General features: G+C 56.0%; 58 protein-coding genes (2 of these 58 running past the window's edge). 25 read left to right on the top strand and 33 right to left on the bottom strand.

Annotated elements, in window-relative coordinates:
• On the bottom strand, window positions 1–270 hold the beginning of the coding sequence (locus FMN52_RS13880; protein WP_148609175.1) for a cold shock and DUF1294 domain-containing protein. It extends 363 nt beyond the left edge of the window; the window shows 270 of its 633 coding nt (coding positions 1–270); its start codon is at window positions 268–270; its stop codon lies off the left edge, out of view.
• Window positions 271–500: 230 nt separating this feature from the next.
• Here FMN52_RS13880 and FMN52_RS13875 point away from each other — a divergent pair, with 230 nt between their 5' ends.
• From FMN52_RS13875 to FMN52_RS13860, 4 genes are all read left to right on the top strand, one after another.
• Window positions 501–1,052: a hypothetical protein gene (locus FMN52_RS13875; RefSeq protein WP_148609174.1), complete on the top strand. Its 552-nt coding sequence runs from the start codon at window positions 501–503 to the stop codon at window positions 1,050–1,052.
• A 36-nt stretch (window positions 1,053–1,088) separates the two neighbouring features.
• Complete coding sequence (locus FMN52_RS13870) at window positions 1,089–1,703, top strand: PEGA domain-containing protein (RefSeq protein ID WP_148609173.1); 615 nt, start codon at window positions 1,089–1,091, stop codon at window positions 1,701–1,703.
• 182 nt (window positions 1,704–1,885) lie between these two features.
• A complete protein-coding gene (locus tag FMN52_RS13865; protein ID WP_148609172.1) occupies window positions 1,886–2,230 on the top strand; it encodes a PBPRA1643 family SWIM/SEC-C metal-binding motif protein in 345 nt (114 codons plus the stop codon).
• A 29-nt stretch (window positions 2,231–2,259) separates the two neighbouring features.
• Entirely contained in the window at window positions 2,260–2,700 is a 441-nt protein-coding gene (locus FMN52_RS13860; RefSeq protein WP_148609171.1) for a DUF3010 family protein, read from the top strand.
• 119 nt (window positions 2,701–2,819) lie between these two features.
• Here FMN52_RS13860 and FMN52_RS13855 read toward each other — a convergent pair whose 3' ends face one another.
• From FMN52_RS13855 to FMN52_RS13835, 5 genes are all read right to left on the bottom strand, one after another.
• The gene (locus FMN52_RS13855; protein ID WP_148609170.1) at window positions 2,820–3,614 is read right to left on the bottom strand and encodes a transporter substrate-binding domain-containing protein; all 795 of its coding nucleotides are present in this window, start codon (window positions 3,612–3,614) and stop codon (window positions 2,820–2,822) included.
• A gap of 122 nt (window positions 3,615–3,736) precedes the next feature.
• Window positions 3,737–5,008: a mechanosensitive ion channel domain-containing protein gene (locus FMN52_RS13850; RefSeq protein WP_148609169.1), complete on the bottom strand. Its 1,272-nt coding sequence runs from the start codon at window positions 5,006–5,008 to the stop codon at window positions 3,737–3,739.
• A 181-nt stretch (window positions 5,009–5,189) separates the two neighbouring features.
• Window positions 5,190–6,092: a sensor domain-containing diguanylate cyclase gene (locus tag FMN52_RS13845; protein WP_148609168.1), complete on the bottom strand. Its 903-nt coding sequence runs from the start codon at window positions 6,090–6,092 to the stop codon at window positions 5,190–5,192.
• Between the two features lie 267 nt (window positions 6,093–6,359).
• Window positions 6,360–7,487 carry an HlyD family secretion protein gene (locus FMN52_RS13840; protein WP_148609167.1) on the bottom strand — a complete coding sequence of 376 codons (1,128 nt, stop codon included), beginning with the start codon at window positions 7,485–7,487 and terminating at the stop codon, window positions 6,360–6,362.
• 3 nt (window positions 7,488–7,490) lie between these two features.
• Window positions 7,491–7,835: a DUF3302 domain-containing protein gene (locus FMN52_RS13835; protein WP_148609166.1), complete on the bottom strand. Its 345-nt coding sequence runs from the start codon at window positions 7,833–7,835 to the stop codon at window positions 7,491–7,493.
• Window positions 7,836–8,202: 367 nt separating this feature from the next.
• Between FMN52_RS13835 and FMN52_RS13830 the strand changes: the two genes are divergently transcribed.
• The gene (locus FMN52_RS13830) at window positions 8,203–9,096 is read left to right on the top strand and encodes a formate/nitrite transporter family protein (protein WP_148609165.1); all 894 of its coding nucleotides are present in this window, start codon (window positions 8,203–8,205) and stop codon (window positions 9,094–9,096) included.
• Window positions 9,097–9,143: 47 nt separating this feature from the next.
• Here the strand turns inward: FMN52_RS13830 and FMN52_RS13825 are convergent, their stop codons facing one another.
• A complete protein-coding gene (locus FMN52_RS13825) occupies window positions 9,144–10,136 on the bottom strand; it encodes a c-type cytochrome (RefSeq protein ID WP_148609164.1) in 993 nt (330 codons plus the stop codon).
• 19 nt (window positions 10,137–10,155) lie between these two features.
• On the bottom strand, window positions 10,156–10,827 hold the full coding sequence (locus FMN52_RS13820) for a c-type cytochrome (protein WP_205424930.1): 672 nt from the start codon (window positions 10,825–10,827) through the stop codon (window positions 10,156–10,158).
• Between the two features lie 267 nt (window positions 10,828–11,094).
• On the opposite strand from FMN52_RS13820, the gene FMN52_RS13815 reads away from it, so the two are divergent.
• The 3 genes from FMN52_RS13815 to FMN52_RS13805 are packed head-to-tail and all read left to right on the top strand — an operon-like array spanning window position 11,095 to window position 13,216.
• Window positions 11,095–11,847: an SDR family NAD(P)-dependent oxidoreductase gene (locus FMN52_RS13815; protein WP_148609163.1), complete on the top strand. Its 753-nt coding sequence runs from the start codon at window positions 11,095–11,097 to the stop codon at window positions 11,845–11,847.
• Between the two features lie 37 nt (window positions 11,848–11,884).
• Window positions 11,885–12,388, top strand: coding sequence for an MOSC domain-containing protein (locus FMN52_RS13810; protein WP_148609162.1), 504 nt, complete (start codon window positions 11,885–11,887; stop codon window positions 12,386–12,388).
• Window positions 12,389–12,415: 27 nt separating this feature from the next.
• Window positions 12,416–13,216 carry a class I SAM-dependent methyltransferase gene (locus tag FMN52_RS13805; RefSeq protein WP_148609161.1) on the top strand — a complete coding sequence of 267 codons (801 nt, stop codon included), beginning with the start codon at window positions 12,416–12,418 and terminating at the stop codon, window positions 13,214–13,216.
• Between the two features lie 84 nt (window positions 13,217–13,300).
• Here the strand turns inward: FMN52_RS13805 and FMN52_RS13800 are convergent, their stop codons facing one another.
• Window positions 13,301–14,692 carry an esterase gene (locus FMN52_RS13800; protein WP_148609160.1) on the bottom strand — a complete coding sequence of 464 codons (1,392 nt, stop codon included), beginning with the start codon at window positions 14,690–14,692 and terminating at the stop codon, window positions 13,301–13,303.
• Window positions 14,693–15,265: 573 nt separating this feature from the next.
• On the opposite strand from FMN52_RS13800, the gene FMN52_RS13795 reads away from it, so the two are divergent.
• The gene (locus FMN52_RS13795) at window positions 15,266–16,069 is read left to right on the top strand and encodes a protein nirG (RefSeq protein ID WP_162525034.1); all 804 of its coding nucleotides are present in this window, start codon (window positions 15,266–15,268) and stop codon (window positions 16,067–16,069) included.
• Window positions 16,069–16,623, top strand: coding sequence for a hypothetical protein (locus FMN52_RS13790; RefSeq protein ID WP_148609158.1), 555 nt, complete (start codon window positions 16,069–16,071; stop codon window positions 16,621–16,623). Before FMN52_RS13795 ends, FMN52_RS13790 begins: the two co-directional genes overlap by 1 nt.
• Window positions 16,624–16,754: 131 nt before the next feature.
• Here the strand turns inward: FMN52_RS13790 and FMN52_RS13785 are convergent, their stop codons facing one another.
• The gene (locus FMN52_RS13785) at window positions 16,755–17,417 is read right to left on the bottom strand and encodes a hypothetical protein (RefSeq protein ID WP_148609157.1); all 663 of its coding nucleotides are present in this window, start codon (window positions 17,415–17,417) and stop codon (window positions 16,755–16,757) included.
• Window positions 17,418–17,973: 556 nt separating this feature from the next.
• On the opposite strand from FMN52_RS13785, the gene FMN52_RS13775 reads away from it, so the two are divergent.
• Window positions 17,974–18,921, top strand: coding sequence for a hypothetical protein (locus FMN52_RS13775; protein WP_148609155.1), 948 nt, complete (start codon window positions 17,974–17,976; stop codon window positions 18,919–18,921).
• A 198-nt stretch (window positions 18,922–19,119) separates the two neighbouring features.
• Here FMN52_RS13775 and FMN52_RS13770 read toward each other — a convergent pair whose 3' ends face one another.
• Both FMN52_RS13770 and FMN52_RS13765 read right to left on the bottom strand, forming a co-directional pair.
• Window positions 19,120–19,425, bottom strand: a complete 306-nt coding sequence (locus tag FMN52_RS13770) for a hypothetical protein (RefSeq protein ID WP_148609154.1) — start codon at window positions 19,423–19,425, stop codon at window positions 19,120–19,122.
• Window positions 19,426–19,541: 116 nt separating this feature from the next.
• Window positions 19,542–20,432 (bottom strand): alpha/beta fold hydrolase, encoded by an 891-nt coding sequence (locus FMN52_RS13765; RefSeq protein ID WP_148609153.1) that lies wholly within the window; start codon window positions 20,430–20,432, stop codon window positions 19,542–19,544.
• A 242-nt stretch (window positions 20,433–20,674) separates the two neighbouring features.
• Between FMN52_RS13765 and FMN52_RS13755 the strand changes: the two genes are divergently transcribed.
• Window positions 20,675–21,106, top strand: coding sequence for a tautomerase family protein (locus FMN52_RS13755; protein ID WP_148609152.1), 432 nt, complete (start codon window positions 20,675–20,677; stop codon window positions 21,104–21,106).
• A gap of 141 nt (window positions 21,107–21,247) precedes the next feature.
• Window positions 21,248–21,772: a hypothetical protein gene (locus FMN52_RS13750; protein WP_148609151.1), complete on the top strand. Its 525-nt coding sequence runs from the start codon at window positions 21,248–21,250 to the stop codon at window positions 21,770–21,772.
• A 340-nt stretch (window positions 21,773–22,112) separates the two neighbouring features.
• On the opposite strand, the gene FMN52_RS13745 is transcribed toward FMN52_RS13750, so the two are convergent.
• The 18 genes from FMN52_RS13745 to urtA all read right to left on the bottom strand — a co-directional run bounded on the left by FMN52_RS13745 (window position 22,113) and on the right by urtA (window position 39,134).
• Window positions 22,113–23,249 (bottom strand): RelA/SpoT domain-containing protein, encoded by a 1,137-nt coding sequence (locus FMN52_RS13745; protein WP_148609150.1) that lies wholly within the window; start codon window positions 23,247–23,249, stop codon window positions 22,113–22,115.
• 408 nt (window positions 23,250–23,657) lie between these two features.
• Window positions 23,658–25,202, bottom strand: a complete 1,545-nt coding sequence (locus tag FMN52_RS13740) for a DUF4365 domain-containing protein (protein ID WP_148609149.1) — start codon at window positions 25,200–25,202, stop codon at window positions 23,658–23,660.
• A 102-nt stretch (window positions 25,203–25,304) separates the two neighbouring features.
• The gene (locus FMN52_RS13735) at window positions 25,305–26,219 is read right to left on the bottom strand and encodes a trypsin-like peptidase domain-containing protein (protein WP_148609148.1); all 915 of its coding nucleotides are present in this window, start codon (window positions 26,217–26,219) and stop codon (window positions 25,305–25,307) included.
• 77 nt (window positions 26,220–26,296) lie between these two features.
• On the bottom strand, window positions 26,297–26,833 hold the full coding sequence (locus tag FMN52_RS13730; RefSeq protein WP_148609147.1) for a hypothetical protein: 537 nt from the start codon (window positions 26,831–26,833) through the stop codon (window positions 26,297–26,299).
• 219 nt (window positions 26,834–27,052) lie between these two features.
• On the bottom strand, window positions 27,053–27,853 hold the full coding sequence (locus FMN52_RS13725; RefSeq protein ID WP_148609146.1) for an NERD domain-containing protein: 801 nt from the start codon (window positions 27,851–27,853) through the stop codon (window positions 27,053–27,055).
• A gap of 172 nt (window positions 27,854–28,025) precedes the next feature.
• Window positions 28,026–28,211: a hypothetical protein gene (locus tag FMN52_RS13720; protein WP_148609145.1), complete on the bottom strand. Its 186-nt coding sequence runs from the start codon at window positions 28,209–28,211 to the stop codon at window positions 28,026–28,028.
• Window positions 28,212–28,255: 44 nt separating this feature from the next.
• Entirely contained in the window at window positions 28,256–28,894 is a 639-nt protein-coding gene (gene ureG / locus FMN52_RS13715; RefSeq protein ID WP_117618110.1) for an urease accessory protein UreG, read from the bottom strand.
• Between the two features lie 22 nt (window positions 28,895–28,916).
• A complete protein-coding gene (locus FMN52_RS13710) occupies window positions 28,917–29,630 on the bottom strand; it encodes an urease accessory UreF family protein (protein WP_148609144.1) in 714 nt (237 codons plus the stop codon).
• Window positions 29,602–30,174: an urease accessory protein UreE gene (ureE, locus tag FMN52_RS13705; RefSeq protein WP_148609143.1), complete on the bottom strand. Its 573-nt coding sequence runs from the start codon at window positions 30,172–30,174 to the stop codon at window positions 29,602–29,604. The genes FMN52_RS13710 and ureE overlap by 29 nt, the downstream gene beginning before the upstream one ends.
• 47 nt (window positions 30,175–30,221) lie before the next feature.
• The gene (gene ureC, locus FMN52_RS13700; protein WP_148609142.1) at window positions 30,222–31,925 is read right to left on the bottom strand and encodes an urease subunit alpha; all 1,704 of its coding nucleotides are present in this window, start codon (window positions 31,923–31,925) and stop codon (window positions 30,222–30,224) included.
• Window positions 31,922–32,239 (bottom strand): urease subunit beta, encoded by a 318-nt coding sequence (locus FMN52_RS13695; RefSeq protein WP_148609141.1) that lies wholly within the window; start codon window positions 32,237–32,239, stop codon window positions 31,922–31,924. Before FMN52_RS13695 ends, ureC begins: the two co-directional genes overlap by 4 nt.
• A gap of 10 nt (window positions 32,240–32,249) precedes the next feature.
• The gene (gene ureA, locus FMN52_RS13690; protein ID WP_008175208.1) at window positions 32,250–32,552 is read right to left on the bottom strand and encodes an urease subunit gamma; all 303 of its coding nucleotides are present in this window, start codon (window positions 32,550–32,552) and stop codon (window positions 32,250–32,252) included.
• A 41-nt stretch (window positions 32,553–32,593) separates the two neighbouring features.
• Entirely contained in the window at window positions 32,594–33,490 is an 897-nt protein-coding gene (locus FMN52_RS13685; protein ID WP_148609140.1) for an urease accessory protein UreD, read from the bottom strand.
• On the bottom strand, window positions 33,487–34,185 hold the full coding sequence (gene urtE / locus FMN52_RS13680) for an urea ABC transporter ATP-binding subunit UrtE (RefSeq protein ID WP_148609139.1): 699 nt from the start codon (window positions 34,183–34,185) through the stop codon (window positions 33,487–33,489). Before urtE ends, FMN52_RS13685 begins: the two co-directional genes overlap by 4 nt.
• A complete protein-coding gene (urtD, locus tag FMN52_RS13675) occupies window positions 34,185–35,009 on the bottom strand; it encodes an urea ABC transporter ATP-binding protein UrtD (RefSeq protein WP_148609138.1) in 825 nt (274 codons plus the stop codon). Before urtD ends, urtE begins: the two co-directional genes overlap by 1 nt.
• A complete protein-coding gene (gene urtC / locus FMN52_RS13670; RefSeq protein ID WP_148609137.1) occupies window positions 35,006–36,130 on the bottom strand; it encodes an urea ABC transporter permease subunit UrtC in 1,125 nt (374 codons plus the stop codon). The genes urtD and urtC overlap by 4 nt, the downstream gene beginning before the upstream one ends.
• Before the next feature lie 3 nt (window positions 36,131–36,133).
• Entirely contained in the window at window positions 36,134–37,732 is a 1,599-nt protein-coding gene (gene urtB / locus FMN52_RS13665; protein WP_148609136.1) for an urea ABC transporter permease subunit UrtB, read from the bottom strand.
• A 94-nt stretch (window positions 37,733–37,826) separates the two neighbouring features.
• Window positions 37,827–39,134: an urea ABC transporter substrate-binding protein gene (gene urtA / locus FMN52_RS13660; protein ID WP_148609135.1), complete on the bottom strand. Its 1,308-nt coding sequence runs from the start codon at window positions 39,132–39,134 to the stop codon at window positions 37,827–37,829.
• A 343-nt stretch (window positions 39,135–39,477) separates the two neighbouring features.
• On the opposite strand from urtA, the gene atzF reads away from it, so the two are divergent.
• From atzF to FMN52_RS13625, 7 genes are all read left to right on the top strand, one after another.
• Window positions 39,478–41,301, top strand: coding sequence for an allophanate hydrolase (gene atzF, locus FMN52_RS13655; RefSeq protein ID WP_148609134.1), 1,824 nt, complete (start codon window positions 39,478–39,480; stop codon window positions 41,299–41,301).
• A 46-nt stretch (window positions 41,302–41,347) separates the two neighbouring features.
• Entirely contained in the window at window positions 41,348–42,040 is a 693-nt protein-coding gene (locus FMN52_RS13650; RefSeq protein ID WP_148609133.1) for a GntR family transcriptional regulator, read from the top strand.
• Window positions 42,041–42,499: 459 nt separating this feature from the next.
• Window positions 42,500–42,769, top strand: coding sequence for a ComEA family DNA-binding protein (locus tag FMN52_RS13645; RefSeq protein ID WP_148609132.1), 270 nt, complete (start codon window positions 42,500–42,502; stop codon window positions 42,767–42,769).
• A 154-nt stretch (window positions 42,770–42,923) separates the two neighbouring features.
• Window positions 42,924–43,703, top strand: coding sequence for a (Fe-S)-binding protein (locus FMN52_RS13640; RefSeq protein ID WP_148609131.1), 780 nt, complete (start codon window positions 42,924–42,926; stop codon window positions 43,701–43,703).
• Complete coding sequence (locus FMN52_RS13635; protein ID WP_148609130.1) at window positions 43,700–45,139, top strand: LutB/LldF family L-lactate oxidation iron-sulfur protein; 1,440 nt, start codon at window positions 43,700–43,702, stop codon at window positions 45,137–45,139. The genes FMN52_RS13640 and FMN52_RS13635 overlap by 4 nt, the downstream gene beginning before the upstream one ends.
• Entirely contained in the window at window positions 45,136–45,789 is a 654-nt protein-coding gene (locus tag FMN52_RS13630; protein WP_148609129.1) for a lactate utilization protein, read from the top strand. Before FMN52_RS13635 ends, FMN52_RS13630 begins: the two co-directional genes overlap by 4 nt.
• Window positions 45,786–46,739, top strand: coding sequence for an EamA family transporter (locus FMN52_RS13625; protein ID WP_148609128.1), 954 nt, complete (start codon window positions 45,786–45,788; stop codon window positions 46,737–46,739). The genes FMN52_RS13630 and FMN52_RS13625 overlap by 4 nt, the downstream gene beginning before the upstream one ends.
• A gap of 6 nt (window positions 46,740–46,745) precedes the next feature.
• Here the strand turns inward: FMN52_RS13625 and gloA are convergent, their stop codons facing one another.
• Both gloA and FMN52_RS13615 read right to left on the bottom strand, forming a co-directional pair.
• Complete coding sequence (gene gloA, locus FMN52_RS13620; RefSeq protein WP_148609127.1) at window positions 46,746–47,294, bottom strand: lactoylglutathione lyase; 549 nt, start codon at window positions 47,292–47,294, stop codon at window positions 46,746–46,748.
• A gap of 289 nt (window positions 47,295–47,583) precedes the next feature.
• Window positions 47,584–48,720, bottom strand: coding sequence for an alkane 1-monooxygenase (locus FMN52_RS13615; protein WP_148609126.1), 1,137 nt, complete (start codon window positions 48,718–48,720; stop codon window positions 47,584–47,586).
• A 252-nt stretch (window positions 48,721–48,972) separates the two neighbouring features.
• Here FMN52_RS13615 and FMN52_RS13610 point away from each other — a divergent pair, with 252 nt between their 5' ends.
• From FMN52_RS13610 to FMN52_RS13590, 5 genes are all read left to right on the top strand, one after another.
• Window positions 48,973–49,632: a GntR family transcriptional regulator gene (locus FMN52_RS13610; RefSeq protein ID WP_148609125.1), complete on the top strand. Its 660-nt coding sequence runs from the start codon at window positions 48,973–48,975 to the stop codon at window positions 49,630–49,632.
• A gap of 173 nt (window positions 49,633–49,805) precedes the next feature.
• Window positions 49,806–50,828, top strand: a complete 1,023-nt coding sequence (locus tag FMN52_RS13605) for a DUF6160 family protein (RefSeq protein ID WP_148609124.1) — start codon at window positions 49,806–49,808, stop codon at window positions 50,826–50,828.
• Between the two features lie 65 nt (window positions 50,829–50,893).
• Entirely contained in the window at window positions 50,894–51,952 is a 1,059-nt protein-coding gene (locus FMN52_RS13600) for a lysylphosphatidylglycerol synthase transmembrane domain-containing protein (protein ID WP_148609123.1), read from the top strand.
• Entirely contained in the window at window positions 51,949–54,192 is a 2,244-nt protein-coding gene (locus FMN52_RS13595) for a glycosyltransferase (RefSeq protein ID WP_148609122.1), read from the top strand. Before FMN52_RS13600 ends, FMN52_RS13595 begins: the two co-directional genes overlap by 4 nt.
• Before the next feature lie 120 nt (window positions 54,193–54,312).
• Window positions 54,313–55,260 (top strand): DUF523 and DUF1722 domain-containing protein, encoded by a 948-nt coding sequence (locus FMN52_RS13590; RefSeq protein ID WP_148609121.1) that lies wholly within the window; start codon window positions 54,313–54,315, stop codon window positions 55,258–55,260.
• A gap of 62 nt (window positions 55,261–55,322) precedes the next feature.
• Here the strand turns inward: FMN52_RS13590 and FMN52_RS13585 are convergent, their stop codons facing one another.
• Window positions 55,323–55,536, bottom strand: the final stretch of a protein-coding gene (locus FMN52_RS13585) for a DUF481 domain-containing protein (protein WP_148609120.1). It continues 518 nt past the right edge of the window; only the last 214 of its 732 coding nucleotides appear in the window; the start codon falls outside the window, past its right edge; its stop codon occupies window positions 55,323–55,325.

The raw sequence follows: 55,536 nt of genomic DNA, 5'->3' as shown, positions 1-55,536 counted from the left end.
GACTGCAGCTGCAATCAACAGGGCAACCCAGACTCCGGGCGCGACCGCTGCACGGTGCCGCGCCACGCCGGCGTACTGGAAACTGGCCGCCCTCAACCGCCCTTTCTCGTCTTTGGTCGGCGCGTAAACCACCTTGCGGCTGGCCGAAGGCCGGCCCCGCCCCTGATAGGCGCTGATATGGGCAAACAGACGCTCCCCGCCGTTTTCCGGTGTGATGAAGCCGAAACCCTTGGCGTCGTTCCATGAGGTGAGTGAGCCTTTTTGATTCACTTGCGGTTCCCTTAGATCGGTTTTTCCCCGGCACCTGGCAGAAAGAGGCCGCAAACCTGACCAGCAATCCGGTAGAGCACCCTCGATAGATTTCACGAAATTTTACCCCGGTTACCCACTCAATTCATAGCAAGCTCACAACCGCTCGGCTACTATGGCGCGCCGCTATGAGTTACGGCTTATAGGCAGGGAATTCCCAAAACAATCAACTAAGTAAGAAGGAATCTATCGTGCGAAACGCAAGGATCCTGGCAGTACTGGCCGCACTGATCTACCTCACTGGCTGCGCCTCTGGCGCCAAAATGGGCAACATGGTGTATGAGGGGCCAGTGAAGGCCTACGACACGGCCCTGGAAGACAATGTGGATGTCACCAACGTCTCGGGCGGCGAGGAAACGAACCCCGCATGGACCTCAGAGATCGACAACGATGCCTTCGCAGGCGCCCTGAAACAGACTCTGCAGAAACAGGGACTGCTCTCCGGATCTGGTCGATATCAGCTCGAAGCTCTCCTGCTTGAGGTTGACCAACCCATGTTCGGGCTGGACTTCGAGGTAACCACCCACGTGAGGTACATCCTGACTGACCGTGAAAACAACGGCACCGTGGTCCTTAACGAAACGGTTGTTACCCCCTACACCGCCACCATTGGCGATGCCTTTGCCGCCATCAAGCGCCTGAGACTGGCCAACGAGGGATCCGGAAAAGCCAACATTCAGGGTCTGCTGGACAAACTCTCCGAACTGCAGATCCAGCCAGGTGACGTCTCCCTCACGCAATAACGTTTCTGGAACCCAGCTCTACAACAAGGAAGGATCATGAAGTACCCCCTACTCCTCACACTCGCTGCAATCGCGTTTCTGTCTACCGGTTGCGCATCGGTGGTCTCCGGAACCGACCAGAAGCTCACCTTCAACAGCGAGCCTGAAGAAGCCACCGTTACGGTTTCCGGCCGTGTGCTCGGTAAAACGCCACTGACTGTGCCGGTGGATCGGGATTCCAACCAATCCATTACCTTTGAGAAGGAAGGCTACGAAACCTATACCGCTCAGCTTTCCACCACAACCAACCCGTGGTTCTTCGGTAACATCGTGATTGGTGGCCTGCTGGGTTCCACGACCGATGGCGTTTCCGGCGCCATCCACGAGTTTTCCCCGGACCAATACTTCGTTACTCTGAAGCCTGACACCCCGACGGGAATCTCCACTTCCAAGCCGCGAAAAATCAAGGAAATCATCATCGCGTTCAGCGGAGAGTTTCGCCACCAGCTGGCGAGCGGCGGTGGTGAAAAGGTGGACACCATCGTGCAGTTGCTGGGTATCGACGCCTCGGAGAAAGACACCACCATCCGGGCACTGAACCAGCTTGCGCTGGCCAATGAGAACGACCTTGAGCTGGCTAAAACGATCATTGAGGTTTACGACGTTCGGTAAAAGGTATCTCTTGAACCCGGGGCGGATTGAACAAGCCCCGGTGTTCCGCGGAACCTGTTCCCCGTGTTCCCGCCTCGCGACACGATTCAGAAATTATATCTGACTATATCCCCGTTCCCGCAACCATGCTAAAAGACTCCTCCCGGCAGTAGCCCGGGCATTCTTCCCATCAGGATCTCAGCATGTCAGATAAATTTTTCTTCAAGGGTCGTCAGGACGCACGCCAGCACCACACCGCTTACGGCGGTTTTCAGACCAACGCCAGCCAGAAGAGTGGCAGCAAGAAATACCCCCTAACGCTGGTGGTGACCAATGAAGCACGCAAGCAGGAAGTAGAGGCACAGGTGGCCAAGGCAAAGCTGTACGCGAACATTTCGGTTGATACCCGCGAGGGCGCCGTTGAATCCATCACCGAGCTCACCGCTATCCTGAATAAAGGAGGCACGGTCACCACGGTAAAATCACCCTCCCGCAACGACGTCTGCAACTGCGGTAGTGGACTCAAATTCAAGAAGTGCTGCGGCTAACGACCGCCGGAGCAACGAAGGTAATAGCTATGATTGTTTGCGGAGTTGAGCTGACTGGCAGCGATGCGGTGGTGTGTTTGCTGAATATGGACAGGGGGCAGTTCAACCTGCCGGAGTGCAAGGTGCGCAAGCTGTCACTGCCAAAAAACCATAGCCGTGAAGATCTGAAGCGGTTCCAGGCGGCCTTTGCGGAGCTAATGGCGGAGTACGGGGTCAACAGCGTCGCGATCAAAGAGCGGATGCCGAAGGGCAAGTTCGCCGGTGGTGCCATCAGCTTTAAAATGGAAGCAGCCATTCAACTGATCACCAGTGCTGAGCTTACAGTAACACTGCTACCCTCGGCACTGATCAAGTCCACCCTGGCAGCCAACCCGCTGCCCATTGCGTTTACAGAGACGGGATTGAAGGCCTTTCAGGAAACGGCGTTCATCGCTGCTTATGTGGGGCAGCTGCAGGGCGAGCGGACGTGAAAGTGTGTAATCACAGAATAGATTCGTACCGGTTTGGCAAAGGGGTCAAACCGGCAGTTCAGTTATCTCACCGATCACTCCGATTTGCATGCTTGCGCCCCCTCTAATTTCCCAATGGCTTATCGATAACCTTTGATCAAAGTGTTCAGCTCTGATTGGAATTCAGGGTTCTGCATGACCGAGTCAACCTGATTGATCACATCCATAGCGGACGGAAGCTGCCGCGAAACGCCAATGTGAAAAGGGATCTGGGAATTCGGAATAAAATCAACCTTGCGAATTTTCAGCTTCTCCGAATAGCCAAGCTTTTGAGCAATGAATCGGGCGTCTTCAGCGGGCTGCACCATGAAATCGCCGGCCTCCCGCAGCATAAGAAGATGCATCATCGCTTTCATGTCCCGGCCCGACACACGTTCCAGGTAATCGGGAATATTGTCCTCTTCCCATTGCGAGCCCCTCTCGACGATCACCTTCAGACTGGACAATTCAGTAAAGCTGGTAGCCGATTCGATCAGATCTATGCTGGGGTTGTCAGCCGAATAAACCAGATAGCCAAAGCTCTGCGTGAAGAGTGGCTTGGCTGAAAACATGGCGTATTTCTCTCGCTCCTCCGACGGATACGTGAGAAGGCCATCGGTACGGCCGAGTCTGACGTTGTACTGCGCCCTGGCCCAGGGCACCACCACATGTTCCGTGGTATAGCCGGGGATAAACCTGAACGTCAGCTGCACCAAATCCGGAAACAGCCCCACAGCCCTCTCATCAAGCGAGGAACTATATGGCGGTGATTTTTCGCCGAAGGCGAATGTCAGATTGTTGCTTCCCACCGCGACACCAGGCAAAGCAAGGAATACAACCAGAAACGCGCCGCAAAACGACGCCGAAAATCCTTCCAAAAGATGCTTATTCGCCAAGGTTACCTCTGAGGAGCTGTGGCTCTGTTATCTGGCTGCCATGTGAACACACAGTCGATATCATTGGCCAATTCTATGTCGTTACATCCATACAACATAGATCTGTACCGGTTTTCCCAGGGTTATTTCGGTGGCACTTCCTTGATGTAAAGGTCTTGTTGCGGAAATGGAATGGTGATGCCCTCTTGCTTGAATCGGCGCCAGATCTCCAGATTGATGTCGGAGCTGACGCTACCGAAACCTGCTTGCGGGTCTGCGACCCAGACCCGGGCTTCCAGATGAATGCCGTGGTCGCCGAACTGCGTTAACCGGCACACCGGCTCCGGCTCCGAAATCACCCGCGGGTGCTCCCGGGCGATCTCCAGCATGATGGCCATGGCGCGCTCCACGTCATCACTGTAGCTGACCGAAACCGGGATCTTCAGCCGTACGTTGGGGTCCGAATAGGACCAGTTAATCACCTCGGTGGTGATCAGGTTTTCGTTGGGAATGAGCGTATCCACACCGTCGCGGTTGCGCACCACTACGTAGCGGGCATGCAGGGCTACCACCCAGCCGAACTTCTCACCAACACTGACCACATCACCGGGGCGAATCGAGCGGTCGAACACAAGAATAAAACCGCTGATGAAATTGCTGGCAATACGCTGCAGGCCAAAGCCAAGGCCAACACCCAGGGCACCGCCGAACACCGCGAGCGCCGTGAGATCAATACCAACCAGATTAAGAACGGACAGTCCAGCAACGGTGATCAGCACCAGCTTGGCGACTTTGGAGAAACCCACAGCCGCGCCGGGGCTCAGATACGGCAACTGTGTCAGTCGCCGATCGATAATGCCCGAGAGCCAAATGGCAACCACCAACACAAGGCCCATCAGCAGGATTAACTTGATGACCGCCAACAGGGATATGCGCAGCTCGCCCACGGAGAAGGCGAGGCTATCCATGGCCTCAAGCAACCCGGGTAGCAAGCCCACGAGATGCAGGCCCACCACCAGCCAGATGAGCGTACTGATGACATTTTCCGAGGCCTTGACCAAGGGGCCGCTCCGCATCCCCTTGCGCAACATATAAACCAGGGTGCGGATCAGGGCGAACGAAATCAGCAGCGGGATAGCCAGATCCAGGGCCCAATGGGTCTGATTCAGCGCGTCGAGTAACGCGCGCCCCAGCAGAACCACCACCAGCATCGAGATGGGAAAGGCAAGGCGCTGGATGGCGCGTTGCGTCAGGTGTCGCACGCCCAGAGTCTCGGCAGCGGTACGCCGGGCAATGAGCCGATGCAGATAGAACGCGGTCATCCCCGCAAACAGCAGAATCGCGGCCTGCGGGATGACGTCCAGCAATTGTATTTCCTGCATGGCTACCAGCAAACCTTGCCAGCTTTCCACCATCGACAACTCCCGGGTAGCGAGAACTCAGTAACTGGCCGCACTTGGCAGCGTTCAGCCTCTTAACAGTATAGGATCCAGAAAATAAAACTGTCCCGACTTTCCGCTTGCTCTTGGAACCCAGAACCATTTCTGTTCAACCTTTCAGAGAGCAATGACCTTCAGGCCATACCGCTGGGTTATGTCATACAGACACAACTCTGTCTTTACCTCGAGCTTTGGCCTGGTAAAGAGCACCGTCAGCCCGCCTGATAGTGTCTTCATAGGAGAGATCTTCGGGCAGCATGGTTGCGACACCCAAGCTGACGGTTGCAGCAACATCTCCCACCGAAAAACGATTCAGTTCCTGTCGAAAGCTCGCCCACAAACGCTCCGCAAACTGTAATGCCTGATCTGCCCCGGTATTGGGAAGACAGACTACAAATTCATCGCCCCCGAAGCGGCAAACGATGTCGGTTTTACGGAGTTCTGATCTGCAGGTGTTGGCCACTGTCAGGATCATTTCATCCCCAACATAATGCCCCTGGGAATCATTGATCTTTTTCAGGTTGTCCAAATCGAACATCAGAATGGACGTTGGTACAGCATGACGCGTGAACGTTTCGTAGTGGAGCGAAAGGTCACGCTCCAACTTCCGGCGGTTGAAAAGGCCCGTAAGCTCGTCTGTGTCGCTTTGCTCCCGAAGCCTGATTTCCAACTCGTGCCGTTCGGAAATGTTACTGGCGACCCAGAGCACCACCGGCTCATCGTCTACCTCAAATTCAAGAGCCTGGATGCGGCCTTCAAACCAGATTGACTCCGAAGGCCCCTCATCGGGCAAACCTTTAACATCTTTATTACTGAGCTCGTACTCTTCAATCAAGAGCCTTCTGGTTTCAAGCGCGCGCTCTATCCGTTCAAGGAACCACTCGGCTTTATCGGGTTTGACCAGGTCAGAGATATATTTTCCGACAAGCCCACTGCCGTCGTGGTAGTAGCGCTCATCGCGGCCGCCGAACACGTCAACATATTTGCCGCTGCGAGACAGGATAAAAGCAGGATCTGGCAAAGCGTTTAATACAGCGCCCATCTGCTGGACATTGATCATTCAAATTGCCCTTTAATGTAGCTTAAAGCTACGTATTGTACCGAAGACGCCCATACATTGGCAGGCTCGTCACAAACAATCTAAATGCAATCCACGGACTCCGAACTACCCGATACCTTTCGACTGCAACCATGATCACTCTGCTTGCGACTGTTCCCTGATTTTGACAATCAGGGCAGATTGGAAGAAACCAAGCATTACCTGGGAGATGTGGGCGGCGGAAAATACATCTGTCCAGGTTTCCGCGATGATCGACCGGATTGAGGATCAGTGGTCCAGGTAAAGGTAGTGCTGCCAGCTCAACATCCTGAGAAGGATCTTGCGCATGATCGCCACATGATGCATGTGATCGGAATACACCGCCACTTGTGCGCTGACTCCAAGAGGTAGACCTTCGATCGCGCTGACATCCTCCATTTCCAGGACAACCAGCGTCTCGTTGTCCATTCTCCGGAACGCTTCGCCACCGATTAACTGTTGCCCCGCAGCGAGCTGTGCTTCCGCGACGGCAGGAAGTACCTCAACCACCCGGGCTGAAAAAACCTCGCCGGGCAACGCGGTGAAGGTCAGCTCTGCCTCGTACCCCGGCTTCAGGCGCAACAGTGATTGCTGGCGAAAAGCAGCCACGAAACGGCGTTCCTCTTTATTTACAAAGTTGGCCACTGGCCTGAGTGGGAATGGCACCGCCATCATTCCCGGCCTAACCGCCAACTGAGTCACGAAGCCATCCGTTGGTGCCCGCAAAATGGTGTTCTCGAGATCAAAACGAGCTTCCTCCAGCTGAGCCTCTATGGCCGCCACTGCCGGGTCCTGGCCATCCACCGAGCCGCTCAGCTGCGCCTCCGCTCTTTCCAATGCCGCCCTGGCCGCATCGAGATCTGCATTGCTGGCCGCCACCCTTTGACGCTGGGTGTCGATCTGTTGTTGACTGAAAGCGGAGGCCGCCCCTTCGTAACGGCGCAGGGTTTGCACCGCCTGGTCCCTTATCGCTGTCACCTGAGCGACTCTGGCACGGGCCTCGGAGACACTGGCAACATTAGAGGCCACACCCTGGCCTGTATCTGCCAGTTGGGCTTCCAGTTGGCGGATACGGGCCATGACCCGAGTGTCGTCCAGAACGATCATGGGCTCCCCCTGCTGAAGGGGTGTGTTGGGCGATACCGGAACATCTACCACCCTGGCTTTGATCTCCGGCACGATGGGCGTCACCACGAAAACCTGCCTCGCCTTGTGGGTAAACGGGTGGTTGTAATTCATCAACAGCACCAGTGTGCCGACAAGAACCACACCACCGAGCACGGCGGTAGGCACAGTCCATTTATTGAGAGGAATTCGAAAAACCTTGAAGATAACGATGCAGACAGCGGCGTAGGTCAGAAGCAGAAGAAGGTCCATAAGTTACTCCTCTCCCTGCTTCTGCTCGAGGATTTCCAGACGCCTGGCTTGCTCGTCCAGCTTTTTATTCAGCTCGTTCAACAGGGTTTCATCCGCAGATTGCCGCTCCGCTGAATGCTGCATTCCCCAACCACGATCGGGCCGGTAAATCGTTGCCCAGATCCACAGGAACGGCCAAATAGCATGCAGGGTAAATAAGCTGACCCAGCCTGCTACATGAATAGCATCCTGGTGGGGATGATCACGGTGTTTGGCAATTTCGTAGGGAATGTCGTGGATGGCAATGACACCATAAAAAAGCACTAAAACCACGAAAATCAACAAGAACAGAGCGACGTAACTGAGCACTAGCGATTCCTTTTCACCAATAGCACATCCCTGACATGAGCCGTGGCCATTATCAGATCCACGTTCAGATTAGTACACTCTAATCACTGATGCATGCAAAATCCGCTTATAGAGCCGCCAAAATAACCCTGTCCCGACTTCCTTTACCCGAGCCGATTCAGAAAGTTATATCTGCCTACATCTCAGCCCCCCCAAGCATGCTAAAAGACTTCTCCCGGCAGTAGCTCGTGCATTCTTCACACCAGAATCGCGGCCTGCGCTGTGTTCGGTTAAAGCATCTAAGCTACCATAGATACCAAAGACAACTTTTCGGCGGGCTCCATCTTGCAGCAACACACGCGTTTCTGGATAGCAAAGGAACAGTTGAATGAGTGACAGGGAAGCTGCGGACGAGCAAGAGTCTCGAGTCAAGGTCCAGGATCGTGAATCCCGCGAACAGACACCGACGCTGAGCGAAAAGTCGCTGACTCGGAAAGAGCGTGAGGCCGTAGCCGAACATACCACTCTATCGTCGCTGACTGTCTACTCTATCATCCTGCGCGAGGGCGAAAATGAGCTTAAGCGCCCGAAAAGCTCGCTCTGGTGGTCCGGTGTGGCAGCAGGTCTCGGGATTTCGACCTCGGTCCTCGTCGAGGGCATTATCCGAGCCAATCTGGGCTCAGATCACCCCTACCTGACTTTGATTGCAAGCCTGGGCTACTCGTTCGGGTTTGTCCTCGTGATCCTGTGCCGGCTTCAACTGTTCACCGAGAACACCATCACCGTCGTGCTGCCGGTTCTGGCCCAGCCGACGCGCAACCGGTTCTATTGCAGTGCCCGCCTTTGGGCAATCGTGCTTGGGGCCAATGTCTGTGGCACGTTTATTACCGCCGCCATCGCCGTCTACGTGGGCATCCTTCCCGCCGACACCCTCGCGGCGATCCTGGAGATGTCGCGCCACCTGGCAACACTGACTCCGGCCGAGGCACTTTTGCGCGGTATTCCATCCGGCTTTTTCATAGCGGCTATTGTGTGGATGCTGCCTTCGGCGAAGAGATCCGAAGTGCTGGTTATCGTCATGTTTACCTGGCTGATTGCGGCGGGTGACTTTACCCATGTGATTGCCGGGTCAAACGAGATTTTCACGCTCGTGCTCAGTGGGGAAATGAGCGTCTTCAACGCCCTGGTCTATCATATTTCCCCGGTACTCATCGGCAACATTATCGGTGGTACAGGTCTGTTCGCGATGCTGGCCTACGCCCAGGTTCACGAAGAAATGTGATGCAGCGCCGAGCACTGGTATCCACACTGGCTGGTTAATCGGTGTCGCTAACCCGCGCCGTCGCCCAACGTATGTCCTCTAACGGTCTCGTTGTAGAGGCATTGGTGCGTGTGCCATTTCTCGTCCGTGCTAGCCTTGTTGCCTTCCCACCGGGGATCTTGAGGCCGTTCGTGACTGTTGATGTAGGCAGCCACATCCCAGGCTTGCTGGTCCGTGAGAACGGCTTCCTTCTCCACAGGACTGGCTTTGCCAAGAGGCATGTTGTATTTGATGAAGGCAGCCGCTGTGTTGATCCGGTGCATTCCAGCCCCCCAGTTGTAGGCTCCAGCACCCCAAAGTGGCGGGAAAATCTGGCGGCCATCGTCCGCGAATTTTCCACTGCCGTCACTGCCATGGCAAATGCTGCATTGATTCTGGTACACCTCCTCACCACGGCTCACGCTGCTTCCGTTTTGGGGTTCGGGAACAGCCGCATAACCGCGTCCAGGCAGATTCTTGCCAATCGGTGCCCCCTGGGCCGACCAGAAAAAGAACGTTTGCAGATCCTTGAGCACCTGGCTATCGGGCTCGGGCGGTCCACCGGCCTCCGAACTGTTCGCATTCATCGAGTAGGTGAAGCAGCCGCGAATGCGTTCATCCATGGTATTGACGTGATCGTTCTTGCCCCGGTATTTGGGATAAATCCCCCACGCGCCCCACATGGGAGCGGAGTTAGCGGCGAGACCGCCGGCCAGATGACAATTGCCGCAATTCTGCTTGTTACCCACAAAGCGCTTGGCTTTCGGGTGCTGGCGCGTATTCACGAATGCCTCCCAACCGCTGCGCACGCTGTCACCGAACGGCCCTTCGGGAATATCGTCGAGGCTTGGGGGCTGATGGTACCCCTCCGCGCCGGCTTCTGGAGCCGGTTCAAGTTCCACCTGCTCAGTGAGCGTCTCATCAACCTGGGCATTCACTGAAAGTACAAAGAGCGCCAGGACCGCTGGCAACAGCGGACTCCGGATGCCACGAAGGGGGTGTTTGCTGTCCTTTGCTGTCATGGCGGCCTCTCGGGTCGGATTATTGATCGTTATTGGAAGGTTTGGCGGGCAACGAGGCGAACCAGGCGGTCACCGCCTGGCTATCTTCGTCACTGAGGCGTTTTGCAACCGATGCCATCAAGCCATTGGGGTCGTTGTGGCGGCTGCCGGACTGCCAGGCCTTGATCTGGTTTTGGAGGTACATTGCCGGTTGCCCCGCAATCGATGGGAAAGCGACACCCACGCCTTGACCCTGGAGGCCGTGGCAGGAGGTACAAGCGGGAATACCCTGTTGCCAGTCTCCACGCTGAGCGAGCGTCTCCCCCCGATGCAAGGTTTTCTGATCCACTTCCCCACCGGGTGCCATGGTCGGAGGTTTCAGGCTGGCGAAGTATTCCGCGACATCCCCACGCTGCTGCTCTGAAAGCGCAGAGGCAATGGGGGCCATAATCGGGTTGCTCCGAGTGCCGTCAGCCATTGCTGTGAGTTGCTGGGCCATATAATCGGCATTCAACCCCGCCAAGCGCGGCCATCCGGCGGCTGCATTCCCACCGCCCTGCGCGCCGTGACAGGAAGAACAGGCTTGCACCCCTTCACCGCCCTGTTGCGCCAGTTTTTTCCCTGCTTCGTTAGCCGCACCCATGGTGGGCATCAACAGTATCAGAAGTGAGAAACCAAACAGTCCACACGTAAAGCCGCAGCGACCGTGCATCGAGATGCCTCCTGGCCAAAAATATAACCCTGCCTCCCAGCTTAAAGCCGTCTAGCTGGACACACATTAAAATCATAGTCCCTTGCGCCACTTTCTGGTACCACTAATCCATCCAGCATAGTCCGGAACAGATCTATTTTTTTCAGAGCTGGGTATCCGTTCAGCTTAGCGGCAATTGCAAAGCAAAACTCAAAGAGGGAACCTAGACAAAAGAGTTCGAGGTCCCCAACGGCGAGACGATACCTTGCGGGAAAACAGGAGCCTTCAATGACGTTTGATTTCCACGGCCGGCGCGTCATCGTCGCTGGCGGCAGCAAAGGTATTGGCCGGGCCATCGTGCTGGGATTTGCCCGAGCCGGCGCAAGCGTCTCTGTCTGCGCACGCGGGCAGGCGTCCCTGGACGCGCTGGCGGAAGAGGTGGCAGGCGAGGGGCTGGCGGCGCTGCATGTGGCCCCCTGCGACATCGGCGACAAGACCGCGCTGGAGACCTATCTGCAGAGCGCCATGGACGAGTTGGGTGGCCTGGATGTGCTGGTCAATTGCGCCTCGGCGTTCGGGCGGGAGGACAACGAAGAAGGCTGGCTGAGCAGCGTTGAAGTGGATCTGATGGGCACGGTTCGCGCCGGCCATACCTGCCTCCCGGCGCTTAAGGAAACCGGGGGCACAATCATCAACATTGCCTCCATCGCCGCGCTGCATGCCTCGACACGCACCGCTCCCTACGCAGCCATCAAGGCCGCCGTCGCTCACTACACCGGCAGCCTGGCGGTGACCATGGCCCCGCATAAAGTGCGTGTTAATGGCGTTGCGCCGGGCTCGATCGAGTTTCCGGGCGGCGTCTGGGATCAGGCCCGGCAGAACAATCCAGAGCTCTACCAGCGTATTCGCGGAGGGATTCCCTTCGGGCGCCTGGGCACGCCGGAGGAAGTCGCCGACGTAGCGTTATTCCTGGCCTCCGATATGGCCCGCTGGATTACTGGCCAGACACTGGTGGTGGACGGCGGCCAGGTTTTGTCCTGAGCCTCCAACTCATCGCCCAAGGAGTTTTATAACGCCCATGCCCGAATCGACCCCACTACAAACCCTGCTCGACACACTTCCTCAATGCGGCCGCGTTGAGTGGATTGGCATCCGCCCTGCACGCGGCGAGCCCATGCAGGTGCTCGAGAGGGTGATGGCCACCCCGGGCAAAGGGCTGGACGGAGATCGATTCAAGGGCCGCGATACCAGCAAACGGCAGGTGACCCTGATCCAGAAAGAACACCTGCATGCCATTGCCTCATGCCTGCAGCGGGAAGCCATTGAACCCGACGTTTTCCGGCGCAACATCGTCGTCTCTGGCCTGAACCTGCTGGCCCTGAAAGGCAAACGGTTCCGGATTGGTGGTGTGGTGCTGGAATATACGGGCCTGTGCCACCCCTGCAGCAAGATGGAGACCGCCCTCGGGCCGGGTGGGTACAACGCCATGCGTGGGCATGGAGGCATTACTACGCGGGTGATTGAAGGGGGTGAGCTGGCTGTTGGTGACGAAGTGCAAGCATTGCTATTCCACCAGCTCTGAGTCATCAGCACAGAAAGGGAAGAACCCATGAGCAAAAAAGTCGATCTCTACAGTAGCTCGTACAGCAATTACTCGCTGGAAACCTACAGCGAGGTCCGGCTGGAGACATATGGCGAGGACTATGGGCAAACCAGTTGGGTTTCGACTGAAGAATCTCACGAGATACCCGAGTTACTTCAGCTGACATCGGATTCATCGGTCCTGGACATAGGGTGTGGATCTGGCGGGTACGCTGTCGACCTGGCAAAGCGTATAGGCTGTCGGGTTGTAGGGTTCGAGATAAATGCGTCGGGCGTGAAAACGGCTAATGCGTTGGCCGAAAATGAGAAGGTCAGCGACCTCGTAAAATTTGAACAACACGATGCGTCTAAAGAATTGCCCTATGAAGATAATTCGTTTGACGCCATCTATTCCACGGATGTCCTGTGTCATGTCCCGCTTCGGAGAGAAGTTCTCTCCAACACACAAAGGTTGCTCAAACCTGGTGGGAAATTCGTTTTTAGTGACGCTTTGGTGATTGGGGGACTGATTTCATATGAAGAGCTTGAGAATCGGTGCCCAGATGGCTTGTATTTTTTTAGCCCCCCGGGCGTCAACGAGCAATTAATACAGGAATCCGGTCTCAAGCTGCTTGAAGCTCGCGATACCACGGCGAATTGTGCTCTGTTGTCCAAACGTTGGCACGATGCGCGCGAAAAACGAAAAGATGCGCTTATCGACTGTGAGGGTGAGGAGAATTTTCTGGGCGTGCAGCGATTTTTGGCCGGCGTTCGCCGGCTAACGAGCGAGAGGCGTTTATTGCGCTTTCTGTACACTTGTTCGAAATAGAGAACGGATGACGGTCACGACCGGACAGCCCACTACCGCAGCACTCACAGTGGTTTTTCGAGTAAGATAGATCTGTCTCCGTATCTAAGGGGTGGCCATCTTTATTCGCGCATCTGCCCGATCTTCCTCATCCTGGCTCTGGGAAGAAATCAGAATCAGTTGCCGAATGAAGCTCGCAATTCTTGGATCATAAATATCGTTGTGATCCCGAATCAATTCGCCATCCACCCGTATATTCAAATAAGGATTTCGCCCGGCCGAGGAATCCGTGCGCTCGAGCACTGCGCCTTCAAACGGGATGCGTCTACCTGGCTTGTCTGCTTCCCAGCCCTTGCTGGCTTCAACGAACGTCTGAACTGCCGTGGATGCGCTGAAACCGCCTTGCTCGTCGTCCGCAAGGGTCTCCTCCGCACGAAGGGAATGGGTCAGATAGGGATCGAAGTGGCCCAATGCCGTCACATTGGCAGAGCCCTGATCGATAACTTCGTTCTCCCCGGTAACGGGATTAAGGCGCTGGGCATCCCGCTCGGTTTCAAACAGCGTAGAAAACCAGCGGCCCAGGGGGAATGCCATGCCGGTTGCATCGTCGTCCTCAGAGGTGAGTACCGCCAATACTGGCAACTGGCCCTGAAAGTACCGCCGCCGCTCATTCGCCATGTCACTGAGCGCCGCATAGCGTCCTGCCTCGAAAGCCGGGTTGATCAGGACAACCAGATCCGCGAAGCCGACTGTATCGCTCACCACTGCGTCCGGGCCATAAGTTTGTACAAATCCGTTCTCTAAAATCTCGCTCATCGCTGAAAAGACCAGAGCTCCACCAAAACTGTGCCCCACCACGACAAAACGGGTACGGTGGGGTTTGCCATCGGCAAGCGACTGAGCCCGTTTGGTTTTCTGAACGAGCTCCAGGCGGCTGAGCAATTCAGTCGCGCCACCCCGCCCTACTTTATGGGCGGTATTCTTGCGCTCCCAGAATGTCAGCTCTTTCAATCCAGGCAAACTCACGGAGCCGCCGCGCCAGCCCAGATAGATGCCGACTACTTCCCTTGACGGCGTACCGGTCCTGGCGCTCATTGCTGACTCCAGTGCACTCAATCGACGCAATGACGCTCGAAAACTGGATATATTGTTGTCTCCGGCTTGCGCACTATGCTTCCAGCCATGCACAAACACCACCATCAAAAGATCCTGATGGGCGGCCAAAGTATTGACCTGGCCGATCACCTCCCTTAATTGCCCACGATCCCAGAGCTGCCCCTGATCGTCGAATTCGACAAAGCCCAAGTGGTACTTTTCGTTAATCGCCTCGGGGGACTGAAATACTTGGAGCGTATGCTGAGAACATTCTTCAAGAGGGTTGGCCGAAATACACAAACCAGATTCGGTACGGTAACGCTGATGAGAAATACAGGCCGACAGTGAGAGAACTATTGCAATAATGAAGGCAAGGCGGGTGCCGTTGAAGCGATCTTTCATGACAAATCCCTTTTCGATTTTCTCGGGCAGAACCTCCTGTTACAGCCACTACTCTGCACTTATTCGATTAGCTTCTCCTGCAAGCCGCCCCAAGGCCGCCTCCAGATAACGCAAGCATAGCCCAGGAGGCCGCGAAAGCCAGCATCCAGCAAGCGACGGCGCGGGGGATGTTTTTGCTGTCCAACGACAATCAAACAATATGGGTGTATATTTTTTAAACACCCTCAGATCGAGATATTTCCGGAGTTATCGATCTGTGCCGCCATCAACACGCTAAAAGGATGTGGCGAAATGAATGAACTCAAAGAAAAAATTTCATCCGGGATGAGGTCACCCAGAGACCAGATTGAAAACGGGTCTAACAAAAAAAGCAGTTTGCAAAGGCAGGCCCCCCAGAACATAAATACGCCGTTTTATTTTTACTTCATTGTGATTTTCGGCTTATCCCTCTATCCCGGACTGACTTGGGCTCAGCCCGATCTGATGATCGGGCTAGAAGCGCCAGATACCGCAAACGCCGGAGAAGACATCGGCACTTCCCTCACCTTGACTGCCATAAACCGCGGGGATCGCGTGGCACAGGGGACCCGCTCATCCAACAACGGCTATATGATCGACATTTTCATAACCCGTAAAATCATGCCCACTGGCTATGCCCGCTACGACGAACACTACTTCGATGGCGTCCTGCTCAAGGGTGGACGCGTCAGCAATACCGACACCTTGCCTCCACGGCAACGCGCGCGTTATCACACCTCGGCAATACTGCCAACTGACATTCCACCGGGCCGGTACCAACTCTGCGCCCGCATAGACCCGGGAGACAAAGTCCAAGAGGCCATCGAAGACAACAACACTCATTGCCAGACACTATCGGTTAACGTGTCCCTCATGCTCATTCAAGCCCTGCCGAGATTCGAGGTGCTCCTGCCCGAGCATCGGAATCAGGAACTTCGCATCCTAGAGCGTGAACAGGTCAATCTCGGCCCGCCTTCCGTCACCCCGGAGACCCCAGTCGGCACATCCGACGCTACACGAACCATTCTTGAAGACGGCTCTATCGTCTTGAAATGGCAGGACGGGTCAAAGCGGCGCCTGAGACCGGACGGCCTGGTTGAATACGTTAGTCCGGATGGCACCATAATGTCTCCCATAGCTATCCAGGTTCAGGGCGCCGATCTGCCGGAGCTGCCCGAGGCGTTGGGTGACTGGGGCAGCGGGCTCGCAAACGATCTGTTGGCCATCCTCAGAAACATCCTGACCGACGCTGAATTCGAGGCCTACCAGCAAACCGAGGCCGACAAAGGCTATTACGAGCGTATCAACTGGCGCCTGCGCAGCATCCAGTTCCTGACCGCTCTGGAGGACAACATATAATGCGATTTTGGCATGCATTATTCGTAAGCGCGTTGTTGATGGGGCCGATGTCGATGTCCTGGAGCGAGGAACGTGAAAACAGCTCTAAACTGGCGGACACTTCACGGATCGATACCATGAAGTCTGCCCTCGAAGCGGAGGACAATCAGAGCGGTCTCCAACCGCTGCAGGCCCCGGTGATAATCTCTGGCAATTTGATGGACGCGGAAGGGCAAGCCGCCATGCAGTCCGCCCTCAAGGCCTATTACGACTACCGTACGGAAGGATACGACCACCGACAACGCGTATTCGAGTGGCAACTGTTGTCGTCGCGGATCATCTTTGTCGTTGTCATTGTCTTGGTTGGAGCTGGCATCTATTTTTCGTGGCTGCAGTTTCGGGCGGACCTGAAAGCGACCGACAAGGAGGGAAATCGGGGCCTCTCTACGCTGGAAGCGTCGACCTCCGGCATCAAGGTCAGTTCACCAGTACTGGGTGTGATCATCCTGGTGATTTCTCTGCTGTTCTTTTACCTTTATCTGCAGTACGTCTACCCGATTGAAGAAATACTCTAAAACAGCGGCGGGCTTACTTTCCGATTGGCTACTCCTATAACCCGCATCACGCACGGCCGACTAAAGACAGGGCGTGCGTAGCCCAGCAGGCCACGAAAGCCAGCATCCAGCAATGTCAGCCATAATTCGAATTACAGCCGCCGCAAAGCATCATCTAAGTCCGATTTACGAAACGTTTGGCGCAACGTCTCTCCGGCCATTCGTGCTTCCCACTGCCTGCGTTCTTCAAGCACCGAGTCATCAGCAGGTACGGAATCGAGAACGGACAATGCATAATCGCGGAGCAACTCACTCCGGCACTCGATGACAAGATCGGACGACGCCGCAGTACCGGACCCGGAGTAGGCAAAACAGCGCTGGACATTGCGCCTGGCGCTTTCCCGTTCAGCCGGTGAGATCGCAACCTCCCGCGGGTCGTTGTCGGGAACCAGTAAAACGTTCACGCCCCGCCCGTTAATGGCCTCTGCGGTCTTCCGCGCATCGTTTGGAACGTGGACGTTCTTGTGGTTTGGCCAGATGTCGAACATGCCATAGTCGGCACAGGGGGCCTCTCGCTGAAACGTAAAGAAATCCGGGTAGGCATAAAACTCTGGCCCGCGCTCGCGATAGCGGTCATAGAACGCCGTGACGTAGGCCATGATGAGGGTCATTGCACCAATGCCCTCTAACCGACGAGGGACAACGATGCCAAGGCGATCCGTATCCTGAAACGACGAAAACAAGTCCGCGTGCGGAATGCCCTCGCCATCCTGGGTGATTTTGAAATCGCTGCCTCGCAGGCTGCTGCTGTGCATGGTTATGTCGAACGCTTTCAGAAAATGGGCCTGTCCCGATTCTGAGCGGTCACGACCGGCCAGTCAAAAGCCATAACAACAAGCCAGCAACCCCGAAAAGAAGCACTGCAAAATGAACAGCCAGGTTCTTCCGGACAGTCGGGGCGGGCTTGGCGTTGAAACTGAAATAATCCTCACCAAACAGCCCAACACCGCAGCGCTCACAGTAGTTTTTCGAGTAAGAAACCCGGAGCTCAGACGGCTCAAATTTTTGTCGGCAACTGTAACAACTGGGTTTTATCACTTCGCGCTCCGATTTGTCTGGAAAACCGTATTCAAAAACATCACATACGTGTCACAGAACTCAGCGTCCAGGCTTTACCTTCATTTTCATATGTCGTATTAGTATGCAGTTGTTCAGGGATAGATAGGAAGCAACATTGGATGTTGAAAACACACCTCCGTTTTACCTCCCGTGCTCTCTTGAAATCCTCTGAATGCAGACACGTGCGTCTGGAACAGATTCCGAACACTGGACTCCAGGCATTGAGCATTTGAGAAAATCTGAGAGGGAAGCATGAATAAACGGAAATTGATCGGGCGTTGCGCTGTAGTCTCCAGCTTGGCTCTACTGACCGCTTGCGGTGGTGGTGGCGGTGGTGGTGGAGGCGGCGGCGATAATGCAGAGACAACTCTCTCGCTTGACTCTAGCGGCTACGCGAGCAAAAAAATTGAAATTTCCCCGTCCACGAACGTCAACAACGTCAACCAGCTTTCGACTGATATAAACGACGCTTTTGGTTTACTTGGTGACCTTCATGAATCTCTTTGGGATCAATCCGGAGGGCAGTCGGGAACCACCAATTGTGATGGGGGAGGCACGGCCAACGTCACATACGCGGGCAAAGACTGGAATGTTGATGAAAGCTGGGAGTTCAATGACTGCGTCGTTTCAACCTACGGCCACGGCGACGTTCTGCTCAGTGGCACTTTCCGGTACGTTGATACCCTCACCGGTGGAACCGCGACCAGCGAAAGCTGGAAGGGGTACGAAAGCTACAATATCAACGGGGAGCTCAAGAATAGTGGCGAGCCATTGCAGGTGAAAGGCCGCAGCGACTGGAATCAACTTTTCAGCTGGCAAAATGACACGGCAAGCGGTCGCTTTGTTGACACCATCGAAGCCTTCGAGATGAAAGTCGGCAATCGTTACATCGCTCTTACCAATACGGAGACTCGCCTGGAAGGTACGGAGTTTGACCTTCAATACTCGATGGGTGGCACGCTGATCGGATCCGGGATTAAAGGGCATGTTCAGATATCGACACCCACTCCGGTAAGCATCTCTGTCAATGAAACCTGTCCAACCGAGGGAATCATCCGTATTTCCAGTGATGGTTCTGCAGAAGTTCGATATGGCAGCAGTGCGGCTGGAACAGCAGGCGCCGTAGCGGTGTGGATAGATGGCCAGATTGTTGAAAGCTATGCCGACTGCAACGGCGTTGGCTTTGCACCGATCTTGTGAGGAGTGATGGCGAGGAATATCTTTCCTCGCCATCCATCGCGGTTTCGGGCCGGAACCGTTTCAATGGGCAATGCCATTGTGTCGGATTTTCCAACTCCGAGTGGCCCTAAATTTTGGGGTAGGGTCACACCTGATCATACGAACTGCCACAGGCAATCTCGCACCTATTGTGGAGTTAGCTATTCAGGTCACTGACCTTCAGCTTTCACGGACAGTGGAAATACCGTCGATCTCAGTAACCGTTTTTGCATCCGCCCGTTCAATGATTTTGAGGAGTGTGGATTGAATGGTTTCGTCTTCCCTGGCATCACCGCCACTTGCGAACGTTTGCTTCTGGGGTTCCGCGCCCTCTTCCTCGGTATAAGAAATCACAACCTCGCTGGCTGCATCGGGCGTTTTGCCAGAGTTCGCTTTACCAAAGTACTCCAGCGAAACCAACGGATAGCCGTGAAAGCCCTTCTTAACCTGCTTCGCAATACGCTTTTTTGCTTTATCCACATTCATAGTGAGGGCCTGTCGTTGCGGTTGTTATCTGAGTGCACATCCACACCCAGTCGATACCATTCGCCAATTCTATGCCCTTAACCCCATCCAAAATAGCTCTGCCCCGGTTTTCGCTGTCACCGTAAAAACCGGGCCAGGAAATCCAGCTGATCTTCGATGGACTGATCCAGAGCTTCGCCCCGATAGACATCAAAATGACCGACCCGATAGTGCTTAACTTCCGCGTTCGGCATTCTCCCGGCCGCTTTGGCTGCAGCGCTCGCCGGAGCGACGGTATCGTGGTCGCAAATCAACACCAGTGCCGGGCAGGCGACTTTGCTGGCCAACCGGATGGGCCGAAAAAGAGGAATGGCATAACTCACACCCGCTGCGACGTAATTCGATGCGTTGTCGGCCAGCAAGGGAACATACCCCTCCTGGCAGTCCTCTGCCGTCATCATGCCCAACTCGCCGGGGCGGCCGGCCGAAGCAATATACCGGGGAGACATCCCCAGCCCACGACGAAGCCAGTCAACCGTGCCGTGCCAGGTCAGACGCATCGCCTGCATGATGCCGGCATAACCGACAACCCCCAGCAAAGACGCCAGGCCATCCATCATCGGGCATTGGGAGATGATGCATTTCACGTTCCCATCCTTTGCCGCGGCCGCAACCACAAGCCCGCCGGAAAACGACGTTCCCCACAGGCAAATGCGGCTGCCATCGATACGATCCAGCTGCCGCGCAAAATTCAGTGCCGCCAGCCAATCTGCCACTTCCCTCCGGGGGCTCAGCGTTTGCCGTGGCTGGCCATCACTGTCACCGAAATGGCGGTAGTCAAAGGCAAAGACCGCGTATCCCTCATTGCAGAAGGCTTCCTTAAACGGTGCCAGACCACTGGCATGAGTCAGCCCAAAACCATGGGCAATGACGATACACGGTAAACCTTTACTGCCGGCATCCGGCGTGTAAAGAACACCGCGACAGGTTGTACCATCGCTCTGAAATTCCAGGGGCGTTTCGATCATTGTTTGGCTCGCATGCTTGAAGGTCGAGAGTCTCAGGATAGCTCATTGCTTCAATATCAAACCGCAAGTTCAATAATCTCACCTACCACACCCTCTTCACTCACCTGCAACCGCCCTACCGTGATCGGCAGCGTAAAACGCCGGGGCCAGGCAGATAAGCGTTGCTATAGTGAAACAAGCCCGCCCCACTCCCGTAGTGGCGAGATCCAGTGCAAACGTACAACACATGGCAGGAGCTTCCTATGCCCACTTACACCGTCACGGTCGCGAATCTGTCTCTGTCGCCGCAGCAGAAATCACAGATCGCCGAAGCCATCACAGCGGCCCACAATGCCCAAACCGGCGCTCCCCGGTTCTTTGCCCAGGTTCTTTTTTCTGCGGCCAATCAGGGCGACCACTTTGTGGGTGGCAGAGCGAACACCGCGCCTCAGGTGTATGTGCACGGCTTGGTGCGTGAGGGCAGAAGCATCGAGATCAAACAGGCCCTGATGAACCAGATGCTTGAAGAAATCGCCCAAATCGTGAACATCTCAGCTGAAGATGTCTGGTTCTATCTGCAGGACATTCCGGCCAACCAGATGATCGAGTTTGGGCGGTTTTTGCCAGCGCCGGGCAATGAGGCTGAGTGGGAAAAGGGAATTTCTCCGGGGAAGCGGGCCTGCTTGCCCAAATAACCGCAATAATAGATCTGTCCCGGTTTTCATGGTGTCGACCAGAACGACTTAGAAAAAATAATTCTTGAAGCTTTGCTAACATGAAGTCTACGTTCATTTCATTCTTGATTGCCGGTAGCTCAGAATTTTGGAAGCCAGAATATGTCTCTATTTTTACAAATAATCTTGACCCTATTGGCAGCCTTTTTTGGTGCGTGGTTTACCCTCCAGAGGTTTAGGATAGAAAGGTGGTGGGAAAAAAAGGCTAACGCCTACATCGAGCTCATAGAAGCTTTGCACGATATGGGTTTACCACCTTCCGAGTATTTTGGAGCGGGTGTCGATGGACGAGAGGTTGCTCCTGAGAGGGAAAAAGAGCTTTGGGAAAACTACCATCAAGCAGAAAGACGCGTTTGGAAGATCGCTGACAGTGCTGACTTCATAATCTCCGCCGATGTTTTCGATGCAATCCAAAGAATGTTAAATGGGCTGTCCGAGGCCAGAGATGCCCAAGATTGGTACCAACACTTGGACGAAACCCAAATAGCAGTTGATCGTTGTCTGGAAGAGGTTAAACAGATTGGTTCAGAGGAGCTAGGCATTCGAAAAGGAAAAGATTGGAACCGCTGGGTTCCGGTTGGTTATCTTTATAGAAAGGTCAGAGAAAGATTTTCAGGCCCCAAATGACCTACACCTACCTAGGCTGAACAATGTGGCGCGGAAAACCGGGCACATTCACCCTGGCCTGTCTTGGCATCAGCTTCTCCTTACTTTTGAAGCACAGAATCCGTTCTATGCAGTGGAAGCCGATGTTAACCGAACCAGAGAGGCTGTTGGTAGTGACTCGAGTTGGCTTTCAGACACTGAAGAAGCTGGAAAAATACCCCGGAAAATAAATCTGTCCCGGTTTCTCCGGCGGCATCAACCCATCCTTGCTGTTGAAACACAGAGTCTTTTCTGGGCTGCACCATCAGAGAGAGCGAAAAACTGGATCTGTATCGGCTTTATCCGGCTTTCTGGTTAGGCTCTAAAGTCCGGTACCTTTGAGCCATTTCTCTAAAAACGATGTCTTCCTTGCAAAGGGTGCATCAAGTATGTGGATTAGATATTGTAAAAAATCGGTAGAGTCTGCAAAGTAGTTTGGGTACGCCTCTTTTATCCCACCGACCGCTGTAGTTGACACCAAAGCAACCACTAAATTCGTTTTTTTTGCTGATTCTTTCTCATACTCTATATATTTTCTTTCCGCCTCTTCATTGTTTGAGCTTGAAAATATCGTAGACTCCACTTCTTTTCTTGCGGTATCAACCCTAAGCAAAACATAACCATCAACCTTATGCTCGGATATATGCTCATCAGCTATTTTAAGAGAATGAGCATATGCCTGAAGTCTTTTTACGACCTTTAACTTCGACTCATATTCTTGGATTTCAATTCCAGACTGAAAATAATCTTTATTCTCATTTATTATCCTTTCATATTCGTAAAACTGATCCTGCTGACTCTTGGATACAAACAAGTGAACACTTTCCATCAAAGAAAAATGATCACTGACCAGTCGAAAAAAATTCTTCCATTCGGCTTTGCCCTGATTCGACTTCAAAGCTTGACCTGTAAATAGGTCTACGATTTCAAGCGCGGTAGCCCAATCATGCTGAATCACAGTTCTAACCTGAATCTCGATTGATTTTTTGCCTCCGAAACCGTCTGTAAATGACCCAATCAGATGATAACCTCTATATCCATCATCTTTTGGGTTCTTCACATAGTCTTTATATCTAATTATACCTTGACCGTTTTTGAAATTATCTTTCTTTCTAAGCTCTCTCACTACTTGATAAAGCTTTTTTTCACTTGAAACAATAGCCCGACAACCGCCGATGTCTTGCATATTCTTCAGCTTCATTTTCCTAAATCTTTTGAGCTTTGAGACAATCGACGCGTACCTTTTCAATCTCTTTGCAAATATTGCACTTTTATCTTTTTTTAAAGTCTCCTTTCTCAACAACTCCAGAGCCTTCTCTAAGGCGTATTCGTGTTCAAATCTCCAATATGAAAGAACATCCATGGCTCTATTCAATTCATCAGCCGAGTAATTTCCGTCCTCATGCAGAAATATTTCACCGGCTTTTATTACTTCTTTTCCTGAATACTTGGATCTCATCTCAACCCTATCGCTGTATCAAAAGGACCTTATTATTATCGCGTTGCAAATACTCCGAATACAACCTGGACGGGAAAATATATCTGTCCCGGTTTTCGCTTTTACGGAAGTAGAAGTACATGTTGGCCCAACCTTGGAAACGAGACGAAAAATCCTAGCGGTTTCTGAATTTACTTTAGAAACCTCAATAGTCTTCCTTCTTTCTACAAGCACATCCCTGACAGGCTTTGCCTGTTCTGCAAACGTTTTAGATCGCCGCGCTTGGACATACGCCCAGATTGTACCACCAATGGACGCTAACGAGCCGAGTATTGATAGCAAAATTTCCATTCGATGATGCTCTTCCTATTGCCTAACGCCTTGAATAAGCCGCCTATTGTAGCGGCAGCAGAAAACGGTCGGCTTGATTCATTTGTTAGCACTTTTATCAAACATAGTGACTACTGAAAAATCTGACTCGTACTTTAGTTCTATTCTTTCTACAGCCGACACCAAATCTTCATTTGATATAGTCGAATCTCTCTCTGATACAATTTTTTGCTCTATAACAACATTGTCACTTATTAGCCGAAACCTACCATTTTCTATGCTTTCAACCTTGCCAGTCAAAACCAAAATAACACCAAAAACATGGCTCCCGATTGGTGTTGTTACTAGAAATATACATGCTGTTGGTTTCAATGGATCGTAACCATCTCCCTCAACATCAAACTCGACTTTAAAAAGACTAGGATCAGATCCAGAAATGCTGTGCATTTGGCATATGCTAGAGCCGTGCCGAGATATCTCTTCCAAAGATATATCAACGATATCATTGACTTCAAAATCTGACAAAATTCTAACAGCACACTCTAGAGACTGAAGCTCATCTGAAAAGTCAAATCCCTGCTCGGAGCAGCCAACCTTAAACTCAAGTTTAGGAAGGCTTTCGAATAAAAACTCAGCAAATAATTTTGTTCCAGATGAATTGAGATGATTTAGTAATTTTACAGCATCTCTAAATTTTTTAACTTCTAGCCGGACCCCTTCTCCAATAGAGAAAGAATAGCTTGCAAAACCTGTATACGGATTAAAGGTAAGATCAAAAAATTCGCCCTCGACTCTCATCTTTTTTAAAGAATCTGGAACCATCGCGTTAAATGGAGAGTTATATAGCTTAGCAACAAACGATAAACCTGAAGACAACTTATCCTCTTTAAATCTAATCTTGCCATCCGCTGTTGGCTGCACATTTGGCATCTCCAATTTGCCACCCTCAGAATCAACAAATGGGCTTTTGTTTTTTATGCCAAATCGTGTATCAAAACCTTTAAACTTCGAGATTTCAACTTGCTTTTCAATTCCCAGAGAGACGTCAATTAATGCTTTTAAGTTTTCCTCACCACCTGTAGTAAAAGTCATTTGAGCAAACCCATTCTCATAACCAGTAGATTCAAGGTGAGATTTTTTTATAGCTATATATTCTTCAACACTACCGCCAATATAAGATAAAAAACGTTCTTTCAAACCTGCGCCATTCAACGGCTCTATAGCGTGGCTCTCATCATAATTTATAGTCATTTTACGTTTATTAAAATTATTATCACTGTCACTCTGGTCTACCTGGTGCAGTCTTTTCAAGACCTTGGAAATCAAATCATCATCAACATGAACAACGAACGCTCTTTGAGCAACCTCCTTCCCGTCGAATTCAATAAAGACAAAAAATGCGGGCATTTGCGCGGTAATCAACCGCCTCAAATTTGAGAGCGTTATGGGTAGTTTTCTTTGATTCTTATCGGTTGCCTTAACCTGAACTTTGCACTCAAATGCTGACTTATGGATTTCATGAGTTGAGATTTCGGAGCTAAACGGGAACTCGACAAAAAAGTCCCACCCAGTTTTATCAATTTGTGAACCGTTCGGGATTAAACCAACATCAGCACACCAAAGGCTGAAGGTGCTCTCTCCCATTAACCCTAAGTCTCTCATAGTTTCCTTATTGCGCTAACGCTTGGCTTTTCAGCGCACAGAAGCGCAGCGTAGGTACGTCCGACAACAGCCACTTGTCAAAAATTATTCGATCAATCCATGGCAGTGTTTGTATTTTTTCCCGCTCCCACACTGACACAAAGAATTCCTAGAAGGTGATTTAGGGGTGCTGATAGGCGAGTTACCAACACATGCTAGGTAATAATCAATGGCCTCAATTATTGTCTCGGGCCGAAACGTAATCCCAAGATCAATCATCTGATACACCTGCGCTATCTGATTCTCCTCCGTTGGAATATCAACAGCCTTTACTTCCCCCTCCTCGAGCCTCTGAAATACCTTAGCGATTAGGCCGATAAAATGCATCCGGTTACCAGAGTAGAACCCGCCTCGCTTGTCAGGATGCGATCCTGCGTAGTAAATGAAGACTGGGCTCCCACTTGAGCCGGGAAAAACAGAGGCATCGATCAAGAATTTTTTCTCGCCATCAAAGTCCACATAGCAAGCAGTTGCAGTCATTCCTTTTCTGGCGATTGGGAGCATATTTTTGGTGTCCCAAAGACCGCTTGGGTAGCCAATAAATACAATTTCCTCCATCGGCCCAATGAACTTATCAAGATGCTCCTCAGTCGGGAACAAATCTTCTGATATATGCTTCCAAAACGCCGTGCTTCCGATTCCTCCGTTTTCTGACATGATCTTTGAGACATTCATGACAGTGACATCAACGGTGGGATCGGGATGACCTATAAAGTTCGATGCAGAAAAGCTAACTTCATGAAACTCACCTAAAAGTGGTTGCTTGTCTTCACCTCCACCTATTCCTTTCAATACAAAAAAGCGTCCAGCGAGCACTCCTTCAACGACGTGCTTGTTGGTTACAAGCCACAGCCGTTCGTCACGAAAAAAGAAGAAGCCAGTACCAACCGAGGTGCCGTTCGCTTTCTTTCCTTCGAGCCGAACCGTCGTGTGTAAAAGTTCTTCTGCTAATGACAGCATATTTCTCTACTTTTTAACGCCAGTGGTAATGGGCGGCAACGGAGCGCAGCGTAGTTGGCGTCCCGTTGACCACATTGTTAAGTTTTCTGACTCCAAAGCTCAGCTTCATTGACATAGGCTCGATAGAACACGAGGCCAAGTTCTGCCAAAGCCACTGGGTGGAGATCACGGATTCTTTCCCGGAGATGCTGCCATGGTGGGTTGTACCACTTTCCTCTATTCTTGAAACGCACAACTTCAGGATCGGTAGGCACGATTCTGGTATCCAGATCGAGCAATATGTCGGGTGAATCCAAATCTATCGTCAAAGTCCCATTTTCCAGCCGTGATGAAATTGAATTGAGCTGAAAACCACGTCCACTTTTATCAATTACTGCCATCTTAAGAGGCTTGGTCACTGTGGGCGAAACGCTATGCATCTCTGCATTTCGTGCCTGCCGTAAAAACACCAGCAAAGGGTCCTTTTTCCGCAGCTCAGTGTATGGCTTATGCCATTGCTGGAAGCCCTTCTTCGATTTGAGCGTTCGTTCGGTGAACTCCCAGGCTCTCTCTATTCGGAACAGAAAATTCTCCCAGCTTTCCTGAAACTCAGAAAAATCTGTGGTGGATTTCATGCAATCGATCGCTTTATTCGCGATGTCGAGATCTTTCTTGGGACCTAATAGGTTCATAGAAACTTAACAGTGATTAGATAGCGTGCTTCGTTATTGCAATCAGATGAGCGTCAATAAAAACTCAGAACCAAAACTCAGTTTTTTCCAATTAAACTATTTAAATCAAAGCGCTACGCTGCGCTAACACTCTGGTCGCGCTGTAATCATTTGACAGCTTCGTTATTGCAATAACGAAGCACCAATGATCCCCCGACACATGGGAAATGCCTTACAGCCAAAAAACTCCTTCCCAGTATTTTCTCCACGCTTCACCGTGCGCTTTACCATCTCACCCTGGCACTTCGGGCATCGTGGCTCACTATTTTTCTTCGCCACGACCTCCTTCACATGCTTGACGTGATATCTGTGATTTTTGAACGTAGCCGCCAGCCGCCCGGATTCAATGGCTTCGATCACCTTCTGAACCTCAACATCCGAGAGCCGCTGCTCGGTTTGGGCTTTGATATAGCGGACATACCCACCACCGTGGGTCACGTTCTCCGGCATGGGCGTCTTGAATGTGGAATCCCCTACAAAGACCACTACCGAAAAAACCTGCTCATCACTCAGGCCCAACAGATTTTGCAGAGTCTTAACGTGTTTGTAGTTTTGATGCAGCGGGTTCTGAAATTTCTGCGAGTACTTGAAGATCTTCTGGGTCCAATACCGCTGTTTGGCGTTACCGAAGATCCAGCCCTTCATGTTCTTGGTTTCCACCACAAAAACCCCGTACCGGGAAACGATGATGTGGTCGATCTGGGTAGTGCCGTCTTCGGTGGGCAGGGTGACGTTCTTGATCAGGTGGTAACGGGCTTTATCGAGAAACAGTCTGGCTGAAAGGTTAACCACAGCTTCCCCGGCTCTGCCTTTAAACCAGGGAGATTTGATGACCGCCGCCACCAGCAGAAATAGGGGAATCAGATACCAAATCTCGGTCGAAATGTTGTTCTGGAGGGCGTGCAATATCTGGGTGTGGTCCATCCGTTATCCTTAACAGCGGCGTAAGTCCGTTTCTTATAACTACACACTAGCCTAATCGTAAGGAAACTTCCTACCCGTCGGACGTAAAATTTGGTAACTCCGATACGAAAAAGCCGCCCGAGTTAGGGGCGGCTTTCCAACCAATAGTGAGCAAATCAGTTAAGGTATTTCCTCAATCCTGCCCGTCACGCTTTTGCCGCATCAGCGCATAGATGCCAACAGCAACAGCCGCACCGGCAGCCAGGAAGTACTCAATATGCACCCCATCACCCAGCGCTTCGTGGCCGGCATGGCCAAAAGTAGCGCCAGAGATCAGAAGCAGGCCGGCAGTCACAGTCAGTCGGTTAGTCAGTTTCATGGTTGTCTCTCCGTAGTTCGTTTAAATCTCAAAATCCGTTGTCGTTAAGCAGTCTCGGCAAGCTTCTCAGGCCGGCGCTCCGGCAGCATGCCCCGCTCCAGAATGAAGCTGATGATCGTCTCCAGCCCTACCCCGTCGTACAGGTTGGTGAACACGAAGGGGCGTTCGCCGCGCATTTTCTTGCTGTCCCGTTCCATTACATCCAGGGAGGCATGCACCTGTTCGGCGATGTCGATCTTGTTGATGATCAGCAGGTCGGATTTGGTGATGCCGGGGCCGCCTTTACGGGGGATCTTGTCGCCGGCGGAGACGTCGATCACGTACAGGGTGAGGTCGCTCAGTTCCGGGCTGAAGGTGGCGGAGAGGTTGTCGCCGCCGGATTCCACCAGCACCAATTCCAGATCCGGGTGGCGGCGCTGGAGGTCGTCGATCGCCGCCAGGTTCATGGAGGCGTCTTCGCGGATGGCGGTGTGGGGGCAGCCGCCGGTTTCCACGCCGAGGATGCGGTCTGCGGCCAGGGCTTCGTGGCGCAGGAGGAAGTCCGCATCTTCGCGGGTGTAGATGTCGTTGGTCACCACGGCGATGTCGTAATGGTCCCGCAGGGCTTTGCACAACTGGCGCAACAGGGCGGTTTTGCCGGAACCAACCGGGCCACCCACTCCAACTCTCAGACAATGTGTCATGGCAGATCTCCTCAATTGTTATTCAGCTTCTGAAAAGCCGTGAATACTGTGTTTCATGTAGGGCACTTCCGAGCGCCAGTCCCGGCAGGATGGGCCCGAGTTCGTTGTCATTCCGTTCCAGGGCCCTGTCCACTGCCACCGACAGCTGCGGTCGCAGCCGTTCGATAATGCGCTGGGCAGCGGTGTGGCCCAGGGGCAATGCCTTGCAGGCGACGGCAAGCTGGTTTTCCAGCCAGGCCCAGGCGAAGCCGAGCAGCGTCTGGCGCACGGGCACAAAGCGTTTATGGGCGGCCCAGGCGAACATGGTGATGTAGCCGGGCTCTTCCGGAATCAGGTGTGGCTGGGGCAGCAGCTCCAGGTTGCGCAAAAGAGTGACGAGGGCGCCGCCGAGGCGGGTGTCTTCGTCGCTCAGTTCGGCGGTTTCCCGGGTGGCGTGTAGCCAGTCGTTCCACTTTGCCAGCGTAATGGCATCGCCTTCGGCCCACGCGGTCTGCAAACGCACCAGCAGGGGCAGTTCGCAGCGGCTCAGGCCGTCTTCCAGAACGCCTTCAATCCACTCGGCCAGTTCGGCCTCGTTGTTCACCCAGCCCAGTTCAAAGGCGCTTTCCAGGCCCTGGGACCAGGCGAAGGCGCCGATGGGCAGTGCCGGGCTGACCAGTTGCATCAGGCCCAGCAGGGCCAGGTCGTCCACCTGCGGGGTGGCGGCCTCAGTGGGTGTGTTTCTTACTGTGGCCATGGCTGTGCCCGTGGTCGTGATCGTGTGAATGACTGTGGCTGTTACCGTGACTGTGACCATGAGAATGCCCGGCCTGGGAATAGGCACCGGGTTCCGGATCAAACGGGGCGGTGTGATGCACCACGGTGGCGCCCAGGCGTTCCGCCAGCTCTTCCAGCACGTGATCCGGCGGGAAGCGCACCCAACTACCAAGCTCGTCTTCGCCGATGGCACCGCCGGAGCCAATCTGGAGGGAAACGTGGCGGTTGCCCAGGTGGTAACACAGGCGGGCCAACGGCTGGCCGGATTCGATGCGGGCCGTGACTACCTGCTCTGCGGCGGCGCGGATACGCACGATCTCGCCGGTTCGGGCCTGCAGCAGGTCGCCGTCTCTTAGCACCGGGCCGCGATCCAGGAACAGGCCCACGTCCACGTTGGTTTCGGTGGTGGCCCGCAGCCGGCCGCGAATGCGCAGTTCGTAGGGCAGGATCAGGTTGTCCAGGATTTCGCTGGTGTCGATCCCGGTGGATTTCACATCGCCGATGCGTTCAATCAGTTCCAACATAAAAAGTCCTCTTATCCCCGGCTCAGAACAGCCTTGAGCTGTATTGACTAAAAGAGATGGTAGCGCTGGGCCAGGGGCAATTCGGTGGCGGGCTCACAGGTGAGCAGTTCGCCGTCGGCATGCACTTCGTAGGTTTGCGGGTCCACGGTGATGTGCGGGCACCCGTCGTTCAGTTTCATATCGCCCTTGCGCACCTCGCGCACGCCCTTGCAGGCGGATAGCGGGCTGTCCAGGCCAAGCTCATTGCCAATACCGGCATCAATCGCGGCCTGGCTCACAAAGCTCAGGCGGGTGGCACTGGCGGCCTTGCCGAAGGCGCCGAACATCGGGCGGTAGTGCACCGGCTGGGGCGTGGGAATCGAGGCGTTCGGGTCGCCCATGGGCGCGGCTGCAATCATGCCGCCCTTGAGGATGGTGGCCGGCTTCACGCCGAAGAACGCCGGGCTCCAGAGCACCAGGTCCGCCAGCTTGCCCACTTCCACCGAGCCTACTTCGTGGGCGATGCCATGGGTGATCGCGGGGTTGATGGTGTACTTGGCGATGTAGCGTTTGGCGCGCAGGTTGTCGGCGCCCAGGTCCTCGTCTTCCGGCAGCAGGCCGCGCTGCTGTTTCATCTTGTGGGCGGTTTGCCAGGTGCGGCACACCACTTCGCCCACCCGGCCCATGGCCTGGGAATCGGAAGCAATCATGGAGATCACGCCCATGTCGTGCAGGATGTCTTCTGCGGCAATGGTCTCGCGGCGGATGCGGGAGTCGGCAAAGGCCACGTCTTCCGGGATGTTCGGGTCCAGGTGGTGGCACACCATCAGCATGTCGAGGTGTTCGTCGATGGTGTTCACGGTGTAGGGCCGGGTCGGGTTGGTGGACGACGGCAGTACGTAAGACTTGGAGCAGGCGGTGATGATGTCTGGTGCGTGGCCGCCGCCGGCGCCTTCGGTGTGGTAGGTATGGATGCAGCGTTCCTTAAACGCGGCCAGGGTGTCTTCCACAAAGCCGGATTCGTTCAGGGTGTCGGTGTGGATGGCCACCTGTACGTCGTATTTGTCCGCCACGGTGAGGCAGTTGTCGATGCTGGCCGGGGTGGTGCCCCAGTCTTCATGGAGTTTCAGGCCCATGGCGCCGGCCTGGATTTGCAGCTCCAGGGATTCCGGCAGGGAGGCGTTGCCCTTGCCCAAAAAGCCGATGTTCATGGGCAGGGAATCCACCGCCTGGAGCATCTTGCCAATGTGCCAGGGGCCCGGCGTGCAGGTCGTAGCGTTGGTGCCCGTGGCCGGGCCGGTGCCGCCGCCGAGCATGGTGGTAATCCCGCTCATCAGGGCTTCTTCCACCTGCTGGGGGCAGATGAAATGGATATGGGCGTCAATGCCGCCGGCGGTTAGGATCTTGCCCTCGCCAGCGATGATTTCGGTGCCGGGGCCGATGACGATGGAGACGTCTGGCTGGGTGTCGGGGTTGCCGGCTTTGCCGATGGCGGCGATACGGCCTTTCTGGATGCCCACGTCGGCTTTGACGATGCCCCACCAATCCAGAATCAGGGCGTTGGTGATCACGGTGTCCATCACCGCCGCATCGGCGCGCTGGCTCTGGCCCATGCCGTCGCGTATAACCTTGCCACCGCCGAATTTTACTTCGTCGCCGTAGTGGGCGGCGTCGCTTTCCACTTCAATCCACAGGTCGGTGTCGCCGAGCCTTACCCGGTCGCCGGTGGTTGGGCCGTACATGTCTGCGTAGGCTTGTCTGGTGATTTTCATTTCTGGCCCTCCAGTTTGCCCATGACTTCCTGGCGGAAACCGTAGATTTCACGGCCTCCGGCGAACGGGATCAGTGTCACTTTGCGGCTTTGGCCGGGTTCGAAGCGGATGGCGGTGCCGGCAGCGACGTCCAGGCGATAGCCCCGGGCCTTGGCGCGGTCGAAATCCAGCGCCGGGTTGGCTTCGGCAAAGTGGTAGTGAGAGCCGATCTGGACCGGGCGGTCGCCGGTATTGGCCACCTCAATCTCGATGCGTTCGCGGCCTTCGCAGAGCTCGATGTCGCCGTCTTTCAAATCATATTCACCGGGGATCATGGCGCGCTCCTTACACGATGGGGTTGTGGACGGTGACGAGCTTGGTGCCATCGGGGAAGGTGGCTTCCACCTGCACTTCGTCGACCATTTCGGCAATGCCGTCCATCACGTCATCACGGGTGAGGACTTCGGTGCCGGCGGTCATCAGCTCGGCCACGGTGCGGCCTTCGCGGGCGCCTTCCATGATTTCAGCGCTGATCAGGGCCACGGCTTCCGGGTAGTTGAGCTTCAGGCCTTTGGCTTTGCGGCGCTCGGCCAGCAGGGCTGCCGTGAACAGCAGCAGTTTGTCTTTGTCTCTGGGCGTTAATTCCATCGTTGTTCGCTCCGCTTATCGCTACGCAATTCGTCTGTTGTTCAGGTCAGCCAGATTCGGGGAACGCTGGCTGGCTGGCCGGTAAGTCTTGGCCGGATGAGTTCCCAGGCTTGCTGGCACAGCGCCCAGGCTTCGTTTCGTTCCTGCCCCAGGTAACGCAGCAGCACCACGCCCCGTCGGCGGGTAACCGCCCAGCGTTTGCTTTCCGGCAGGCTTTCTCTGAGCTCTTCAATGGCGCCGGCTTCGTCCTCCAGGCCAACCACCCAGAGGGTGGCCTGCACGGTGGCACCGCCCTGGCCCCAGTGGCCTTTGAACCGGGGGTGGTTCGGGTCCATGGGCTGACGTTCCAGCCACAGGGGGCGGCCATCCATGAGCAGGCGGAATCTCTGTTCCAGATGGCCGGAGATGAACGGCAGTTTGCTGGCCGGACGACCCAGGGCCAGGATTTCCCAGCCGATGCACTTGGCGCCGCTTTCCAGTTCGATGGTGGTGCTCTGTTCGCCCCGGGAGCCATCGAAGGCCAGGGTTTCCTGGGGCAGGTATTCCAGAGTGCCGCCCTGCTCCACCTTCAGATGGGTGTTCTGGGCCCAGGCAACGCCGTGGCTGTCGGCCTTGTAGAGCTTGGCCGCGGCGGGGGTGGTCAGCAGGGTGTGGGCGCCTTTACCGACCCGGGCTTCAATGCTCAAGGCATCGCCGCTGACCAGTCCGCCCGGTGGGTGCAGCAGGTACACGTGGCAACAGCCGTTACGGCCTTCCGGGTAGAACGGGCGCTGCACTCTCAACGGGCCGTTATGGCGCACATGGGTCATGCGGGTCGCGGTGTTGTCGCCATCCGGGCGGGCGTCGAAGCCCAGGGCAATGGACGCCGCCCAGCGCCGGCCCTTGTCGAAACGATGGCCGGAGTCGTGGGCGGGCTCTATGCGCTCGAAGACCGTCATACCGTCAGGTGCTTCTTGATCAGTTCATCGGTCAGGCCGGCAATCTCGTCTTCCGCCACCCGGCGACCGCGGTCGAGAATGGCAAACCGGTCGGCGTATTTGCGGGCGAACGGCAGTTTCTGCTCCACCAGCAACACGGTCAGGCCGTCTTCCTCGATAAGCTTGCGAATCACCTCACCAATCTGGGCCACGATGTTGGGCTGAATGCCCTCGCCCGGCTCGTCGAGGATCAGCAGGCGCGGCTCGATCACCAGGGCGCGGCCGATGGCCAGTTGCTGTTGCTGGCCGCCGGAGAGGTCACCGCCCCGGCGGTGGCGCATTTCTTTCAGCACCGGGAACAGCTCGTACACCCGCTCGGGAATTTTCTTGCTGCCGTCCTTGCGCACGGCCAGGCCGGTGCGCAGGTTTTCTTCCACGGTCAGCAGCGGGAAAATCTGCCGGCCCTGAGGCACATAGCCAATGCCGAGGCGGGAGCGGTCTTCCACTTTCTTTTTGGTGAGTTCCACGTCGCCGGCGAATTCGATGCGGCCGTTCTTGGTGGTTTCCTCGCCCATGATGCATTTCATCAGGGTGGTCTTGCCCACGCCGTTGCGGCCCATTACGCAGGTGCACTGGCCCTGGGGCACCTCCAGGTCGAGATCCCAGAGGGTATGGCTTTCGCCGTAGAACTGGTTGAGCTTTTCAATCTTCAGCATTACGCCTCCTCCCCGAGATAGACCTTGATCACTTCCGGATCGTTGGAGACCTGGTCCATGGAGCCTTCCGCCAGCACGCTGCCCTGGTGCAGCACGGTGACCTTGCGGGCGATGGAGCGTACGAAGCCCATATCGTGCTCCACCACCACAACAGACTGCTTGCCGGCGAGGCTGGTGAGCAGTTCGGCGGTGCGTTCCATTTCCTGTTCGGTCATGCCGGCGACCGGCTCGTCCACCAGCAGCAGGCGGGGTTTCTGCATCAGCAGCATGCCGATTTCCAGCCACTGTTTCTGGCCGTGGGAGAGGATGCCGGCGAGCCGGTCACGCAGGGCTTCCAGGCCGATCATTTCCAGCACTTCGTCGATCCGGTCCCGGTATTCGGCTTTCATCACGGCGGTGAGGGTGGGAAACACCCGCTTGTCCGCCGCCATGGCCAGTTCCAGGTTTTCGAACACGGTAAGCGCTTCGAATACCGTGGGTTTCTGGAACTTGCGGCCGATGCCGAGGGAGGCAATGTCCGGCTCGTTCATGGTGAGCAGGTTGTGGCGGCTACCGAACCAGACCGAGCCGGTGTCCGGGCGGGTTTTACCGGTGATGATGTCCATCATGGTGGTCTTGCCCGCGCCGTTGGGGCCGATGATGCAGCGCAGCTCGCCGTCGTCGATGGTGAGGTTAAGGTTGTTGATGGCCTTGAAGCCATCAAAGCTCACGTTTACGTCTTCCAGGTACAGGATGGGGCCGTGGCGCACGTCCACCGGCGATTGCACCTGGGTCAGAAACTCGAACACGTGCTCGCGGTCGGTCAGCTCCTGAAAAAAGCTCATACGGTTGCCTCCTGCCCGGTGGTGGTGTCGTCATCTGCCTTGGCTTTTCTGCGCTTCTGCAGCAGCCCGGCAATGCCCTTGGGCAGGAACACGGTCACCAGCACAAACAGGCCACCGAGGGCGAACAGCCAGGCGTCCGGCATGATGCCGGTGAACACCGTTTTGGCGTAGTTGACGAGAATGGCACCAATCACCGCTCCATACAGTGTAGCTCGCCCACCGAGAGCCACCCACACCACGATCTCGATAGAGAACAGGGGCGAGAATTCGCTGGGGTTGATGATGCCTACTTGAGGCACGTACAGCGCCCCGGCCACACCCGCCAGCATGGCCGAGACCACGAACACAAACAGTTGTACCCGTTCCACCCGGTAGCCCAGGAAGCGGGTACGGGCTTCGGCATCCCGACAGGCCACACTCACCCGGCCCAGCTTGCTGGTGACAATGCCGCGGCAGATCACGTAGCCAATGGCCAACGCGATGCCGGTGGCAATGAACAGCCCAAGGCGGGTGGCGTCCGTGCGCAGGTTGAAGCCAAGAATGTCCTTGAAGTCGGTGAGGCCGTTGTTACCACCAAAGCCCATCTCATTGCGGAAGAAGGCCAGCATCAGCGCGAAGGTGAGCGCCTGGGTGATGATCGAGAGGTACACCCCAGTCACCCGTGAGCGGAAGGCCAGGAAGCCGAACACCAGTGCCAGCAGGCCCGGGGCCAGCAGCACCATGATGAAAGCAAACCAGGCCATGTCGAAGCCGTGCCAGAACCAGGGCAGCTCCTGCCAGTTCAGGAATACCATGAAGTCCGGCAGCACCGGGTCCCCATACACGCCGCGATCACCAATCTGGCGCATCAGGTACATGCCCATGGCGTAGCCGCCGAGGGCAAAGAAGGCGCCGTGGCCCAGGCTGAGGATACCGAGGTAACCCCACACCAGGTCCACCGCCACCGCCAGCAGTGCGTAGCACAGGTATTTGCCCAGCAACGTCACGGTGTAGGCGCTGACGTGCAGGGCGCTGTCCTGGGGCATGAACAGGTGGAGGAAGGTCACCACCACCAGGGCCGAGAACAGCACGCCGAGGAAGATCTGGGTTGAACGTTCCTGCAAGGGTCTTGTTAACCACATACCTTAACCCTCCGCAGCCCGGCCTTTCTGGGGGAAGAGCCCCTTCGGCCGTTTCTGGATAAACAGGATGATGAACACCAGCACGATGATCTTGGCGAGTACGGCACCGGCCCAGGGTTCAAGCAGCTGGTTGATGGTGCCCAGGGAAAGCCCGGCAATGAGCGTGCCCCAGAGGTTACCGACGCCGCCGAACACCACCACCATGAACGAATCGATGATGTAGTTCTGGCCCAGGTTGGGACCCACGTTGGTGAGCTGGGACAGCGCCACACCGGCCAGGCCGGCAACGCCGGAGCCCAGGGCAAAGGTCATGATGTCTACCCGGGTGGCGCGGATGCCCATGGAGCGGGCCATGGCACGGTTCTGGGTAACGGCGCGCACTTCCAGGCCCAGGCGGGTCTTGCGCATGATCAGCATCAGGCCGGCGAACACGATCAGCGCAAACGCCAGTACGTACAGGCGATTGAGGGTCAGCGAGAGCGCGTCGTTGATCACCAGGGAGCCGCTCATCCAGTCCGGCGTCACCACGGTGCGGTTTTGTGGGGAGATCACGGTGCGCACCAGCTGCTGCAGGATCAGGCTGATGCCGAAGGTGGCCAGCAGGGTTTCAAGGGGACGGCCCTTGAGGTACTGGATCACGCTGCGTTCGATGATGATGCCGGCGGTGGCCGCCACCATGAAGCCGGCGGGAATCGATAGAATCAATGCCAGGCCAGGCTGGCCGGGAAAGAGTTGCTGCATGCCCCAGGTGGTGTAGGCACCCAGCATGATCAGTTCGCCGTGGGCCATGTTGATCACGCCCATCACGCCGAAGGTGATGGCCAGGCCGATGGCGGCGAGCACCAGGACCGAGCCGAGGGAAAGACCGAAATACAGGGTCTCGGCGGCGCGGTTCAGTTTCAGTTTCTGTTCGATGCTTTCCAGTGCTTTGGTGGCCCTGGCAGCCAGCGCCTCGTTATCACTTCGGACGGCTTCGTTCAGGGCTGCGCGAGCGCGCGGGTGCAGGCTGCCGGCAAGTACTTCCACGGCCTCCAGGTTGCCCTCACCCACCCGGTAGATGGCCACGGCTTCTTCAATGCGGTTGCGTACGCTGGCGTTCTCTTCCAGCTCCAGCCGCGCTTCCAGCGGCTCCACCAGAGAGGCATCCACCTTGCCCATCATGTCTTGTGCGGAGGCTTCACGCACATCGGGATCTGCGGCATTCAGGTCCAGCATGGCGAGTATGCCTTCAAGCTGGCCCCGTATTCGGTTATTGATGGCGACTCTGTCCAGCTCACGGCGGGACATTTCGCCCATGTCCTCTCCGGTCAGTGGATCGGCGATTTCCCAGTCCCTGCCCCGGTTGTTCAGTACCAATACCACCTGCCCGGTGTCTTTTACCCGGCTAAGGCGGTTATTTCCATAGGCTTCGAGCCAGCCTCTGGCTCTTTCATCACCACTGCTGACGATGGCGTTCACCGCCTCTTCCACCTTGCTGGCTGGCGCTTCTGCGAGGTTGATCAGCAGAGCCTTGCCAGGGTCGTCCTCCTGAGCCATTACAGGAAGCGACAACAGGGAAATCAGGGCGATAAGCAGCAATGTGAGCGATCGGCAGATGCTCATGAGTGTGTCCTGTCTATTGAAAGCGTGTTGCAGGGCAACAGCCGGGGGCAGCGTCCGCCACCCCCGGTTGTCATGGTGCTATACCGTTTCTGCCTTACTCGGCTTCAGCGGCCATTTCGCCCGCAGACGCGCCACAGGTGCCGGTTGCCGTGTTGAAGGTTCCGCAGAACATGGGCTTGCGCCAGTCGGCGATCATGTCCCGTGAACCCGGCAGGTAGTCAGACCAGGCATCGCCGGCAACCAGACCAGAGGTTTCCCAAACCACAGAGAACTGACCGTTGTCCTGGATCTCGCCAATCAATACCGGCTTGGTGATGTGGTGATTTGGCATCATGGCGGCGTAGCCACCAGTGAGGTTCGGCACGGTAACGCCGATGATGGCGTCTTTAACCGCGTCCACGTCGGTGGTACCGGCTTTCTTGACTGCTTCCACGTACATGTTGAAGCCGATGTAGTGGGCTTCCATCGGATCGTTGGTGACCGCTTCTTCGTTGCCGGTGTGCTCAATCCACTGGTCGATGAAGTCGTAGTTGGCGTCGTTGTCCACGCTCATGAAGTAGTTCCAGGCGGCCAGGTGGCCAACCAGCGGGCCGGTGTCGATACCGGAGAGTTCCTGCTCACCCACGGAGAAAGCAACAACCGGGATGTCGGAGGCCGCGATGCCCTGGTTACCCAGTTCACGGTAGAACGGCACGTTGGCGTCGCCATTGATGGTGGAGACAACGGCAGTCTTCTTGCCGGCGGAACCGAAACGCTTGATGTCAGACACGATGTTCTGCCAGTCGGAGTGACCGAAAGGCGTGTAGTTGATCATGATGTCTTCCTTGGCCACACCCATGTCCATCAGGTAGGTCTCAAGGATCTTGTTGGTGGTACGCGGGTAAACGTAGTCGGTACCCGCCAGCACCCAGCGCTCTACGCCAATTTCATTCATCAGGTAGTTAACCGCAGGAATCGCCTGCTGGTTGGGCGCAGCGCCGGTGTAGAAGACGTTTTCGGAGGATTCCTCACCCTCGTACTGTACCGGGTAAAACAGAAGGCCATTCAGCTCTTCCACCACCGGCAGTACGGATTTACGGGAAACCGAGGTCCAGTTACCGAAGATCACGTCGACTTTTTCCTGGGCCAGCAGTTCGCGGGCTTTTTCAGCAAACAGCGGCCAGTTGGAAGCCGGGTCTACAACAACCGCTTCCATCTGACGGCCGAGCACACCGCCTTTGGCGTTCTGTTGCTCGATCAGCATTTCAACGGTGTCTTTCAGAACGGTTTCACTGATTGCCATGGTGCCGGACAGTGAGTGCAGGATGCCCACCTTGATGGGATCTTCCGCTGCAACGGAGTTAAAGGAGATGGATAGTGCGAGTGCAGAGAGACCAAGTTTCACGTGTTTTTTGAGGTTCATTTCAGGCGTCCTTTTCTTAGTTGGGTATGCAGTTCGTCTTCAAACGCAGCAGGGCCTCTGCATCTGCTGTTCCACACTCCTCATATCCCACTAAAAAACAGTGACTTATCTAGTATACAAGGCAAATCGTGGAAGCCCGCGCGGCTGAATGCCCCTCCAGAGCGCAGTATTTCTGAGCGTTTTTGGTGCGAGCGCACCCGATCCGGGCAGAGCTGACCAGCCTTTTGCCTCAAAAGCACTCATAACTTTATGTTTTCTGGTAACTATCAAGAAAAATCCGCATCTGGCACACGCATTGCCAATTCACATGTATACAAGTTGATCACGCACATGAGGATGACCAATGCCTTCAACGCTCGGATGGACCATCAAGGACTGGCAGGACGCTTACAAGGAGGGCGCTACGCCCGAGTCACTGTTGGGTGAGTTGCTGACCCGCCTGGATACAACAGACGTCGCCTGGATCTCGCTTCTGGACCAGAAGGGGCTGGGTAAGGCACTGGCTGAGCTGGAACAGAACCTCCAGAACGCTGGGGGCGACATAAACAAGCTACCTCTCTACGGCATTCCGTTTGCCGCGAAAGACAACATTGACGCGGCAGGATTTGAGACAACGGCCGCCTGCCCTGCCTTTGCCTACACCCCGCAAGAAGATGCCAACACTGTGGCCAGGCTCAAGGCCGCAGGTGCCGTGGTGATTGGCAAGACCAACCTGGACCAGTTTGCGACCGGCCTGGTGGGCACGCGCTCTCCTTATGGCGCGGTACCCAACAGCTTCAAACCGGATGTTGTCAGCGGCGGTTCCAGCTCCGGCTCCGCTTCAACGGTTGCACGAGGACTGGTGCCCTTTGCCCTGGGCACCGATACCGCCGGTTCCGGCCGGGTTCCCGCCGGGCTGAATAATCTGGTGGGGCTGAAACCGACCAAGGGACTGTTCAGCATTCGCGGCGTGGTACCGGCCTGTCGTTCGTTGGATTGCGTGTCCATTTTTGCACTCACCGTAAACGACGCTGGCCTGGTAGCGGATGTCATGGCCGGCTTCGATGCCGACGATGCCTTTTCTCGCAGGGCCCCCTATGCGTTGCCCCTGGATGGCCCCGCGCTTCGCCGGCCCGGCCCCATCAAACGACTGGCCATTCCTGAGCACCCGCAATGGTTCGGCGATCAGCAGGCGGAAGCGGCCTGGAATACCGCCATCAGCCAGTGGCGCCAGCAAAACGTGGAACTGATTCCCCTGGACTTCAGCCCCATGCTGGAGTTGGCCGCACTGCTTTACGAAGGCCCCTGGGTGGCCGAACGCCACGCGGCGGTGGAATCGTTCATGGCCAGCCACGGTGATGATATGAATCCGGTGGTGAAAGGCATTATCAGCAAGGCCGGGAATTTCAGCGCCACCGATACCTTCAAGGCCCAGTACCGGAAGGAAGAGCTGCAGCGCCAGATCGACGAACTGCTGACCGATGTGGATGCCCTGCTGGTACCCACGGCTCCAACGGCTCCCACCATCGAGGCGGTGAACGCGGACCCGGTCACCCTGAACAGCCAGTTGGGCACTTACACCAACTTCGTGAACCTGGCCGACATGAGTGCGCTGGCCATTCCTGCCGGCTTCCGGGACGATGGCCTGCCTTTCGGCGTTACCCTGATCACCGGCGCATGGAAAGACACTGAACTGCAGCACCTGGCCTGCCAATGGCTGAATTCCCACCCGACATCTCTGGGGGCCACCGATCAAGAGCGCCCGGAGGAAACACCCGGTGCCGAGATTTCCACACCAACCGTCCAGGTGGCGGTCGTAGGCGCCCACCTCAGTGGCATGCCCCTGAACACGCAGCTCAGCGAACGTTATGCGGTTCTGCTGGAGCAAACCACAACCTCTGCTAACTATCGGTTGTTCGCCCTGCCAAACACCACACCGCCGAAACCCGGACTGAAACGGGCGGCCGAGGGCGAAGGCAAGGAAATCATTGTCGAAGTCTGGGAAATGCCGGCCTCGGCTTTCGGCTCCTTTGTGGACCTGATCCCCGCACCCCTGGGCATCGGCAATGTGGAGCTGGTCGATGGCCGATGGGTGAACGGCTTTATCTGCGAGGGCTACGGTTTCGAGGGCGCACAGGACGTAACGGAGTTCGGAGGCTGGCGCGCTTATATCGCCTCCAAAGCCTGAACATCACGGGCACCTCTGGCGCCCAACGAGGGGACACACGGAGCCAATGGCAAACCATAGAAGAAAAGAGTCCGTGGCAGACAGGGTCTATGAGGCCCTGAAAGAGGACATCTTCGAGTTCCGCCTGATCCCCGGCGACCGGTTCAGCGAGGGGGATATCGGAGGCCGCCTGAACGCCAGCCGAACTCCGGTCCGGGAGGCGCTCTACCGTTTGCAGCGGGAGGGCCATGTGGAGGTGCTGTTCCGCAGTGGCTGGCAAGTGAAGCCATTCGATTTCCAGCAGGTCGAGGAACTCTATGACCTGCGCATTACCCTCGAGCGAGCGGCCGTGCACAAGATCTGCGGCCTGGCCGAGGAGCCCGCGGCACTGCGAACACTGACTGCCCTCTGGAACCCGGATCATCCTTCGGAACGTGCGGTAGGCAGCACGGTTCGGATGCTGGATGAGAGTTTTCACTGCGATCTGGTGGCCGCTGCCGGAAATCGGGAAATGACCCGGATTCATCGGGAGATCACCGACCGGCTCCGGATTGTCCGGCGCCTGGACTTCAGCCGGGATGAACGGGTGGATGCCACCTATGTGGAACACGCCGCGATTCTGGAAGCGCTGAGGAACGGCATGGCCCGTGAGGCAGCGGATCGGCTGACCCGCCATATCCGGGCCAGCCAGAGGGCCGTGCGGGAAATCACCATGGAGCGGATACGTGAGGCTGCAGCGGCCCACCGCAGCGAGCAATAAATTGCCCTACAGGGCCCGCAAACACTGAACTTCCGTTCATTCTGACAGGCGCCGAAATGCTTACGAATCTGTAAGACATATCGCACAAACCCCGGAGCGATTGTCCGATAGGTAGGAATATGACCCGGAGTAGACTAGGCATTGTCAGGGATGACAAGCCAGCAAGGAACGTTGGCTCAAGGACGAGAACTCCAGGGAAGAGCCCTCCGCGGCTCAGGAGTTGCCCAAAGGATCAGGGCTTACAGGGAAGATCACAGGGAAGACGCGCTCAGGATGAGTCGCACGCCTGAAGGAACAGGCAGGGGTCAGCCACGGAATCGGGGATCACATGGAGCGTGGTCCCGTCCGTGCACTCTCGGCTCCCTCAGACATTTCCCCTTTCTTCTTAGATTACGCTTCTGCTGCTTTGCGCCCTGGCACCAAACCAATAACGCAAATTAGCCTCAGGAGCCTACATTCATGAAGCGCACACCGCTTTTCGCGACTCTCGTTCTGCTGTTCAGCCTGGTTACCGGTTTTGCCTACGCCCAGGACGCCGCCATCAATATCAACACCGCCGACGTGGCTACCCTCGCCAGCCTGAACGGCATTGGCCAGAGCAAGGCCGAGGCCATCGTTGCCTATCGCGAGGCCAACGGTCCGTTTGCGGTTACCGCAGACCTGGCAAATGTGAAAGGCATTGGCGAGCGTACCATCGAGAAAAACGCCCAGCGCTTGACCGTCAAGTAACACCCCGGGCAGTGGCGCGCTGCCACTGCCCTTACTCTCTCCCGCGCCCTTCCCTCCTGGCTCTTTCCGACTGATCAAAAAGTCGTCTGGCAACACCGCGTTCGTCACCCTATTATTGCTGGATAACAATTCAAAAACCGTTGAGCATCCGCACATGGTTGATCCGATCAAGGTTTATCCTGCAAAACCCGCGAAAGTCTATTTCTACGGCACCTGCCTGGTGGACATGTTCTACCCTGATGCGGGCATTGCCGGCGTGGAACTCCTGGAGCGTGAAGGCATTGAGGTGCTGTTTCCGCAGAACCAGACCTGCTGTGGCCAGCCAGCCTACACTTCCGGTTATCACGACCAGGCCCGATCAGTAGCCAGAGCCCAGCTCGACCTGTTTCCCGGCGACTGGCCTATTGTGGTGCCGTCCGGCTCCTGTGGCGGCATGATGCGCAAGCACTACCCGGACCTGTTCAAGGACACCACGGAAGAGGTGAAAGCCGCCGAGGTTGCGGGCCGGGTCTGGGAGCTGACGGATTTTCTGCTCAACGTCTGCCACATCAAGCTGGAAGATCTGGGCGAGCCCACCACCGTGGCCATGCACACCTCCTGCTCCGCCCGCCGGGAAATGGGCGTAGCCGAAGTGGGGCCCAAGCTGCTTGGCCAGTTGAAGAACGTGAACCTGGTGGAGCAAGTGCGACCCGAGGAGTGTTGCGGTTTCGGCGGCACCTTTGCAGTCCGCCACCCGGAGATTTCCGGAGCCATGGTGAGCGAGAAAGTGGACGCCCTGGTGGATACCGGCACCAAGCAGTTTGTGACCACCGATTGCGGCTGCCTGATGAACATTGCCGGCTACGCCGAGAAGAATCAAAAGCCTGTTGAGGGCCAGCATATTCTCAGTTTCCTCTGGGCGCGAACCCAGAGCAAAGGGGGGCAGCAGTCATGAGCGAAACAGCCGAGCACACTGGCCATCACATCGACGTAAAAGAGTTTCACCCGCGCGCTCAGGCGGCCATTCACGATCCCAAGATCCGCAAGAACTTCCGCAGCGCGATGGACGGGCTGATGTCCAAGCGCAAGACGGCGTTCGAGGGCTGGGACCTGGAAACCCTCCGGGATCTCGGCGCCAACGTCCGCCTGCGGGCCCTGGCCAATCTGCCAGACTTGCTGGAGCAGCTAGAGAAGAAACTGACCGAGAACGGCATCAAGGTGCACTGGGCGGTGGATGGCGATGAGGCCTGCCGGATCGTGCGGGATATCTGCAAGGCCAGGGATGCCAAGACGGTGATCAAGGGCAAGTCCATGGTCTCCGAGGAAATGGAGCTGAACCATTACCTGGAGGAACAGGGGATAGAAGCCCTGGAATCAGACCTGGGCGAGTATATTGTGCAGTTGGCGGATGAAACGCCATCGCACATCATCATGCCGGCGATTCACAAGAACACCGGTGAGATCTCCCAGTTATTGCACGACAAAACCGGCACCGATCTCTCCAACGACGTGGAATACCTCACCGCCAGTGCCCGCCTGCAATTGCGGGAAAAGTTCATGAACGCCGATGTGGGCGTGTCCGGGGTTAACTTTGCGGTGGCGGAGACCGGCACCCTGTGCCTGGTGGAAAACGAAGGCAACGGCCGGATGACCACCACCGTTCCGAAATGCCACATTGCTGTTACCGGCATAGAAAAGGTGGTGTCGAGCATGGAGGACGTCTCTGCCCTGCTCGCCCTGCTGACCCGCTCTGCCACCGGCCAGCACATCACCACTTACTTCAACATGATTTCCGGCCCCCGCAAGGCCGAGGAGCTGGACGGCCCCGAGGAAGTGCATCTGGTGCTGGTGGATAACGGCCGATCGTCGATTTACCAGGACGACGAACTGCTGGACACCCTGCGCTGCATCCGCTGCGGCGCCTGTATGAACCACTGCCCGGTGTACACCCGCGTGGGCGGCCATGCCTATGGCACCACCTACCCGGGCCCAATCGGCAAGATCCTGATGCCGCATCTGATTGGCCTGGACGAAGGCCGGCATTTGCCCAGCGCCTCAAGCCTGTGTGGTGCCTGTGGCGAGGTCTGTCCGGTGAAGATTCCCATACCCGATCTGTTGGTGCGCCTGCGCCAGGAATCCGTGGATGGTGACAAACTCCATCCGGCCAAGGTCCGTGGCCACGGTGCCAAACGCAGCTCCATGGAAGCGATGATCTGGAAGGGCTGGGCCTGGATGCATGCCAGCCCAGGCATCTACCGTTTCGGCACCGGTGCCGCCAGCAAATTCAGGGCCTTGCAGCCCTCGAAAGCCGGCGCCTGGACCGATTACCGCACGGCGCCCAAACTGGCGGCCAAAACTCTGCACCAGCGGATGAAGGAGCGTGGCCAATGAGTTCCCGGGAAACGATTCTCCAGCGTCTGCGCAACAGAACCGGCGGTGAACTGACGGTGCCGGAGTGCGACTTTTCTGTTCTGGTACGGGATGACTGGTCGACAAAAGAGCGCATCGAGCGGTTCGAGAAGATGATCGAGTCGGTTCACGGTGAAGTGCACCACTGCACCGAAGACATGTGGATGGACCGCCTGGCCGAGTTGCTGAACACCCGCGGCGCCAGGAATCTTCTGATTCCGAAACAGCACGAGATTGGCCAGGCCCTACGCGATGCCGGCCGTGACGATCTGCCGGAACTTCTGATTTACGACGAGCCGATCGAAAGCTGGCAGGCACACCTGTTCAACGAAGTCGACGCCAGCATTACCTCCACCCGAGGTGGTATTGCCGAGACCGGCTCACTGATCCTGTGGCCAAACAATGATGAGCCAAGGCTCATGAGCCTGGTGCCACCGGTTCATATTGCCGTGCTCAAGGCCTCGGAACTCTACACAACCTTCCATGAAGCTATGAAGGCGCAGAACTGGGCCGCTGGCATGCCGACCAACGCCCTGCTAATCTCAGGCCCTTCCAAAACCGCCGACATCGAGCAAACCCTTGCCTACGGTGTTCACGGTCCTAAAGAGCTGATTGTGTTGATTATTGAATGATCCAAGGCGCCCTGTTGATCGCCCTGGCAGCCCTGCTATGGGCGACCACGGGTATTGTTGCGAAGTTTCTGTTTACCGGTACCGACCTTCAGGCCATTACGCTGGGTTTTCTGAGGCTGGCGGTGGCTTTGCCGTTTTTCTGGTTATTGATGCGGCGGGAGCAGGTTCGCCTTGAGCGCGCCAATCCGGGCGCCGAAGTCCCCGGTAGTTCGCTTCGAAGCCTCACCCGAAAGACCCTGATACCGCTGGCAGCGCTTGGCCTGTTCCAGGCGTTTTACCAGGGCAGCTACCTTCTCGCTGTAGACCTTACCGGGGCCGGCATTGCCACCCTGATCGCGCTCTGTCTGCCCCCGGTTCTGGTGGCGATTCTGGCGGCACCCTTGCTGGGAGAGAAACCCGGCGTGCTCACGGTTCTTTCATTGATCGCCGCCATTGTCGGCACGGCCATGCTGGTTCTCAGCGATATGGACACCAGCGGCACCCTTCGGCTCGCTGGCATCCTGGTGGCGTTACTGGCTGCCTGTGTGTACACCGGCTTCACGCTCACCAGTCGCTACAGTTCCGCCGGCACACCGGTGTTTACCACGGCGTTTATCTGTTTCTTTACGGCGGCGTTGATTCTGTTGCCGGTAGTGGCTTTGAGCGGCGGATTCGAGGGTCTGGAAAGCCTGGAGTTCGGGCACTGGCTGATGGTGGTTTACGTTGGCGTGGTGCCAACCTGCATCGGTTATGTGTGTTTCTTCAGCGGCATGAAGACCACACCGGCAACGCTCTCCAGCATCATAGTAACGCTGGAGCCGCTGTTTGTGGCGCTGTTGGCCTGGGTGTTTCTGGAGGAGATTCTGGGGCCGATTGGTATTGCCGGGGCCTTGATACTGACCGCAGCGGTGGTCGTGGCCTCCCGCTACGGCCGTAAGCCCGCAGCCGGCCAGGAGGCCGGCGCGGAATAACGCACCTCAGTCGTCTTTGCGGTTCTTCTCAAGCATGTCCGGCTGCAGGATTTCGATCCAGTAGCCGTCCGGGTCCTTGATAAAGGCCAGGCCTTTCATCTTGCCGTCGTCCGGCTTTTTCACGAAATCCACACCGAGCTTTTCAAAGCGGTCGCAGGCGGCGTAGACGTCCGGCACGGCAACGCCGATGTGGCCAAAGCCCTGGGGTTCGTCGTTACCGTTGTGGTAGCCGAAGTCGTTGTCGTCTTCGGTGCCCCAGTTGTGGGTCAGCTCAAGCATGGCTTCACGGCCGAAGGTAAAGGTGGTGCGGTGGGCGTCGTCCTGCGGCACCAGGCCTGCCTGACGGTCATCGAGGTAACCCAGGAAGTACAGGGTGAACTTCATTTCGGGGAAGTCCAACTTGCGAACCAGGCGCATGCCCATCACTCGGGTGTAGAAGTCCATGGAGCGCTCGGGTTCCTTGATACGCATCATGGTCTGGTTAAACACATAACCTTCAGTTTCGGGAACGGGTTCTTCGTGGAGGCCAGGGGCCTGTTCGAAATGCTTGGGCATGTTGGTTTTCCCTTTTTTTCGCAGGATTTAACCATTATACCTGTGTGCGTTTCACGGGGATTTCAAGGGCATAAAAAAAGACCCCGGGGCCAGAGACGCACCACCGGGGTCTTGAGGGCCGGTTTTTACGCCGGCGGTTCTTCAGAGACGCTCTGAAGCTTTTGTGGCTGGCAGGGGTGCGAGGAGTCATTTCTTTCGGGAAGCCGAACTCGCTTCGCTCAAACAGTCGTTTCCCTACAGAAATGACTCCTCACACCCCTGCCGACCGAACCTTTGGAATGTCCTGCTTTTAGGCCAACTGGTGTTCCTCTCCTTTGTAATAAGCCTCCACTCTTGGGTTCATTACCCGTCGCCAGAGTGGGGGGACCATTGCCAGGACGATCATTGCGGAGTAGCCGGCCGGGAGCTGGGGGGCTACGTCGTGGTGGCGGAGGATTTGGTACCGGCGCTTGGCCCAGGCGTGGTGGTCGCTGTGGCGTTGGAGGTGGAACAGGAAGACGTTGGTGAGGAAGTAGTTGCTGTTCCAGCTGTGTTCCGGACCGGTGCGCTCATAGCGGCCGTTTTCGAGTTTGCGGCGGTGGAGGCCGTAGTGTTCGAGGTAGTTGACGATTTCCAGCAGGGTTAAGGCGATGAAGCTCTGACCCAGGAAGAAGATGGCGCCAAGCCAGCCGAAGGCGATGGTGAAAACCGTCAGTACAAGGGCGCTGATGCTGTACCACCAGATCAGTTCATTGCGCCAGTTGAGGGCTTTATGGCCTTTGCGCTGCAGGCGTTCGGCTTCCAGTTTCCAGGCGTTCAGGAAGTTGCGTACGTAGGCCTGGGGCAGGAAGTTGTAGAGGGACTGGTTGTAGCGCGATGAGGAGGCGTCTTCTGGGGTGGAGACGTGTACGTGGTGGCCGCGCAGGTGTTCGACCTTGAAGCCCGCGTAGCAGACCAGTGACAACAGGAAGCCGCCAGCCCGGGTTTCGAGTTTTTCGTCTTTGTGGATGAGTTCGTGGGCGACGTTGATGCCAAGGCCGCCGACGATGCCGATGGAGACGATCCAGCCAATACTCCCCACTAAACTGAATGTGCCGGAAGCCAGTTCCAGCATGCTCCAGACCAGCAAGGCCGCGAAACCGGCGACCCAGCCAAGCGTGATGGCTTTATAAAACCGCTCGCCGACCATTCGTGGCACGTCGGTTTCTTCATCCGGGTTCAAGGAATCCTTGCCGAGCAGCATGTCCAGTACCGGGATGATCCCGAACACGACCACGGGGACTCCCCACGAAAACAGGTTCACCAGATCAGTGGCCTGGCCGGCGGCCAGCAGCAGAGGCGGCAGCAACAGGGGCACCATGGCGATCAGGTAGCTGTACTTCTTGAGGGTCAGCAATATCCTTCGGCGGGTGGCCTCGCGATTTACCGATAACTGCGTTGTGCTCATTGGGCTCTCTCCATCGAATGCGTGTTGGTGAAACTCTGATCACCTGTTGTTTTCTGCATTATTGTCCTACAATACATCAGTCGTCAACCGCTTGAGGGGAGTTTTTTTGACCATTGTCAGGAATCCTCGGCGGATCAAGGCGTTGTGACTGTCAGACTCGGAGGCTGTGATAAACTCATGCGCACTCATTCCCAAGCCGGCCGGATTACCGCAGCTGCCGACCGGTTTTTACGACCTGTTCAGAGAGCCTTTATGGATTTTCAGGTGCCTAACACTCTGGCCGAGCAGATTGCCAACTACCTGGCAGAGCGGATCATGACCGGGCAGATTCGCCCCGGTGAGCGGATTCAGGAGGCTACACTGGCCGGCGAACTGAAGGTGAGCCGGGCGTCGGTGAAGGAAGCCCTGTATACCCTGGAGCGCTGGCATCTGGTGGAGATCACGCCCCGAAAAGGCGCCTCTGCAACCCGCCTGGACGCGGCCCATGCTTCCGAGCTTTATGATGTGTATATGCATTTGTTGATGATGATGGCCGCTCGCCTGTGTGAGCGCTGGCAAGAGAGCGACAAGCCGCGAATACTGGATGCGGTGAGCAAGGTTGTTGATCATATGAAGGACTCGTCTACCAATATCTCGGGGGTGGTTGAGGCGAGTTTCAATGTGATGGATGCCTGCTGTGAGGTTGTGGGGAATCCTTATCTCACGGAGGCGCTGTCGAATTTCAAGCCGGCGGTCAGTCGGGCCTATTACCTGAGCGCTGATCGGTATCCTCGCGGGCTGGCGCAGACCAGTGAATTTTTTGCCAATCTCCCACAGGCGGTTCTGGCGCGGGATTCAGTCAAGGCGCAGGCGCTGATCCGGGAGTTTGCGGAGCACCAGAAATCCCTCATCCAGCAAGCGCTGGCTTCATAGCTTTTCGATACCTCGATTGTGACAGAGCGCACGGATCTGGATGCTTTCGCCCTCTATCGTAACAGTCTGTAACAAACCAAAGTTTTTGCTGCATAGGTTGTGCTGTCCCCCTGCGGCCCGGGGAGCGTTTAACGCTCCCTGCTAAAAACAAAAACCAGACTTTTGGGGCCACCATGACTCAGTCACTTGCCTGTCGTCGAAACACCACATCTTCCACTCTATCGCTTTGGGTGCTCGCTCTGTCGCTTCCGCTACCGGCGTTGGCGGAGTTCAGGCCGTTGGATGATGGCGCGTTGTCTGGTGTGACCGGGCAGGCGGGGGTAACGATTGAGCTGGAGACCAAACTCAGTATTGATCGGTTCAGCTGGATTGATGAAGGTTCGTTGAATGTGAATGGGCTGAGGTTGTCCGGGCAGAACGATACGGTGCTGGATAACATGAAGCTGACGATCGATATTGCCGGCGATGGGGAGGTGCTGGAGCACGGGTTTTCGGAGATTGCCCGGCGGGCCGATGCGGGGTTGTTGGACCCAACCAATCCGGATGTGGCCGATGCTCTGGCGAAGTATTCCGTCGCGGGCTCTTTTGGCAAGCAGTTCGATAGCGGGGATCTGGTGATGCACCTGGGTGCAACCGATTATGGCGATCCGACCAGCCTGGACGACTATCTTCAGGCGGTGGATTTCGAGCTGGCGGTCGACAGTGTGACCAGTTCAGGCAGCGAGGGTTCGGCGACGCTGTTCTCGGACATCCTGCTGCAAGGTCACATCGGGCCCACGGATCTGGTCGTTCGTAACGGCGGCAGTTCCACCCGTACTCTGGCGAACGGCAACGAGGTGTCCGGCTCTGAGCTGCAGGTGGACACCCATTTCGAAATCACCAACGGCAGCCTGAACTGGGATGCGGCGGATGTGATTCTGCTGTTCAACTTTGCTGCCGTCGGTATTGAGGGCCTGCAGATTCATAACCGACGGGGCGATGACACGCTGGGACATTTCGGCATGGCAAGTGCCACCGCGAAGTTATCACGGGGTACCAGCGCCGCCTCCGGTAACGAAGGACTTTCGGTTCATGATGTGGAGTTCCGGGCGGATATCGATATGCCTGTGTTCAAGATGGGTGGCACCAGCATTGGCAGTGTCCAGTTCACGGACTTCGCCATTACCAACACCACCATGATGGTGTATGGCCACTAGCCCGACACTGGACACCCACCACACCCTACCCTGTAAACTGCCCGTCTCACTCTGACGGGCAGCCCATGACTCACTCCACGGACATCAACTATTCGAGGCGCGCCTCGGGAAAAAGGCTGGCGATGTTCAGCCTGTTGTTTTTGGCCCTTACGGCTGCCGGGCTGTATGCCGTTTACGATCTGTTTGCCGAGCGCACCCTTACCTTCGATGCCAGGCTGATCGCTCCGGAAACCCTGTTATCGGTGGCTGGCCTGTTGCTGGTTTATTTCATCTCGGATGGCCTTCGGCTCTATTTTACCCTGCGGGCGCTGGGGCATCGGCTACCTCTGCCAGCGATGTTCCGGCTGGTATTTATCAATCTGTTTTTCTCCAACATCACGCCCATGGCCACCGGGGGCGGCTTTGCCCAGATCTGGTTCCTTAGCCAGCATGGCGTTCCGGTTGGCAGGGCCACAGCAGCAACAACGATTCGAACGGTACTCGCGGTGCTGTTCATTTTCTCGCTGACGCCGGTATTCCTGCTCACGCTCAAGTCCCTGGACGGCAACTCAATTGTCGGCGATATCGGCACCGCGCTGGCGTTTCTGATCGTTCTGTACCTTGGCTTTTTCCTGGTGCTGCTATTCCGGACCCGCTGGCTAATCGGCCCATTGACCCGGCTGCTGAGGGCTTCGCGTCGACTGCACCTGATCAGTGAACGCCGCCATCGGCGCTGGCAGTTCAAGGCGCGCAGGGAGATGCTGCGGCTTTCCCGGAGTTTTGGCGATTACCTGCGCGGCGCCCCGGTATTCGTGTGGCTGTCGATTCTGTTCACTGCGGTATTTCTGCTCAGTTTGTTCAGCTTCCCGGCGCTGCTGATGCACAGTCTGGACTACAGTGTTGACTATGTGATGTCGGTGGGGCTGCTCGTCGTTACCACCTTCGTTATGTATTTCTCGCCCACACCCGGTGCTTCCGGTATTTCCGAGGGTATTTTCGGGAGTTTCTTCCGGGATATCCTCTCGGGTAACCACCTGATACTGGTCATTGTCTGCTGGCGGCTGTTGACCATTTACCTGGGCATGATTATCGGGCTGGTTGTGCTCCAGAGGGAGCTCGTCGCCAATCGCAGGAGAACAGGATGATTTTCCGCAACCCACTCAAGCTTCTGTTTTATCTGTGCTTGTTGGTCGTGCTTCTGCTGGTCGGCTACAAGACCTATTTGAATCTGTTCACTGAGGATTTCGAGGGGGTTCACACCGAGCAGGTCGAGCGGATTTATCGTGGGTTCGAACCCGGCCAGCCGTTCAGCTTTGCGGTGGTGGGTAACATCAACAACTCGGTGGGCATCTTCGAGGACCGCATCATCCCGGAACTGAATCGCTCCGGGCTCGATTTTCTGGTTTCAGCCGGGAATGCGGTCAGCGGCGGCGGAGAAGACAAATATCGGGCGCTGTACGGCACACTGAGCCATCTGGACATTCCCTATCTGCTTACCTTTGGCGCCCACGAGTACGAGGATTTTGGCAGTTTCCGTTTCTACGATCACTTCGGCCCGCACTTCTTCAGTATCGAGGCGGGCAATAGCCGGCTGATCTTCCTGGACAGCACCGGAAAAACGCCCTGGCGCTGGCAGATCCGCTGGCTAAAAGATCTGCTGGCCCAGGACACCTCTAAGGCCCGAATCCTGTTCATTGGCCACCCGCCCCTGCACCCGGACGAGAATGCACCGTTCGACCAGCAGGATGATTACCTGGCACCGCCCGAGTTCCGGGACGCCCTGCTCCAGGCAATCGAAGAGCATGACGTTGACCGGGTATTTTCCGCCAATCTTTCACTCTATTCAGAAGAGCAGGTAGGAGACACTACCTTTGTCACCACAGGCGGCGCCGGTGGCCTGGTGATGAACAATGACACCAGCTTCTACCACTACGTGCAGGTGAATGTGGATGCCGACGGCGAGGTAAGCCATAACCTTCAGCGCCTGGAGGTAGGACAGCACCCGGTTCTGAAGCGCCTGGAAAGCCTCTGGTTCTTTATCTACTCCCTGTTCTACACCGGTTACCTCAACTTTATTCTGATCGTTGCTGTGTTTGCGGCCATTGCCATCAAACTGTACGGTGCCATTTTCATCGGCAAGGATTATTACCCGGACTACGATCTGGACCCGGCCCCCTGGCTTGAAAAACCGATGCGGGTGGCCATGTTCACCAATAACTACCTGCCCTTTATTGGTGGGGTACCGATCTCGATTGAACGCCTGCGGCTCGGTCTGGAAGCGCTCGGCGACAAATTGCTTGTGGTGGCGCCTCGTTACAAGGGCCAGCCGGAAACTGAAGCCCACGTGCTGCGAGTGCCCTCATTGCTGGCCATGGGCGAGAAGCGGGAATTCCGGCTGGCCAACATCTTCCTCGGCCGGATTCGCAAGCGGGTCCGGGCTTTCAAGCCGGATATCATCCATCTGCATCACCCGTTCTGGCTGGGTTCGCTGGGGTTGTTCGTTGCGCGTACCCTCAGGGTACCGGCCATCTACACCTACCATACCCGCCTCGAGCACTACGCCCACTTTGTGCCCCTGCCAGGCATGCTGTTCCGGAACCTGATTTCTCACGCCCTCATCAAGCGCTTTGCCAACAAGTGCGACGGGGTGATCGTGCCCACCTACTCCACCGAGGAATATCTGCGCATAATCGGGGTAAAAACACCGACGTTTGTGCAGCCCACGGGGATCGAATACCAGAAGTTCCAGCAGGTCCTGCCGGAAGACATCAAGCAACTACGTGACCAGTTGGAACTGAAGGACGAAAAAGTGTTCGTCAGCGTTTCCCGGCTATCGAACGAGAAAAACATCGACTTCATGATCGAAGCGATTGATGCCCTGACGCGGGAAACCGATGTGCCGTTTCGGTTCCTGATGATCGGCGATGGCCACCAGAAAGACCGTATGCAGAAGAAGATTGAAGACCTCGGGCTTCAGCAACACTTCACCCTGGTCGGCGCCGTGCCACCAGACGAGATGGCAACCTGGTACCGGCTCGGTGATGCGTTTCTGTTCGCGTCCAAGTCAGAGACCCAGGGCATGGTGATTCTCGAAGCCATGGCCGCCGGGTTGCCGGTGGTGGCGGTTCGCTCCAGTGGCATCGAGGACGTGGTCCGGCATGGGTTCAACGGCTTCAAGACGCCGGAGAAACAGGACCAGTGGCGGGCGCAGGTGAAGAAACTGCTGGAAGACGATGAGTTACGCGAGAAGCTTTCCGAGCAGGCTCTGGAGTTTGCCAAAGACTACTCGGTTGAGCAGTTCGCCGCTGACGTTCGCGCCATTTACGCCACCAGCCTCGCCATGTTTGCGAAGAAACGGAAAGGCTCAGCCGGCCACCCTGAATAGGTAGGGTTACGGTTTTCCACCGTGCCCTGATCGGGCTAGACTGAAATCACGTATTACAAAGACCGTTTTAACCATCGGACCGACTTGATTATCGGACCTGCTGAATTATCGGAGAGTAACGTGAGCGGCATCCCTGTCGGAATCAGCACCTGCCTGCTGGGCAAAGAAGTTCGCCATGATGGCGGCCACAAGCATTCCCGCTACTGCACTCAGGTGCTATCAAAGCACTTTAACTTCCGTTCCATCTGTCCGGAGCTGGAAGCCGGCCTGGGCGTTCCACGCCCCGCCATCCACCTGCGAGAGTACAGTGATGGACTTCGCCTGATTGAAACCAAAGGCTCTGCAGATCACACCGACGCCATGCAGGGCTTTATTGACCAGATCATGCCCACTCTTGCTGACCTTCGCGGCTATATCCTGATGGCCAAGTCCCCTAGCTGTGGCATGGAGCGGATCAAGGTACACAACGAGGATGGCAACGTTACCCGCCGCGATGGCCGGGGTATGTTTGCCGAGGCACTCTTGCAAGCCTACCCGCTGATGCCGGTGGAGGAAGAAGGGCGACTCAATGACGACATGATCCGGGAGAACTTCGTTGAGCGGGTTTTCGCCTACGATGACTGGATGCAGAACGTGGCCGGCGAACAGCTCTCGGCCAAGGCGTTGATCGAGTTCCACACGCGCCACAAGTTCCAGCTTCTGGCACACTCCGAAAGAATCTACCGCCAGCTCGGCCCCATGCTGGGGGACCTGAAATCCGAACCACTGGAAGGTATTGCCGAGCGCTATATCCATCTGTTCATGGAGGCCATGAGCAAAAAGGTGAGCCGGGGGTCACACATGAACGCCATGCAGCACCTGATGGGGTACCTCAGGGATTCCATGGGTGATGAAGATCGCAAGGTACTGATGGAGCAGATGGAAGCCTACCGCAGGGGCGAAGTGCCGCTGGTGGTTCCCATGACCCTGCTGCGCATGGCTCAGCGGAGAGAGCCGGTGGACTACCTGCATGCCCAGCAATACTTGACGCCCTATCCCGATGAGCTGGGGCTCAGGAACAACGTCTGAAATTCGGTCCGATGAAAAAAGGGTCAGATGAGTAACTCATCTGACCCTTTTTATATCTGCCGTCAGAAACCGTAGATAAGCGAGAGTGAGGTTTCTGTGTCGGTGTCTTCGGAGCCTGCAGGCGGATCTGACAGATGCTTGACCCGGAACGCCGCCTTCATGGAGAGGTTCCCCACTACGTTCGCCTGCAAAGACGTTTCCGATTCGGTCACCGTGTTGTTCTCATCCAGGCCAATTTCCGTGCTTAGCTTCTGGCGAAACAGGGAGTTTTCCGAG

The organism is Marinobacter sp. BW6 (genome assembly GCF_008107725.1).
GTDB lineage: Bacteria > Pseudomonadota > Gammaproteobacteria > Pseudomonadales > Oleiphilaceae > Marinobacter.
Note: the sequence above shows the minus strand (reverse complement) of the source record. Positions and strands in the feature narration are given on the sequence as shown.

What these genes read in the sequence shown, in the direction of transcription:
- FMN52_RS13870 (WP_148609173.1), top strand. Translation starts at nt 1,089, where the DNA reads ATGAAGTACCCCCTACTCCTCACACTCGCTGCAATCGCGTTTCTGTCT.
- FMN52_RS13865 (WP_148609172.1), top strand. Translation starts at nt 1,886, where the DNA reads ATGTCAGATAAATTTTTCTTCAAGGGTCGTCAGGACGCACGCCAGCAC.
- FMN52_RS13860 (WP_148609171.1), top strand. Translation starts at nt 2,260, where the DNA reads ATGATTGTTTGCGGAGTTGAGCTGACTGGCAGCGATGCGGTGGTGTGT.
- FMN52_RS13850 (WP_148609169.1), bottom strand. Translation starts at nt 5,008, where the DNA reads ATGGTGGAAAGCTGGCAAGGTTTGCTGGTAGCCATGCAGGAAATACAA.
- FMN52_RS13845 (WP_148609168.1), bottom strand. Translation starts at nt 6,092, where the DNA reads ATGATCAATGTCCAGCAGATGGGCGCTGTATTAAACGCTTTGCCAGAT.
- FMN52_RS13840 (WP_148609167.1), bottom strand. Translation starts at nt 7,487, where the DNA reads ATGGACCTTCTTCTGCTTCTGACCTACGCCGCTGTCTGCATCGTTATC.
- FMN52_RS13830 (WP_148609165.1), top strand. Translation starts at nt 8,203, where the DNA reads ATGAGTGACAGGGAAGCTGCGGACGAGCAAGAGTCTCGAGTCAAGGTC.
- FMN52_RS13825 (WP_148609164.1), bottom strand. Translation starts at nt 10,136, where the DNA reads ATGACAGCAAAGGACAGCAAACACCCCCTTCGTGGCATCCGGAGTCCG.
- FMN52_RS13820 (WP_205424930.1), bottom strand. Translation starts at nt 10,827, where the DNA reads ATGCACGGTCGCTGCGGCTTTACGTGTGGACTGTTTGGTTTCTCACTT.
- FMN52_RS13815 (WP_148609163.1), top strand. Translation starts at nt 11,095, where the DNA reads ATGACGTTTGATTTCCACGGCCGGCGCGTCATCGTCGCTGGCGGCAGC.
- FMN52_RS13810 (WP_148609162.1), top strand. Translation starts at nt 11,885, where the DNA reads ATGCCCGAATCGACCCCACTACAAACCCTGCTCGACACACTTCCTCAA.
- FMN52_RS13805 (WP_148609161.1), top strand. Translation starts at nt 12,416, where the DNA reads ATGAGCAAAAAAGTCGATCTCTACAGTAGCTCGTACAGCAATTACTCG.
- FMN52_RS13800 (WP_148609160.1), bottom strand. Translation starts at nt 14,692, where the DNA reads ATGAAAGATCGCTTCAACGGCACCCGCCTTGCCTTCATTATTGCAATA.
- FMN52_RS13790 (WP_148609158.1), top strand. Translation starts at nt 16,069, where the DNA reads ATGCGATTTTGGCATGCATTATTCGTAAGCGCGTTGTTGATGGGGCCG.
- FMN52_RS13785 (WP_148609157.1), bottom strand. Translation starts at nt 17,417, where the DNA reads ATGCACAGCAGCAGCCTGCGAGGCAGCGATTTCAAAATCACCCAGGAT.
- FMN52_RS13775 (WP_148609155.1), top strand. Translation starts at nt 17,974, where the DNA reads ATGAATAAACGGAAATTGATCGGGCGTTGCGCTGTAGTCTCCAGCTTG.
- FMN52_RS13770 (WP_148609154.1), bottom strand. Translation starts at nt 19,425, where the DNA reads ATGAATGTGGATAAAGCAAAAAAGCGTATTGCGAAGCAGGTTAAGAAG.
- FMN52_RS13765 (WP_148609153.1), bottom strand. Translation starts at nt 20,432, where the DNA reads ATGATCGAAACGCCCCTGGAATTTCAGAGCGATGGTACAACCTGTCGC.
- FMN52_RS13755 (WP_148609152.1), top strand. Translation starts at nt 20,675, where the DNA reads ATGCCCACTTACACCGTCACGGTCGCGAATCTGTCTCTGTCGCCGCAG.
- FMN52_RS13750 (WP_148609151.1), top strand. Translation starts at nt 21,248, where the DNA reads ATGTCTCTATTTTTACAAATAATCTTGACCCTATTGGCAGCCTTTTTT.
- FMN52_RS13745 (WP_148609150.1), bottom strand. Translation starts at nt 23,249, where the DNA reads ATGAGATCCAAGTATTCAGGAAAAGAAGTAATAAAAGCCGGTGAAATA.
- FMN52_RS13740 (WP_148609149.1), bottom strand. Translation starts at nt 25,202, where the DNA reads ATGGGAGAGAGCACCTTCAGCCTTTGGTGTGCTGATGTTGGTTTAATC.
- FMN52_RS13735 (WP_148609148.1), bottom strand. Translation starts at nt 26,219, where the DNA reads ATGCTGTCATTAGCAGAAGAACTTTTACACACGACGGTTCGGCTCGAA.
- FMN52_RS13730 (WP_148609147.1), bottom strand. Translation starts at nt 26,833, where the DNA reads ATGAAATCCACCACAGATTTTTCTGAGTTTCAGGAAAGCTGGGAGAAT.
- FMN52_RS13725 (WP_148609146.1), bottom strand. Translation starts at nt 27,853, where the DNA reads ATGGACCACACCCAGATATTGCACGCCCTCCAGAACAACATTTCGACC.
- FMN52_RS13720 (WP_148609145.1), bottom strand. Translation starts at nt 28,211, where the DNA reads ATGAAACTGACTAACCGACTGACTGTGACTGCCGGCCTGCTTCTGATC.
- ureG (WP_117618110.1), bottom strand. Translation starts at nt 28,894, where the DNA reads ATGACACATTGTCTGAGAGTTGGAGTGGGTGGCCCGGTTGGTTCCGGC.
- FMN52_RS13710 (WP_148609144.1), bottom strand. Translation starts at nt 29,630, where the DNA reads ATGGCCACAGTAAGAAACACACCCACTGAGGCCGCCACCCCGCAGGTG.
- ureE (WP_148609143.1), bottom strand. Translation starts at nt 30,174, where the DNA reads ATGTTGGAACTGATTGAACGCATCGGCGATGTGAAATCCACCGGGATC.
- ureC (WP_148609142.1), bottom strand. Translation starts at nt 31,925, where the DNA reads ATGAAAATCACCAGACAAGCCTACGCAGACATGTACGGCCCAACCACC.
- FMN52_RS13695 (WP_148609141.1), bottom strand. Translation starts at nt 32,239, where the DNA reads ATGATCCCCGGTGAATATGATTTGAAAGACGGCGACATCGAGCTCTGC.
- ureA (WP_008175208.1), bottom strand. Translation starts at nt 32,552, where the DNA reads ATGGAATTAACGCCCAGAGACAAAGACAAACTGCTGCTGTTCACGGCA.
- FMN52_RS13685 (WP_148609140.1), bottom strand. Translation starts at nt 33,490, where the DNA reads ATGACGGTCTTCGAGCGCATAGAGCCCGCCCACGACTCCGGCCATCGT.
- urtE (WP_148609139.1), bottom strand. Translation starts at nt 34,185, where the DNA reads ATGCTGAAGATTGAAAAGCTCAACCAGTTCTACGGCGAAAGCCATACC.
- urtD (WP_148609138.1), bottom strand. Translation starts at nt 35,009, where the DNA reads ATGAGCTTTTTTCAGGAGCTGACCGACCGCGAGCACGTGTTCGAGTTT.
- urtC (WP_148609137.1), bottom strand. Translation starts at nt 36,130, where the DNA reads ATGTGGTTAACAAGACCCTTGCAGGAACGTTCAACCCAGATCTTCCTC.
- urtB (WP_148609136.1), bottom strand. Translation starts at nt 37,732, where the DNA reads ATGAGCATCTGCCGATCGCTCACATTGCTGCTTATCGCCCTGATTTCC.
- urtA (WP_148609135.1), bottom strand. Translation starts at nt 39,134, where the DNA reads ATGAACCTCAAAAAACACGTGAAACTTGGTCTCTCTGCACTCGCACTA.
- atzF (WP_148609134.1), top strand. Translation starts at nt 39,478, where the DNA reads ATGCCTTCAACGCTCGGATGGACCATCAAGGACTGGCAGGACGCTTAC.
- FMN52_RS13650 (WP_148609133.1), top strand. Translation starts at nt 41,348, where the DNA reads ATGGCAAACCATAGAAGAAAAGAGTCCGTGGCAGACAGGGTCTATGAG.
- FMN52_RS13645 (WP_148609132.1), top strand. Translation starts at nt 42,500, where the DNA reads ATGAAGCGCACACCGCTTTTCGCGACTCTCGTTCTGCTGTTCAGCCTG.
- FMN52_RS13640 (WP_148609131.1), top strand. Translation starts at nt 42,924, where the DNA reads ATGGTTGATCCGATCAAGGTTTATCCTGCAAAACCCGCGAAAGTCTAT.
- FMN52_RS13635 (WP_148609130.1), top strand. Translation starts at nt 43,700, where the DNA reads ATGAGCGAAACAGCCGAGCACACTGGCCATCACATCGACGTAAAAGAG.
- FMN52_RS13630 (WP_148609129.1), top strand. Translation starts at nt 45,136, where the DNA reads ATGAGTTCCCGGGAAACGATTCTCCAGCGTCTGCGCAACAGAACCGGC.
- FMN52_RS13625 (WP_148609128.1), top strand. Translation starts at nt 45,786, where the DNA reads ATGATCCAAGGCGCCCTGTTGATCGCCCTGGCAGCCCTGCTATGGGCG.
- gloA (WP_148609127.1), bottom strand. Translation starts at nt 47,294, where the DNA reads ATGCCCAAGCATTTCGAACAGGCCCCTGGCCTCCACGAAGAACCCGTT.
- FMN52_RS13615 (WP_148609126.1), bottom strand. Translation starts at nt 48,720, where the DNA reads ATGAGCACAACGCAGTTATCGGTAAATCGCGAGGCCACCCGCCGAAGG.
- FMN52_RS13610 (WP_148609125.1), top strand. Translation starts at nt 48,973, where the DNA reads ATGGATTTTCAGGTGCCTAACACTCTGGCCGAGCAGATTGCCAACTAC.
- FMN52_RS13605 (WP_148609124.1), top strand. Translation starts at nt 49,806, where the DNA reads ATGACTCAGTCACTTGCCTGTCGTCGAAACACCACATCTTCCACTCTA.
- FMN52_RS13600 (WP_148609123.1), top strand. Translation starts at nt 50,894, where the DNA reads ATGACTCACTCCACGGACATCAACTATTCGAGGCGCGCCTCGGGAAAA.
- FMN52_RS13595 (WP_148609122.1), top strand. Translation starts at nt 51,949, where the DNA reads ATGATTTTCCGCAACCCACTCAAGCTTCTGTTTTATCTGTGCTTGTTG.